Origin of the sequence: Shewanella khirikhana (genome assembly GCF_003957745.1) — a bacterium.
Taxonomy (GTDB): Bacteria; Pseudomonadota; Gammaproteobacteria; order Enterobacterales; family Shewanellaceae; genus Shewanella; species Shewanella khirikhana.
In genome coordinates this window covers 3,010,515-3,066,351 of record NZ_CP020373.1, presented here as the reverse complement: position 1 = coordinate 3,066,351, position 55,837 = coordinate 3,010,515, and the positions used below count along the sequence as shown (strand labels likewise).

Annotated in this window: 57 protein-coding genes (2 of these 57 only partly in view); 27 read left to right on the top strand and 30 right to left on the bottom strand. The window is 55.9% G+C overall.

All coding sequences use genetic code 11. The annotated features are described in order from the left end of the window. The 3 genes from pdxA to lptD all read right to left on the bottom strand — a co-directional run. Positions 1-444: the 5' portion of a 4-hydroxythreonine-4-phosphate dehydrogenase PdxA gene (pdxA, locus tag STH12_RS13420; RefSeq protein ID WP_126168002.1), read on the bottom strand. 546 nt of this gene lie to the left of the window's left edge; 444 of the gene's 990 nt are visible here — the first part of the coding sequence; its start codon is at positions 442-444; its stop codon lies off the left edge, out of view. A gap of 3 nt (positions 445-447) precedes the next feature. Continuing rightward, positions 448-1,752: a peptidylprolyl isomerase SurA gene (gene surA / locus STH12_RS13415; protein ID WP_126168001.1), complete on the bottom strand. Its 1,305-nt coding sequence runs from the start codon at positions 1,750-1,752 to the stop codon at positions 448-450. Between the two features lie 121 nt (positions 1,753-1,873). After that, a complete protein-coding gene (lptD, locus tag STH12_RS13410; protein ID WP_126168000.1) occupies positions 1,874-4,168 on the bottom strand; it encodes an LPS assembly protein LptD in 2,295 nt (764 codons plus the stop codon). Between the two features lie 157 nt (positions 4,169-4,325). Here lptD and STH12_RS13405 point away from each other — a divergent pair, with 157 nt between their 5' ends. Genes STH12_RS13405 through STH12_RS13385 form a run of 5 tightly spaced genes read left to right on the top strand, consistent with a single transcriptional unit; the run spans position 4,326 to position 8,404 of the window. Then, on the top strand, positions 4,326-5,372 hold the full coding sequence (locus STH12_RS13405) for an aminoglycoside phosphotransferase family protein (RefSeq protein WP_126167999.1): 1,047 nt from the start codon (positions 4,326-4,328) through the stop codon (positions 5,370-5,372). After that, positions 5,369-6,040 (top strand): N-acetylmuramate alpha-1-phosphate uridylyltransferase MurU, encoded by a 672-nt coding sequence (gene murU, locus STH12_RS13400; protein WP_126167998.1) that lies wholly within the window; start codon positions 5,369-5,371, stop codon positions 6,038-6,040. Before STH12_RS13405 ends, murU begins: the two co-directional genes overlap by 4 nt. Positions 6,041-6,049: 9 nt before the next feature. Further along, a complete protein-coding gene (gene djlA / locus STH12_RS13395) occupies positions 6,050-6,820 on the top strand; it encodes a co-chaperone DjlA (RefSeq protein WP_126167997.1) in 771 nt (256 codons plus the stop codon). Between the two features lie 16 nt (positions 6,821-6,836). After that, positions 6,837-7,448 (top strand): outer membrane beta-barrel protein, encoded by a 612-nt coding sequence (locus STH12_RS13390; RefSeq protein ID WP_126167996.1) that lies wholly within the window; start codon positions 6,837-6,839, stop codon positions 7,446-7,448. Between the two features lie 2 nt (positions 7,449-7,450). Then, on the top strand, positions 7,451-8,404 hold the full coding sequence (locus tag STH12_RS13385) for a D-2-hydroxyacid dehydrogenase (RefSeq protein WP_126167995.1): 954 nt from the start codon (positions 7,451-7,453) through the stop codon (positions 8,402-8,404). Between the two features lie 28 nt (positions 8,405-8,432). Here STH12_RS13385 and STH12_RS13380 read toward each other — a convergent pair whose 3' ends face one another. From STH12_RS13380 to purT, 4 genes are all read right to left on the bottom strand, one after another. Further along, a complete protein-coding gene (locus STH12_RS13380; protein ID WP_126167994.1) occupies positions 8,433-9,245 on the bottom strand; it encodes a DUF4198 domain-containing protein in 813 nt (270 codons plus the stop codon). Positions 9,246-9,253: 8 nt separating this feature from the next. Further along, complete coding sequence (locus STH12_RS13375; RefSeq protein ID WP_126167993.1) at positions 9,254-9,760, bottom strand: DUF2271 domain-containing protein; 507 nt, start codon at positions 9,758-9,760, stop codon at positions 9,254-9,256. Positions 9,761-9,767: 7 nt separating this feature from the next. Beyond that, complete coding sequence (locus STH12_RS13370; RefSeq protein ID WP_126167992.1) at positions 9,768-10,373, bottom strand: PepSY-associated TM helix domain-containing protein; 606 nt, start codon at positions 10,371-10,373, stop codon at positions 9,768-9,770. Between the two features lie 325 nt (positions 10,374-10,698). After that, positions 10,699-11,877 carry a formate-dependent phosphoribosylglycinamide formyltransferase gene (gene purT, locus STH12_RS13365; RefSeq protein ID WP_126167991.1) on the bottom strand — a complete coding sequence of 393 codons (1,179 nt, stop codon included), beginning with the start codon at positions 11,875-11,877 and terminating at the stop codon, positions 10,699-10,701. A 197-nt stretch (positions 11,878-12,074) separates the two neighbouring features. Here purT and STH12_RS13360 point away from each other — a divergent pair, with 197 nt between their 5' ends. The 3 genes from STH12_RS13360 (at position 12,075) to STH12_RS13350 (ending at position 15,218) form a co-directional block, all read left to right on the top strand. Continuing rightward, the gene (locus tag STH12_RS13360) at positions 12,075-12,500 is read left to right on the top strand and encodes a DUF3302 domain-containing protein (protein WP_126167990.1); all 426 of its coding nucleotides are present in this window, start codon (positions 12,075-12,077) and stop codon (positions 12,498-12,500) included. A gap of 2 nt (positions 12,501-12,502) precedes the next feature. Then, on the top strand, positions 12,503-13,648 hold the full coding sequence (locus tag STH12_RS13355; protein ID WP_126167989.1) for an HlyD family secretion protein: 1,146 nt from the start codon (positions 12,503-12,505) through the stop codon (positions 13,646-13,648). Between the two features lie 97 nt (positions 13,649-13,745). Then, positions 13,746-15,218, top strand: coding sequence for an AAA family ATPase (locus tag STH12_RS13350; RefSeq protein WP_126167988.1), 1,473 nt, complete (start codon positions 13,746-13,748; stop codon positions 15,216-15,218). A gap of 59 nt (positions 15,219-15,277) precedes the next feature. Here STH12_RS13350 and STH12_RS13345 read toward each other — a convergent pair whose 3' ends face one another. Further along, positions 15,278-15,796: a DUF4136 domain-containing protein gene (locus STH12_RS13345; RefSeq protein WP_126167987.1), complete on the bottom strand. Its 519-nt coding sequence runs from the start codon at positions 15,794-15,796 to the stop codon at positions 15,278-15,280. Positions 15,797-15,928: 132 nt separating this feature from the next. On the opposite strand from STH12_RS13345, the gene STH12_RS13340 reads away from it, so the two are divergent. After that, complete coding sequence (locus STH12_RS13340) at positions 15,929-16,240, top strand: DUF1289 domain-containing protein (protein ID WP_126167986.1); 312 nt, start codon at positions 15,929-15,931, stop codon at positions 16,238-16,240. Between the two features lie 98 nt (positions 16,241-16,338). Here STH12_RS13340 and STH12_RS13335 read toward each other — a convergent pair whose 3' ends face one another. The 5 genes from STH12_RS13335 to STH12_RS13315 form a co-directional block, all read right to left on the bottom strand. After that, complete coding sequence (locus STH12_RS13335) at positions 16,339-17,601, bottom strand: sensor histidine kinase (protein ID WP_126167985.1); 1,263 nt, start codon at positions 17,599-17,601, stop codon at positions 16,339-16,341. Positions 17,602-17,604: 3 nt separating this feature from the next. After that, on the bottom strand, positions 17,605-18,315 hold the full coding sequence (locus STH12_RS13330; RefSeq protein WP_418856580.1) for a response regulator: 711 nt from the start codon (positions 18,313-18,315) through the stop codon (positions 17,605-17,607). Beyond that, positions 18,315-18,716 (bottom strand): DUF3019 domain-containing protein, encoded by a 402-nt coding sequence (locus STH12_RS13325; protein ID WP_164551210.1) that lies wholly within the window; start codon positions 18,714-18,716, stop codon positions 18,315-18,317. The genes STH12_RS13330 and STH12_RS13325 overlap by 1 nt, the downstream gene beginning before the upstream one ends. A 5-nt stretch (positions 18,717-18,721) precedes the next feature. Further along, the gene (locus tag STH12_RS13320; RefSeq protein ID WP_126169523.1) at positions 18,722-19,594 is read right to left on the bottom strand and encodes a MipA/OmpV family protein; all 873 of its coding nucleotides are present in this window, start codon (positions 19,592-19,594) and stop codon (positions 18,722-18,724) included. Positions 19,595-19,723: 129 nt separating this feature from the next. Further along, complete coding sequence (locus tag STH12_RS13315; protein ID WP_126167983.1) at positions 19,724-20,560, bottom strand: LysR family transcriptional regulator; 837 nt, start codon at positions 20,558-20,560, stop codon at positions 19,724-19,726. A 171-nt stretch (positions 20,561-20,731) separates the two neighbouring features. Between STH12_RS13315 and STH12_RS13310 the strand changes: the two genes are divergently transcribed. From STH12_RS13310 to STH12_RS13300, 3 genes are all read left to right on the top strand, one after another. After that, a complete protein-coding gene (locus tag STH12_RS13310) occupies positions 20,732-21,907 on the top strand; it encodes an acyl-CoA dehydrogenase (protein ID WP_126167982.1) in 1,176 nt (391 codons plus the stop codon). A 77-nt stretch (positions 21,908-21,984) separates the two neighbouring features. Beyond that, on the top strand, positions 21,985-24,252 hold the full coding sequence (locus tag STH12_RS13305; RefSeq protein ID WP_126167981.1) for a dehydrogenase E1 component subunit alpha/beta: 2,268 nt from the start codon (positions 21,985-21,987) through the stop codon (positions 24,250-24,252). Next, positions 24,249-25,304, top strand: coding sequence for an ACP S-malonyltransferase (locus STH12_RS13300; protein ID WP_164551209.1), 1,056 nt, complete (start codon positions 24,249-24,251; stop codon positions 25,302-25,304). The genes STH12_RS13305 and STH12_RS13300 overlap by 4 nt, the downstream gene beginning before the upstream one ends. A 129-nt stretch (positions 25,305-25,433) precedes the next feature. On the opposite strand, the gene STH12_RS13295 is transcribed toward STH12_RS13300, so the two are convergent. Continuing rightward, on the bottom strand, positions 25,434-25,700 hold the full coding sequence (locus tag STH12_RS13295; protein ID WP_126167979.1) for a hypothetical protein: 267 nt from the start codon (positions 25,698-25,700) through the stop codon (positions 25,434-25,436). A gap of 227 nt (positions 25,701-25,927) precedes the next feature. Between STH12_RS13295 and STH12_RS13290 the strand changes: the two genes are divergently transcribed. Continuing rightward, positions 25,928-26,464, top strand: coding sequence for a GNAT family N-acetyltransferase (locus tag STH12_RS13290; RefSeq protein ID WP_126167978.1), 537 nt, complete (start codon positions 25,928-25,930; stop codon positions 26,462-26,464). On the opposite strand, the gene STH12_RS13285 is transcribed toward STH12_RS13290, so the two are convergent. After that, positions 26,435-26,947, bottom strand: a complete 513-nt coding sequence (locus STH12_RS13285) for a YcxB family protein (RefSeq protein ID WP_126167977.1) — start codon at positions 26,945-26,947, stop codon at positions 26,435-26,437. The genes STH12_RS13290 and STH12_RS13285 overlap by 30 nt on opposite strands. Positions 26,948-27,035: 88 nt before the next feature. Here STH12_RS13285 and STH12_RS13280 point away from each other — a divergent pair, with 88 nt between their 5' ends. Next, positions 27,036-27,452, top strand: coding sequence for a TehB-like domain-containing protein (locus STH12_RS13280; protein ID WP_126167976.1), 417 nt, complete (start codon positions 27,036-27,038; stop codon positions 27,450-27,452). Here STH12_RS13280 and STH12_RS13275 read toward each other — a convergent pair. The 3 genes from STH12_RS13275 to STH12_RS13265 all read right to left on the bottom strand — a co-directional run bounded on the left by STH12_RS13275 (position 27,412) and on the right by STH12_RS13265 (position 28,944). Continuing rightward, entirely contained in the window at positions 27,412-27,834 is a 423-nt protein-coding gene (locus STH12_RS13275) for a VOC family protein (RefSeq protein WP_126167975.1), read from the bottom strand. The genes STH12_RS13280 and STH12_RS13275 overlap by 41 nt on opposite strands. A 41-nt stretch (positions 27,835-27,875) precedes the next feature. Beyond that, a complete protein-coding gene (locus STH12_RS13270; protein WP_126167974.1) occupies positions 27,876-28,259 on the bottom strand; it encodes a VOC family protein in 384 nt (127 codons plus the stop codon). A 100-nt stretch (positions 28,260-28,359) separates the two neighbouring features. Beyond that, complete coding sequence (locus tag STH12_RS13265) at positions 28,360-28,944, bottom strand: NADPH-dependent FMN reductase (protein WP_126167973.1); 585 nt, start codon at positions 28,942-28,944, stop codon at positions 28,360-28,362. Positions 28,945-29,106: 162 nt separating this feature from the next. On the opposite strand from STH12_RS13265, the gene STH12_RS13260 reads away from it, so the two are divergent. Together STH12_RS13260 and STH12_RS13255 are read left to right on the top strand one after the other, a co-directional pair. After that, positions 29,107-29,733 (top strand): helix-turn-helix transcriptional regulator, encoded by a 627-nt coding sequence (locus STH12_RS13260; protein WP_126167972.1) that lies wholly within the window; start codon positions 29,107-29,109, stop codon positions 29,731-29,733. A gap of 11 nt (positions 29,734-29,744) precedes the next feature. Further along, positions 29,745-30,476 carry a 16S rRNA pseudouridine(516) synthase gene (locus STH12_RS13255; protein ID WP_126167971.1) on the top strand — a complete coding sequence of 244 codons (732 nt, stop codon included), beginning with the start codon at positions 29,745-29,747 and terminating at the stop codon, positions 30,474-30,476. Positions 30,477-30,531: 55 nt separating this feature from the next. Here STH12_RS13255 and STH12_RS13250 read toward each other — a convergent pair whose 3' ends face one another. After that, complete coding sequence (locus STH12_RS13250; protein ID WP_126167970.1) at positions 30,532-31,008, bottom strand: hotdog fold domain-containing protein; 477 nt, start codon at positions 31,006-31,008, stop codon at positions 30,532-30,534. 343 nt (positions 31,009-31,351) lie between these two features. Between STH12_RS13250 and STH12_RS13245 the strand changes: the two genes are divergently transcribed. Next, positions 31,352-32,239, top strand: coding sequence for a polyprenyl-phosphate transporter (locus STH12_RS13245; protein WP_418856623.1), 888 nt, complete (start codon positions 31,352-31,354; stop codon positions 32,237-32,239). Positions 32,240-32,375: 136 nt separating this feature from the next. On the opposite strand, the gene STH12_RS13240 is transcribed toward STH12_RS13245, so the two are convergent. Then, complete coding sequence (locus tag STH12_RS13240; protein ID WP_126167968.1) at positions 32,376-33,428, bottom strand: winged helix-turn-helix domain-containing protein; 1,053 nt, start codon at positions 33,426-33,428, stop codon at positions 32,376-32,378. A gap of 495 nt (positions 33,429-33,923) precedes the next feature. On the opposite strand from STH12_RS13240, the gene STH12_RS13235 reads away from it, so the two are divergent. Together STH12_RS13235 and STH12_RS13230 are read left to right on the top strand one after the other, a co-directional pair. Then, entirely contained in the window at positions 33,924-35,090 is a 1,167-nt protein-coding gene (locus tag STH12_RS13235) for a hypothetical protein (RefSeq protein WP_126167967.1), read from the top strand. 530 nt (positions 35,091-35,620) lie between these two features. After that, positions 35,621-36,466, top strand: a complete 846-nt coding sequence (locus STH12_RS13230) for a CPBP family intramembrane glutamic endopeptidase (protein WP_237158621.1) — start codon at positions 35,621-35,623, stop codon at positions 36,464-36,466. A 77-nt stretch (positions 36,467-36,543) separates the two neighbouring features. On the opposite strand, the gene STH12_RS13225 is transcribed toward STH12_RS13230, so the two are convergent. The 6 genes from STH12_RS13225 to yjjX all read right to left on the bottom strand — a co-directional run bounded on the left by STH12_RS13225 (position 36,544) and on the right by yjjX (position 42,382). Further along, positions 36,544-37,719: a membrane dipeptidase gene (locus tag STH12_RS13225; RefSeq protein WP_126167965.1), complete on the bottom strand. Its 1,176-nt coding sequence runs from the start codon at positions 37,717-37,719 to the stop codon at positions 36,544-36,546. Between the two features lie 18 nt (positions 37,720-37,737). Next, complete coding sequence (locus STH12_RS13220) at positions 37,738-38,223, bottom strand: SufE family protein (protein ID WP_126167964.1); 486 nt, start codon at positions 38,221-38,223, stop codon at positions 37,738-37,740. Between the two features lie 44 nt (positions 38,224-38,267). Then, positions 38,268-39,533 carry an aminotransferase class V-fold PLP-dependent enzyme gene (locus STH12_RS13215; RefSeq protein WP_126167963.1) on the bottom strand — a complete coding sequence of 422 codons (1,266 nt, stop codon included), beginning with the start codon at positions 39,531-39,533 and terminating at the stop codon, positions 38,268-38,270. Positions 39,534-39,663: 130 nt separating this feature from the next. Then, positions 39,664-40,704 (bottom strand): NADP(H)-dependent aldo-keto reductase, encoded by a 1,041-nt coding sequence (locus tag STH12_RS13210; protein ID WP_126167962.1) that lies wholly within the window; start codon positions 40,702-40,704, stop codon positions 39,664-39,666. A gap of 125 nt (positions 40,705-40,829) precedes the next feature. Next, entirely contained in the window at positions 40,830-41,765 is a 936-nt protein-coding gene (locus STH12_RS13205; RefSeq protein WP_126167961.1) for a bifunctional helix-turn-helix transcriptional regulator/GNAT family N-acetyltransferase, read from the bottom strand. A gap of 68 nt (positions 41,766-41,833) precedes the next feature. Then, positions 41,834-42,382, bottom strand: a complete 549-nt coding sequence (yjjX, locus tag STH12_RS13200) for an inosine/xanthosine triphosphatase (protein ID WP_126167960.1) — start codon at positions 42,380-42,382, stop codon at positions 41,834-41,836. 221 nt (positions 42,383-42,603) lie between these two features. On the opposite strand from yjjX, the gene STH12_RS13195 reads away from it, so the two are divergent. The 3 genes from STH12_RS13195 to STH12_RS13185 all read left to right on the top strand — a co-directional run bounded on the left by STH12_RS13195 (position 42,604) and on the right by STH12_RS13185 (position 48,377). After that, complete coding sequence (locus tag STH12_RS13195) at positions 42,604-45,204, top strand: acylase (RefSeq protein ID WP_126167959.1); 2,601 nt, start codon at positions 42,604-42,606, stop codon at positions 45,202-45,204. 531 nt (positions 45,205-45,735) lie between these two features. Then, complete coding sequence (locus tag STH12_RS13190) at positions 45,736-46,962, top strand: serine/threonine transporter (RefSeq protein WP_237158871.1); 1,227 nt, start codon at positions 45,736-45,738, stop codon at positions 46,960-46,962. 50 nt (positions 46,963-47,012) lie between these two features. Then, entirely contained in the window at positions 47,013-48,377 is a 1,365-nt protein-coding gene (locus tag STH12_RS13185) for an L-serine ammonia-lyase (RefSeq protein ID WP_126167958.1), read from the top strand. A 52-nt stretch (positions 48,378-48,429) separates the two neighbouring features. Here STH12_RS13185 and STH12_RS13180 read toward each other — a convergent pair whose 3' ends face one another. Next, positions 48,430-48,882, bottom strand: a complete 453-nt coding sequence (locus tag STH12_RS13180; RefSeq protein ID WP_126167957.1) for a GNAT family N-acetyltransferase — start codon at positions 48,880-48,882, stop codon at positions 48,430-48,432. Positions 48,883-49,090: 208 nt separating this feature from the next. On the opposite strand from STH12_RS13180, the gene STH12_RS13175 reads away from it, so the two are divergent. Next, positions 49,091-49,399 carry a hypothetical protein gene (locus tag STH12_RS13175; protein WP_237158619.1) on the top strand — a complete coding sequence of 103 codons (309 nt, stop codon included), beginning with the start codon at positions 49,091-49,093 and terminating at the stop codon, positions 49,397-49,399. 142 nt (positions 49,400-49,541) lie between these two features. After that, entirely contained in the window at positions 49,542-50,852 is a 1,311-nt protein-coding gene (locus STH12_RS13170) for a dicarboxylate/amino acid:cation symporter (RefSeq protein WP_126167956.1), read from the top strand. A 73-nt stretch (positions 50,853-50,925) separates the two neighbouring features. Here STH12_RS13170 and STH12_RS13165 read toward each other — a convergent pair whose 3' ends face one another. After that, the gene (locus STH12_RS13165) at positions 50,926-51,339 is read right to left on the bottom strand and encodes an META domain-containing protein (RefSeq protein WP_126167955.1); all 414 of its coding nucleotides are present in this window, start codon (positions 51,337-51,339) and stop codon (positions 50,926-50,928) included. Between STH12_RS13165 and STH12_RS13160 the strand changes: the two genes are divergently transcribed. Further along, the gene (locus STH12_RS13160; protein ID WP_126167954.1) at positions 51,338-51,634 is read left to right on the top strand and encodes a hypothetical protein; all 297 of its coding nucleotides are present in this window, start codon (positions 51,338-51,340) and stop codon (positions 51,632-51,634) included. The two genes, STH12_RS13165 and STH12_RS13160, sit on opposite strands and share 2 nt — an antisense overlap. Positions 51,635-51,726: 92 nt before the next feature. Here the strand turns inward: STH12_RS13160 and STH12_RS13155 are convergent, their stop codons facing one another. Further along, positions 51,727-53,223 carry a GGDEF domain-containing protein gene (locus STH12_RS13155; RefSeq protein ID WP_126167953.1) on the bottom strand — a complete coding sequence of 499 codons (1,497 nt, stop codon included), beginning with the start codon at positions 53,221-53,223 and terminating at the stop codon, positions 51,727-51,729. Between the two features lie 85 nt (positions 53,224-53,308). After that, positions 53,309-54,298, bottom strand: coding sequence for a nucleotidyl cyclase domain-containing protein (locus tag STH12_RS13150; RefSeq protein WP_126167952.1), 990 nt, complete (start codon positions 54,296-54,298; stop codon positions 53,309-53,311). A 144-nt stretch (positions 54,299-54,442) separates the two neighbouring features. Here STH12_RS13150 and STH12_RS13145 point away from each other — a divergent pair, with 144 nt between their 5' ends. Together STH12_RS13145 and STH12_RS13140 are read left to right on the top strand one after the other, a co-directional pair. After that, positions 54,443-54,973 (top strand): GNAT family N-acetyltransferase, encoded by a 531-nt coding sequence (locus STH12_RS13145; protein ID WP_126167951.1) that lies wholly within the window; start codon positions 54,443-54,445, stop codon positions 54,971-54,973. A 90-nt stretch (positions 54,974-55,063) separates the two neighbouring features. Beyond that, positions 55,064-55,837 carry the 5' portion of an EAL domain-containing protein gene (locus STH12_RS13140; RefSeq protein ID WP_237158617.1) on the top strand. Its footprint extends 1,272 nt past the window's final position, so 774 of the gene's 2,046 nt are visible here — the first part of the coding sequence; the start codon lies at positions 55,064-55,066; its stop codon lies off the right edge, out of view.

Genomic DNA, 55,837 nt, shown 5'->3' with positions numbered 1-55,837 from the left:
CACGTCCTGACAGTTTGCCTGATTGGCAAAAAACTCAGTGTGACCGCTGAAGGAAATCCCGGCCTGATTGATAATGCCCTTGTGAACCGGGCCCGTGACGACGGCATCAAACTCACCGCTCATGTTCTTTTCCCCGGCAAAGCGCAGGGTATCGACCACGTAGCTGCCGTTTTGCTCATTGAGCTTGCCGCATTCCACCTCGGCCGCCAGTGCAAAAGGCACAATCGACAGGGTACCGGCAGCCTGAGGCTTGGCCGGCGCCGCGGGGTCATATGGCTCAAGGGTAATGGGCAAACCCAGCTTGCGGGCACGGGATTCCAGCAACTCAGGGCTGGCGCACACCACAAGCTGTACCGGCCAGTCCTGCTGGGCCAGCTGGATCACCAGATCCGGACCAATGCCCGCTGGTTCTCCGGGGGTAACGGCAATGCGTTTCACAGTCACAGATTAACCTCGGTTGGCTTCAGGCTCCCACACATCAATGTGGGCTTCACTGCGGATTTCATCAAGCCAGCTTTGCAGTTCTTCGTTGAACTTGCGGCGGAAGATAAGCTGATGCGCCCGGTTGGTGTTGAACTTGTCGGTGGCATCTGTCTTACGCTTCTCTTCCAGCTGCACTATGTGCCAGCCATGTGAGGTGCGGAATGGGTCACTGATTTCATCCAGGCTGAGCTGCCCCAGCATCTGAGCGAATTCAGGAACATAGATACCTGGCTCGGCCCAGCCCAGTTCGCCGCCCTTGGTGGCAGAGCCCGGGTCTTCCGAGTACTGACGGGCAATATCCTCAAACTTGGCTTCGCCGCTGCGAATTTGCTTAACGAATTGATCCAGCATCGCCTTGGCGCGCTCTTCCGACAAAATCGGCGACGGCTTCAGCAGCACGTGACGGGCGCGCACTTCTTCGATTTCACGGGTTTGCAGGCCGCGGATGTCCATGATTTTCAGAATGTGGAAACCAGAGCCGCTCTTGATGGGGCCAATGATTTCGTCTTTCTTGGCATCACCAACCACTTCGGCAAACAGGGTGGGCATCTCGTTGATGTTCATGTAATCCCACACACCACCTTCCAGCGCCTTGGGGCCGGACGAAGCGGCAATGGCGATGGAGCGGAAGTCGTTACCGCTGTTGAGGCGATCGAGAACTGCCTGGGCGCGCTTGCTGGCAGCTTCCAGTTCGGCGCTGCTGGGGTTGCTTGGCACTTCAATCAGGATGTGACCGATTTGGTATTCCACATCTTTGTTGCCTTGCTCTTCAATCATCTTCACCAGGTTGTTGATTTCCTGAGGAGATACCTGAATACGGCGCTGCACCTGAATACGCTGAATTTCACCCAGGGTGATTTCTTCACGCAGCTGCTCGCGGTATTGGGCAAAGCTCATCCCTTCAGATTCGATGGCCTGTTGCATCTGCGCCACGCTCATCTTCTGTTCGCGGGCGATGTTTTCGATAGCCTGGTCGAGTTGCAGGTCGCCGATGTGCAGACCGATACGCTCGGCCATCTGCAACTGCAGACGGGTGAGGATCAGACGTTCGATAACCTGGGTGCGCAGGGCGTCGTCAGAAGGCAGCGTCTGACCGGCAGCGCTGGCATTTTTCTTAACGTTATCAACCATGTTCTGGATTTCACTTTCCAGTACGATGCCGTCGTTCACTTGTACGGCAACACGGTCGAGCAACTGGGGAGCAGCAATGCTCTGGGCGCTGAGCGCCATTGCCAGAGCGGCAAAAATCAGTTTCTTACAGGGTTTCATCCAAATAAATCCTTGGCTTTCTTCAGTTTTCATCCACCCTCGGGCAGAGAAAACCCGGCAGTGTTAACCTGTTTGGACAACGCGTCCTGAATGTGGTTTCGCAATCTACCACATTTCTGCATTAATTCCTCAGATAAAGCGGCTTTCTGTAGTTGAACAGCCCTTCATCCAACATGTCGCTGACCCCCATGGGGCCTGAGCCACCGAGGCCCTTGATGACGAAGTTCAGGTAGACACCGCTTTCAAACAATTCGCGGTTATCCTGCACCGGATTGAAATCGTCCTCGTAGTTGGTCTTGATGCGGTAGTGGTAACTGAGGCGCACCGCCCAACAGCAGCTTTCGTATTGGAAACCTGTGTAGGTTTCCACCGCGCGGCTCTCGTTGAGGTCGTAGTACCAGTTGCCAACAAAGTAGAGGTTGTCGGTCAACGGCCAGGTGGTTCTGAAACCTGTTTGGCTGATGCTGACTTCATCATTGGTGTTGGTGTTAATCAAATCAGGTACATAGCGGTAGCTGAATTGCACCAGCTTGTCGCCGCCCGGACGGTAATCCAGGGTCACTTCCGACTTTTTGTTCTCACGGGTGCGGGCGTCGTACTGAATGGCGCCACTGACGAACCAGTCGTCGGTGATACGGGCATCCAGCTCGGCGGCAATGGCTGAGGCGCTGGGGCGCTCTTCAATCAGGCCTTCCGACAGCGATACCTTGCTTTCAGAGAAGTAAATAATCTGACCCACGCTGAGCTTGAATTGCTCCAGGTTGTGGTCATCGAAGAAGCGGGTGGTCAAACCCAGAGTCAGCTGGTTGGCGTCGGCAATCCGGTCCAGACCTGAGAAACGGCGGGCGCGGAACAGACCATAGTAGTCGTCCTGCAGGGTGGCACTGTCGTAAATGCCGATACCGTCCTGATCTTCATAGCCGGCGTACAGATACTGGAACTGAGGCTCCAGCGTCTGGCGATAGGGTTCACCCAGCCAGGAGGTGTCGCGCTCGAGGTTAATCTGGCCGTGGATCTTTGCCCGTGGAATGGTGCGGCTGACGTTGTCATCCAGCGCATCTTCTCCCATCAGCTCGGTATTGCGCTGCCAGTAATTGGTTTGCAGCAAGGTCAGTTCACTGGTGAGTGAACCGGCCGGGCCGTGGATGGGCAGGCTTAAGGTGGGCTGCAGGTGTAAACGGGTGGCGGTGACCTGGTCGCTGTCTTTGTGCTCGAAGTTACTGGCTTCACCGAAGAAGCTGAACTCGAGGGTATTGAGCAGATCGCGGCTGCGGTAATTGAATGCCAGTTGCGGCATCACCTGATAGGGCACTTCGTCTTCGCCCAGTACCTTGATGTCCTGCACCCGGGCGCTGACGTTCCAGTCGTTCTCGAAATAGCTCATCTCACCGATGCGGGAGATCTGGTTGTCGGTGGCGCGGGCCACGGCCGAGTCGAGATCGTTGAAGTAGTTGTTGTCGGACACATCGGTGAAGGCGGCGTTGACACGCCAGTGCTTGTCGATGGCGCCCTGATGTTCCCAGTGATACAGGTAGCGGTCGCTGTTGTTTTCCAGCATGCGGTCGCTGCCGAGGTATTCCAGATTCAAGCGGCCTGCCTGAGCGTCACCGGCTAGATAACGGAATTCACTCTGCAAATACAGGCCCCGCGCCGACATATAATGTGGCGTCAGGGTCAGGTCGTATTCGGGGGCAATGTTCCAGTACCAGGGCGTGGCAATTTCCACCCCGTTGGTGGTGCTGGTGCTGAAGCTGGGGAACAGGAAACCGGTTTTACGTTTGTCCGACACAGGTACTGTCATGTACGGCATGTAAAACACGGGCACATCGCCGATACGCAGCTTGGCATTCCAGATTTCGCCCCATTCTTCACTGGAGTCGATTTTGATGCGCTCGGCTTGCAGTAACCAGGAGCTGTCGCCGGGTGGACAGGTGGTAAAGTCGGTGCCATTGAGAATGAGATTGTTGTCTTTGGTGATCTCAAGCTTCTGGGCATTGCCGTGCACCTGCTGCCCGTGGAGCCAATATTTGGCACCCTGCAGCTTGGCGCTGTTGTCCTTGAGCTGAGCGCTCAGGCTGTCGGCGGTCACAGTGAACTGGCTGTCCTGAAACACCAGGCTGCCGGCTGCATCCAGGCGCTGCTGCTCGTAATCCATGCTGGCTTTGTCGGCCGAAATGGAGCGACTGCCCTGACGAAACTTCACGTCACCTTCGAAGGTGGCGTTTTTGTTCATAATGGCATTGGAGCTGTCGGAGAGGATTTCAACCTGTCCTGTGGCGGATTCGGCCACAGCACCTTCTGGCACCGGAATGGGAGGCACCACCAGACATTGGTCCTGGGCGGGCGTTTCCACGGCGGTATCTGCCAGCGCCGGATAGGGAAACAGGCCAAGGGCCAGTAAGTAACGGATTTGCATCTTATGAGTATTCAGTTTGAAATTCTTTATCTGGACGTTTTTCTGGTTCTTTAACCGGACTCTACTGTGGACATGGCGGGGCGGGAAAAGTTGCACCTGCTCCCTGTACAACCAGGCCAAAAATCCAGTGTCGACGAATTGGCTGTTTCCAATAAATATGCTGGCTATAATAAAGCAATTTTTTGCCAAGAGCCATGGAACGACCGTGTCAGACTCCAGATTTCTTTCCCTTAATCATTGGCTTTCCCACACCTTTGGGGAGGGCCTGTCGCCGCAGCTGATTTCCGGTGATGCCAGTTTCCGCCGCTACTTTCGCGCCAGCTTTCAGGGCCGGGACATGGTTATCATGGATACCCCGGTGGCACTGATCCCCACCGAGCCCTTCGTGGCGGTGCGTGATGCCTACGCTAAAGCCGGTTTACCGGTGCCGGCCATTATTGCCAAAGATGATAAGCAAGGCTTTATGGCGCTTGAAGATTTTGGTGATGTGCAGCTGCTGTCGCTGCTGGACCGCCAAAGTGTGCGTCAATGGTACCCCAGGGCGCTGGCGCTCTTGCCGGGCATTGCCTCGGTGATGGAGACCGAACTTGGTCCTTTACCTGATTATGATGAGGCCTTTGTGCGCCGCGAGCTGAGTATTTTCACCGAGTGGCTGCTTGGCACCCATCTGCAACTGACATTGACCGCAGAGGAAGACGCCATCCTCGCGGCAGCCTTTGACATGCTCACTGACAATGCGCTGGCGCAGCCCAAGGTCGGCATGCACAGAGATTTTCACAGCCGTAACCTGATGGTGGTGGATAACGAGCTGAAACTGCTTGATTTTCAGGATGCAGTGCGCGGCCCTGTGACCTATGATGCAGTCTCCCTGCTCCGGGATTGTTACATTCGCTGGAGTGAAGATCTGGTGGATGACATGTTGGTGGAGTACTTTGTGCTCGCCCACGAACATGGCCTGGTGCCAGCAGACACCGACATGGTGGTCTTCCGCCGCTGGTTTGAACTGATGGGGCTGCAGCGTCATATCAAGGCCGCCGGCATTTTTGCCCGCCTGAACCACAGAGACGGCAAGGCCGGTTATCTGAAGGATATTCCGCTGACCATGCATTACATTCGCGACGTGGCCGTGCGCTACAAAGAGCTGGGGGACTTCGCCCAGTTCATTATGGGCCGGGTGATGCCTGCGCTGGAGGCCAAAGCATGAAGGCGATGATCCTGGCTGCCGGGCGCGGCGAGCGCCTGCGGCCGTTAACCGACTCGCTGCCCAAGCCATTGGTGGCTGCGGCCGGTAAGCCGCTTATCGAGTATCACCTCGAAAAGCTCGCCGGTGCAGGTATCCACGAGGTGGTGATCAACACCGCCTGGCTTGGCGAAAAACTGGTGCAAACCCTCGGGGATGGCAGCCGGTTCGGTGTGGCGATTCAATACAGCCACGAGCAAGAAGCGCTTGAGACCGCAGGCGGCATTTTACAAGCGCTGCCGCTGCTCGGGGATGAGCCGTTTTTGGTGATAAACGGCGATATTTTTATCGATAGCTTGCCGCTGTTGCCCGAGCGTCTGGCTGACGGCGTGCTGGCCCATGTGTATCTGGTGGACAACCCGCCACAGCATCCACAGGGCGATTTTGCCCTGAACCAGAGCCTTGTGGCGCAAGAGGGCGCGGATAAACTCACCTTCTCCGGCATGGGGATTTACCATCCGGCACTTTTTGCCGGACTTGCTCCCGGCCGTCACGCGTTGGGGCCGCTGCTGCGCCAGAAAATGGCGTCGCAGCAAGTGACCGGCGAGCGCTTTGAACACTATTGGTGCGATGTGGGCACCCTGGACCGGCTCGATGCCCTCAATCAACGACTCTTGGGCCAAGGAGTGTAATCCCTGCTTATGAAGTACAAAGGCAAGCTGTTTGGTTTTCTTATCGGCATGATGTTTGGCAAGATTTTCGGCGCCATTCTCGGGCTGGTCGTTGGCCACTGGTTCGATAAAAAATTCGCCGCTGCCGCAGGCTCTGGCAGCAAGCGTCAGCAGGTGTTTTTTACCACCACCTTCGCGGTAATGGGTCATGTGGCCAAGGCATCCGGCAGGGTGACCGAAGCCGATATTCGCCTCGCCAGTGATTTGATGAACCAGCTGAATCTCGATGCCGAGGCGCGGCGGCAGGCGCAGCAGGCGTTTCGCGACGGCAAGGCAGGTGACTTTGACCTCAAGGGCAATCTGCGAGCGTTCAGGTTGCTGTCCATGGGCCGTAACGATTTGTTGCAGATGTTCCTTGAGATCCAAATTCAGGTGGCGCTTGCCGATGGTGAGCTGCACCCCAATGAGCACAGGATCCTCCAGTTTGTCGCATCCGAGCTGGGTTTCAGCGAACAGGCACTGGAAATGCTGCTTGGCCGCTGGCAGTCCGAGTTTAATTTTGCCCGCAAAGGCGGTAGCGACAAACGCTCGCTCGCCGATGCCTACGGCTTGTTAGGTATTGAGGAATCTGCTACAAATCAGGATGTTAAGCGTGCGTACCGTAAACTGATGAATGAGCACCACCCCGACAAGTTGGTGGCCAAGGGCTTGCCGGAAGAAATGATGGAACTGGCCAAACGTAAGGCACAGGATATTCAGGCCGCCTACGAAGCCGTAAAGGCTGCCCGCGGCATGCGTTGATTTCAGGGAGAAGCCTATGAACACCCCCGCTCGTGTGGTTTTGGCTGCCCTTTGCCTGGCTCCTGCCCTGGCATCGGCAGATGAGTATGTCACCCCGTTCGCCGGTTACAGCTTTGCCGCCAGCAGCCTGGATGCCAGCAAGGAAGATGCCTTAGGCAGCGTCAGCGCCGAAGAGTCATCTCACTATGGCATTATGCTGGGCACCACAACCCGCCACCCCGGCAATATGTACGTGCTCTACTCAAGCCAGAGCACCGACTTGAAAGCGGGCGGCGCCTTTTCCAATCAGCGTGTTACCTCGCTCAAACTCGATTATGCCCATGTGGGTGGCAGCCTGTATTTTCCCAAGGGCAACTTCCTGCCCTATGTCACCGCGTCCATGGGGCTGACCCAGATGCGTCCCGGTGATGACTACAGCAATGAAACCCGCTTCTCACTCGGTTTGGGAACGGGGGTGGAATACCGTTTGGGCGACAACCTGGCGTTAATTGCCGATGTGCGCGCCTTTGCCACCTTTATCGACAGCGAAAACGATCTGTTTTGCGATGCCAGCAACTGTATCTGGAAGGTGAATGCCGACCTGATGTGGCAAGGACAGGCCAACGTTGGCGTGAGTTTCAGGTTCTGATGATGGCCAATATTTGCGTACTCGATGGTTACACCTTAAACCCCGGCGATCTCGACTGGTCGGTACTGGCTCCCTTCGGAGATTATGAAGTCTATGACCGTACCGCTGCCGGGGAGCTGCTGACCCGGGCCGCTGCCAGCTCTGTGCTGTTCACCAATAAAACGCCGCTGGATGCAGCCACCTTGGCAGCGCTGCCTGAGCTTAGGTACATAGGTGTGCTTGCCACCGGCACCAATGTGGTGGACCTTGAGGCCGCGCGCCGCCTCGGTATAGCGGTCACCAATGTGCCTGGCTACGGCCCGGATGCGGTGGCGCAGATGGCGTTTGCCCATGTGCTGCATCACACATCCAGGGTTGCCGCGCATCATCAGGCGGTGATAAGCGGCGCCTGGTCGGCGCAGCCGGATTTCTGTTTCACCCTGGACACCCTCGAGTCGCTTTCAGGCAAAACCCTGGGCTTGGTGGGCTTTGGTGATATTGCCAAACAAATGGCCCGCATCGGTCAGGCGTTCGGGATGCAGCTGTTGGTGCATAGCCGAAGTCGACCCAAAGACTTGCCAGCGGACGCAGAGTTCGTCTCCCTCGATACGCTCTTTGCCCGTTCTGATGTGCTGTCGCTGCACTGCCCGTTAACGGCGCAAACCCGGCATATGGTCAATGAAACAAGCCTTGGGCTGATGAAGCCAGGTGCCCTGATAGTCAATACCGCCCGCGGCGGCCTGGTGGATGAGCCGGCACTTGCCAGCGCGCTGCATCAGGGGCGGGTGAGGGCGGCGGTGGATGTGCTTTCCAGCGAGCCGCCTGCCGCCGATAATCCGCTGCTGCATGCGCCCAATATCAGCATTACCCCCCACAATGCCTGGGCAACCCAGAAGGCCCGGCAACGGTTGCTGGACATTGCCATTGCCAACCTTGCTGCCTTTGTGGCGGGCGAAAAACAAAACCGGGTCGATTGACCCGGTTTTTCTTTTGCAAACTTAAGCGTTACTGCAAGCCTGCTTCGAAACTCAGGAAGATTTCGCTCACGCTCTTGTCGGCAAGGCGGGTGTCTTTGAGCTTTTCTTCGTGCTCGGCGTGCAGCAGATAACGTCCGGCGCGGGGCAGGGTAAATTCGATAACCCCCTCGTCATTGGAGCTGAGCTTAAGCTCGTTTAGCTGATTGCGATAGCGGGTGCCATCGGCCACCAGAGTCACTTCCACGCCCGCCCTGGGCTTACCCTTGTAGAGCAGTTTCAGGCTGATTAGCTCACCTTCGACAAAGTCGGCCGGATGGGTCAGCGGCACAAGCTCCAGATACTCACCGGTTGGGTTGAATGCCTTATCTGAGGGCTTATTCAGGGTGACAAAGGATTCGATACGGGAGAAATACAGCGCGCCTTCAAGCTCGTAGCCCTCTTTGGGCATCTGAGCGCGGGTGCTCTCTTTATCGGCGCTGCTGCGTACCGGCTTGTCCTGACCTTTGACTTTGTAGCGCGAGAAGTACCTTGGCTTGGCTTCCTTGGTCAGCTTGTAGGTGCCATCTTCGGTCAGCAGGTAATCAAACACAGAGCGGCGGCTGCCACGGTAGCTGGAGCTGGGGCGCTCGGTTTTGCCTGCGGGGGTAATGATCAGCACATCTTCGGCGCCGAAGGCTTTATCGAACTCGAATACCTGATTGCTGGCGCTGACATCGGCCGACAGCCACACGCCTTTGCCGTCTTCGGCGGAGACATTGAAATGGCTCGGTAAAATCCAGCGGTCATGGGCCTGGGCGAGGGGGGCGAGCAGCAACAGGCTCAGCGGAATAAGTGATTTCATGGGGCTCCTTAGCGGGTGGCTGAACGGGTGAAACGAATGTGGCCCGGACCGGTTTCTGTGGTGGCGGCCAGGGGGCTGTCAAAACTCTCGCCAGGCAGGCTGAACTTGTGGCGGATAAGCTCGCGGCCGCCGTGTTCCCGCACTACCTCAATAAACAGCTGGTAGTCACCATCGGGCAGTGGTTTGCCGCTGTCGTCACTCAGATCCCAGCCAATGCGGTATTTGCCCGCCGGACGGGTGGCCGAGGAGATGGCATCCACCATGGCGGGGTTGTCGCGCCCGGCCTTGCGCCACCAGCGGCGGATGTCTTTAAACCACTTGTGGCCGTCGTGCTGAACCCACAGGGCGATGGTTTTCACCGACTGGCCTTTGGCATCTTCCACCCAAACGGCGGTGTAGGGCCTGTGATATTGACCGGTGGTGATTTCACTGAGGCTAAGCTCAACGTCCATATTGGCCTGTGCCAGCATGGGCAGGCATAAGAGGGCGGCCAGCGATAATCTCTTCAGTTTCATAAGGTCCTCAGGTAGGAATAAACAGCCAGTAGATGGCAATGCAGACGCTGCTGACCGCCGTCATGTACCCCAGCGAGCGCTTGAGGCGGCGCTTTTGCGGTAACAGCAAAAAGGCGCCGGTAAGGGAAAACAGCAACATCAGTACCGCACTCAAATCGATAACCCAGCTCCAGACGGCGCCTGAGTTACGGCCCTTGTGCAGGTCGTTCAGCAGCGCAACCAGGCCATAGTCGAGGGATTCGGCCACCACCACAGCCGCTTCGGTATCCAGCACCACAGATCGGTAGCTTCCAGGGCCTTTTTGCACCAGCAGCAATTCATCTTCACTCACTTCCACCTGCTGACGGCTGGCCTGCCACTCGCTGGCGAGCCAGTGGGCGGCGGCTTCCTGCCAGTCGGCAGAATCGGCTTCGACCGGTAACAAAAAGTCGGGTAGCGGTCGCTCGGTTTCTTCCCGCATGGCGTTGGATGCGCCAAACCAATCCGGGTGATTGAGGGTGATGCCGGTGAAGGCGAAAAACAGCATCAACAGCAGCAGCGCCATCGACACATAAATATGCAGGGTTCGGGCGACGGACAGCGCCCGCTTACCGGGACGCAATGAAACAGACATGGATACGAATGAAGTTGCAGCAAATTGTGGCTCAAATCTAATTGAGAACTATTACTAACTGAATCGGCTTTACATTGTTTACAAATCCGCGATTGATTGGGGGCGGCGCTGTAACTGAAGGAGGCAGGCCAGCTGCCGGATGATCTGCTGGGCGGAATGCCTGGGAGCGGCGGTTGCGATTGGTAATGAGAATAAGCTGCAGCCAGCCGAGAGTCAGAATAAAAAGAGCTGCCCGATGGGGCAGCTCTATTGCGGTCGATTCAGAATCAGATTCAGGCTCAGATCCAAGCCAAAGCCGAGATCCAGGCACATGCCCAGACCTGGCTTAGTTAAAGTGCACCTTGATGCAGGCGGCGCTTTTCAGGGCGCGGGCCACGGCGTCATCGATACTCTCAGCGCGGGCCAGAGCCACCCCAAGACGACGGCGGCCATGGATTTGCGGCTTGGCAAACAGCCGCAATTGGGTGCCTGGCTGGGCGAGGGCGTCGGCAAGACCTGAGTAACCTATGTTGCTTGAGTCGCCTTCCACCAACACCACGGCCGAGGCGCAGGGGCCTTGCTGGATAATTTCACCAATCGGCAGGCCGAGAATGGCGCGCACATGCAGGGCAAATTCAGACAGATCCTGGCTTATCAGGGTAACCATGCCGGTGTCGTGGGGTCTTGGCGACACTTCCGAGAAGTACACCTCGTCGGCCTTGATAAAGAGCTCCACCCCGAAGAGGCCGTAGCCGCCCAGGTTTTCCACTACGGCACGGGCAATGCCCTGGGCACGCTCCAACGCCAGGGCGCTCATCGCCTGTGGCTGCCACGACTCACGGTAATCACCGTCTTCCTGACGATGGCCGATAGGGGCGCAGAAATGAATGCCATCTACCGCCGAGATGGTCAGCAGGGTGATTTCATAATCAAAGTCGATAAAGCCTTCAACTATGATGCGGCCTTCTCCGGCGCGGCCACCGCTTTGGGCGTAGTCCCAGGCTTTTTGAATATCTTCGCGGCTGCGGATCACACTCTGGCCCTTGCCGGAAGAGCTCATCACCGGTTTCACCACACAGGGAATGCCGGTCGTGTCTATGCCGGCTTCAAGCTCAGCCAGGCTGTCGCAAAACACATAGGGCGAGGTGGGTAAGGCCAGGGTTTCGGCGGCCAGGCGGCGAATGCCTTCCCGGTCCATGGTCAGTCGGGTGGCCCGGGCGGTGGGCACCACCTTCAAACCATCGGCTTCCAGTTCCACCAGTGCCTGGGTGGCAATGGCCTCGATTTCCGGGATCACCAGATGGGGCTGCTCTTTGGCAATCAGGCCTTTCAGCGCGTCGGCATCCAGCATATTGATCACATGGCTGCGATGCGCCACCTGCATGGCGGGCGCATTGGGATAGCGGTCAACGGCAATGACCTCAACCCCAAGTCGGGTCAGCTCAATCGCCACTTCTTTACCAAGCTCGCCTGAGCCCAGCAACATGGCGCGCGTGGCGCCTGGGGTGTAGGGGGTGCCTATCATGGTTTGATTACCTCGTTTTTGTTGGCAGTCAAAATCATAACCCGTCTTGGCGAAAAGTGTTGGGCTGGCATTCGTAAAATGTGGGAAAAATCAAACGGAAATTGCAAAACTATTGCGCTGGATTCTGGTATCGATGCTGCAAATTGCGCTACCCTTTGGTAACAAAATCAAATCAATTGGCATCGACGGAGGTGTCTGTGTTCTTGGACTACTTTGCCCTGGGGCTGCTGTTCTTTGTGGTGATAGTGATTTTCTACGGCATTATTGCTATTCACGATATCCCTTACGAAATTGCGAAAAAGCGCAATCACCCACAACAGGATGCCCTGCATATCGCCGGTTGGGTGAGCCTGTTTACCCTGCATGTGCTTTGGCCCTTCCTGTGGATTTGGGCCACCCTCTACCGCGAAGACCGCGGCTGGGGGTTTGGCACTGTGGTAAAGCGCGAGCTGGAACTTGAAGAAAAGGTGAAAGAGCTGAGCGCCAATCTGCTGGAGCTTGAAAATCGCCTGCAGGCACTGGAGCTGGACAAAGCCAGCGCTGCCAGCCAACCCGCAGCCAACACCAGGACGAGCGACGCGCCGCTGAATACGCCATCATCCACCAAGGCAGGGGAGGAATAACCATGGATCTGCTGCTTATCCTCACCTATACCGCGTTTTGCGTGGTGATTTTCAAAGTATTCAAAATCCCCCTGACCAAGTGGACTGTGCCCACCGCGGTGCTGGGCGGCATAGTGCTGATTGGCACCTTGCTGCTGTTGATGAACTACAACCATCCGTACAGCCGCTTTGCCCGGGAATACTTTGTGTCTGTGCCCATTAACCCCTTGGTGACCGGTAAGGTAAACGAGGTGGCGGTAAAGCCCAATGTGCCGGTAAAACAAGGGGATGTACTGTTCAGGCTCGACCCGACTCCGTTTGAAGCGGCATTGGTACAAAAGCGTGCGGCCCTGAAAGCGGCCGAACAGGAAGTTCCGCAACTGGAAGCCGCCTGGGAAACCGCCAAGGCCAGTGTTGAGCGTGCCCTGGCCGACAGAGACAGAACCCTGGCGGAGTACAATCGTTATCAGGCCGGTCGTAAAAAAGGCGGCGCCAACTCGCCCTTTACCGAGCTTGAGCTGGATAACAAGCGGCAGATGTACCTTGCCTCTGAAGCCCAGCTCACGGCAGCCAAGGCCGAAGAGATGCGGGTGCGTCTGGCCTACGAGTCCAATATTGATGGCGTGAATACCAAGGTGGCGGCGGCCCGCGCCGATCTGGCCAAGGCCGAGTTTGACCTCGAACAATCTGTGGTGCGTGCACCAACCGATGGCATGGTCACCCATATGGCGCTGCGTCCGGGAATGGTGGTGGTGCCTATGCCGCTTCGGCCGGTGATGAGCTTTATCCCTGACGAGCAGCGTTATTTTGTGGGCGCCTTCTGGCAAAACTCCTTGCTGCGCCTCAAGGCCGGTGATGAAGCCGAGGTGATCCTCGATGCCGCCCCCGGTCAGGTGTTTCATGGCAGGGTGGCTCAGGTGCTGCCGGCCATGGCCGAAGGTGAAGTGCAGTCCACCGGGCAACTGCAGTCATCGGCGCGGCTGTTCCAGCGCGGCCGGGTACTGGTGATGATTGAGTTTGATAAGCCGGAAGAAATCGGCCAGTTCCCGGCAGGGGTTGCGGGGCAGGCGGCTATCTACACCGACCATTTCTCCCATGTGGCTGTGATGCGTAAAGTGCTGCTGCGGATGCAGGGCTGGCTTAACTATCTATTTGCCGAAGGGCATTAACAGACCACTGCGGCTTCCGGCGTTGTTTTGCCGGGGGATTTAGACGCATAATCGTGGGGCTCGCTGAGCCCCCTTTTTATTGAACGGATAAAAGCAGATGCAGGATGTACAGGATTTAACAGCAGTTTTACGGTCGAACACACCCATAGTGGTGATTGAAACCTATGAAGAGTATCGGGTGATTGAGCTGCTCAAACGGGTTGCTGCCACCCTGTATCAGCCGCTGTTTACCTGGTCGATTACCAGTGGCCTGTCGCGGGTCGATAAAGACATGGGCACGCAGAAGTTCAATGCCGATCCCGGCGATCTGCTCGGGCAAATTAAAGCCACCCAACAACAGGGCATTTATGTGCTGTGCGACTTCCATCCTTTTGTGCAGGATGCGCCGCGCAATGTGCGTTTGCTGAAAGAAATTGCGCTTGAGTACGACGCCCTGAAACATACCTTGGTGCTGGTAAGTCATGCTTTTGATATTCCGCCGGAAATCCGCCGTTACTGTGCCCATTTCCGGCTGTCATTGCCGAGCAAGAACCAGCTCGAAAACCTGATTGTTGAAGAGATAGACAAGGTGCGCCGTCAGGGCATTCCCCTCAGCGTCGATGAAGCGGCAGTGACCCGCCTTGCCGATAATCTGCGCGGCGTAACCTTCGATGATGCCCGCAGGCTTATCCATAAAGCCATAGTGGACGATGGTGCCATCACCAGCGACGATGTGGAGCGGGTGAATCAGGCCAAGTTCCGCCTGATGGACATGGATGGTGTGCTCAGATACGAATACGATACCAGCAGCTTCGCCGATATCGCCGGACTGCATAACCTCAAAGAATGGCTTAAGGCCCGCGCTCCGGCGGGCAGAGATGCCAGCGCGCCGCCGCCCAAGGGCATCATGCTGCTTGGGGTGCAGGGCAGTGGTAAGAGTCTGGCCGCCAAGGCCGTGGCGGGTGTGTGGCAGCGACCGCTGCTTAGGCTCGATATGGGCGCGCTGTACAACAAGTACATAGGCGAAACCGAAAAGAACCTGCGTCAGGCGCTGGAGCTGGCCGATTTGATGGCGCCCTGTGTATTGTGGATTGATGAAATCGAGAAAGGGATCAGCGGCGGCAGCAGTGATGAAGGCACCTCACAGCGTATCCTTGGGGCGCTGCTGACCTGGATGGCCGAGCGCAAGAGCGATGTGTTTCTGGTGGCCACCGCCAACGACATCCAGGCGCTGCCGCCTGAGCTGATGCGTAAGGGCCGTCTGGATGAAATCTTCTTTGTGGATCTGCCCGATGAAGAAATCCGTAAGGCGATATTCCTTATTCACTGCAAGAAACGTGGAGTGGATGTCACCAACATGGATTTGGGGCTGCTGTCGCGCTCAAGCCATGGCTTCAGTGGCGCCGAGATTGAACAAGGCGTGATTTCTGCCATTTATGCTGCGGCCAGTCGTCAGCAACCTGTGGATCAGGCCATTATCCTTGAAGAGTTGTCCCGTACCCGGCCTTTGTCGGTGGTGATGCGGGAGAAAATCCTCGCCCTTAAAGCCTGGGCCCGAGGGCGCACTGTAAACGCCCATCAGGACGAATAGCACCAAACAAAAAAGCCACCCTAGAGGTGGCTTTTCTGTTTGGTTATCCGAGGCGTTGGCTATTTGGGCGGAAACAGCGCCAGGATTTTATCGACGGTTGCCCGGGTGGCATCGGCCTTATCATCGCCGCCTTCACTGAATTCAAAGCCATCACTGCCACGCCACAAGAGTTTATCGGCGCCGCTGCTCAGTACATCAATCTGGATAACCTGATACAGCTTATCGCCGCCAAGTGGAATGCCAACGCTGGTGCCTACGCTTACGCCGCCGGAGCGGCCCCATGAGCCGCTGCCTAGGCCAATGGACAGCCCTGAGCCTGATGGCTTGCTGCCGGTTTCAAATGCCCAGGTTACCTTGAAGTCGGGGGTGGCACTTTCGCTGAAGCCCTTGGCCAGCAGGCTTTGTTCCACCGAAGTACGAATGCGCTCGGAACTGAGGGGGTCTGTGGTTTGGGGCGGCGACAGCAGGGCGAAGGTTTTCATTGCGCCAAAGTTCACTTTGGGGTCGTAGTCGGTGGTGGGGCTGCTCTGGCAGGCGGTAAGCAGCAAAGACAATAAAATCAGTAAGCTTTTTTTCATGGGCCGTCTCCCTGGTTTTTTCCTACTCTGCGCCTTGGGGCGGATGCTGGCAAGTCTTGGGTTGTAGATTATTTCGCCTTTTTAAGGGATTGATGTTATACCTAGCGGATACGCTAATCTTCGCCTTTGTCCATGGAACAATTAGTTTTTTTCGAAATTCCAAGCCCTTGTATTAACGTGTGTCAGAGTGACAACCGTGGCTATTGCCTGGGCTGCTTTCGAAGCAGGGACGAGCGTTTTAACTGGCAACAAATGTCGGATGCGCAAAAGACCGAAGTGATCCGCCTGTGCAAAGACCGCAAACGCCGCCGCGCCTACGCGCTTTACAAGGCAAAGCAGGAAGCCTTACAGGCCGAACGCAGCGCCGCCAACGCCAGCCTGGCACTGGATGATGACGCTAAGGATGAGCCCGAGCTCGATTTGGGCGATTTCAGTCTCGATTAAGCCGCCGTTGTTGTACCTTAATGCCCCACACTAACTTCAGTTCCAGCCTAATCTCAGCTTCAGTCTCAGCTTCAACGTCAGCCTCAGCCTGGCCGCCATTAAGGCTTGGTGGGTAAGATAAGGGTAAAGCGGGTTTTGCCGGGCTTGCTTTCAAGCTCCACGCTTCCTTTATGGCGCTGCATGATGCGTTTGATAATCGCCAGCCCCAGACCATGGCCCTTGTTGCCATTCTGGGCACTGCTGACCCGGTAGAAAGGTTCAAAAATTCTGCCCTGATCCTGGTCCGGGATCCCCTCGCCATCGTCTTCCACCCACAGATACCACCGGCCCTGATGACGCTCAAGCCCAACCAGAATACGACTCTGGGCGAAGCGCTGGGCGTTGGTGATAAGGTTTTGCAGCGCCCGCTCAATCAGCGATGGGTCGGCAGGGGCTGTGGCATCCTCAGTGGGCAATTGCAGCTCAATGGGCGTATCGGCAAGGGTTTTAAGCCGTTCCACTGTCTGGCGGGTCAGCGCCGATAAATTGGTGCGCTCAAATTCCAGCTCTTCCCTTGGAGCCTCCAGGCTGGCAAAGGTGAGCAGTTCGGAAAGCAGCTGCTCCATCTCTTTGATATCCATCTGCATATCCGCAAGAAAGGCATTGCGTTTGTCTTCGTCGCTGCCTTCGCCGCAGTAGGTGGGCATCAGCGCCAGGGCAAACTTCAGCCTCGCCAGCGGGGTGCGGATTTCGTGGGACACGGCATTGGTCAGGTGCTTTTGATTATCGATTAGGGCGCTGATATGGCGCGCCATTTCGTTGAAGGTGTCGGCAAGACTGGCCACCTGAGAGCGGCTGGAAAGGGCGATACGGGTATCCCATTTGGCACGGCCAAAGGCCTCGGTGGCTTCCCGCAGAATGCGGATATCCCGCGACAGCGGCCAGACCCAAATCAGTGCCACCCCGGCAAGCATCAGATAGAAAAACAGGGTAAAGAGGCCACGAAGATCTTCCCGCGGATCTATCTCCAGCGGGCCTGCCATCAGCACCTGCTCACCAATGCGCACCAGCCGCATCTCCTTGTTGTCATCCAGCGCTATGGTAAAGACTTTGTCGCTGCCAAGGGGAGTATTGCTCGACAGCGCCACCTGGCTGGCATCCACCAGTGTCAGTGGCAGGGCTTTATCGTCGTCGAGGAGTTTCAGGTGATGGGCGCGCTCGGCCGGCGGCATATCCGCCAGAATTTGTGCCAGCGCCAGGAAGGGGGCGTCCTCAGCCGTGGTGTCGTCCACGTTGTGGTGCCAGAGGCTGTCCAGTGTCCAGCCTATCCCGAGGATAGACAGACACAGGAGCAGATACAGGCTGAGGAAGAGGCGTTTCACGACTCAGTTGGTCCAGGCCTCGGGGGCAAACAGATAGCCCTGACCCCACACGGTTTTGATCCTGAAAGGGGTTTCCAGATTGTCGTCGAGCTTTTTACGCAGGCGCGAGATGCGCACGTCTATCTTGCGGTCTTTACCATCGAAGTCGATATTGAGCAGGTAATGGTAGATGTACTGACGGCTCAGCACCTGACCGGCCTGGGAGGCAAGCAGCCACAGCAGCTCAAACTCATGGCTAGTCAAATCCACTTCTTTCTCGCCCAGGCGAATAGTCTGGGTGTGCGGATCGATACTGAGTTTGCCGAAGGTGAGGCAATGGGTTTCCTGCTTGGGCGGCGCGCTGTGGCGGCGCAGCAGGTTGTTGATACGGGCAACCAGCAGCGCCGGGTCGACTGGCTTGACAACATAGTCGTCGGCGCCAAGTTCCAGCCCCTTGATCTGGTCTTCGTTGGAGCCCAGGGCGCTCATCAGCAGAATGGGGCCAGCGAAGTAGTCGGGCAGCTTTTCAATCAGGGTCAGACCGTCCATGCCGGGCAGCATAATGTCCAGCAGAATGATATCCGGCTTGTAGTTCAGCAGGCGGGTCAGTACGGTATCGCCGCGGCGCTCCAGCTCCACATGCATGCCGTTGGCCTTGAGGTAATCCACGATAAGATTGGCAAGGCGCACATCATCTTCAACCAGCAAAACTCGGTGTGGTGCTTGTGTCGTCATCAGAAGATACTCCATGGGTTACGAAAGCGCCGCCGGGTTTGGGGTTCGCTCAGGGGTTTGACTCTGAGTACCGCGTCGGCGAGCGGCTGATTACTCTGTTGATCGCGCATCACAAAATGCACGTCTTTGTCTGTGCTGATATCCAACGTCAGCGAGTCTTGTTGCTCGTCCTTAATGCACCAGCGTTGCAGCTGAGGCAAATCCACTTCGATGCACACCGGCTGTTTGGACAACCAGGTGAGGGTGACCCGAATGTCACAGCGCTCGGACTGAGGATTGAACAGGCACAGGCTGGGGGTCAGTTCCAGGCTGCTGGACTTTTTATCGGCGTCTTTGGTCGCTGCCAGGCCGGGTGGGCTTAACAGTGGCAATAAAAACAGCAGGCGACCATAGGATTTCAAAGGCGCTAGAACCTGTATGCGGCACCAATCAGGTAGGCGTAGCTGTCGTCTTCATCGAGCAGCGGGCTGGCCGCGATGGTGTCGGCAAATCGGGTGTAGCGGGCTGTCATCAGTAGTTCCCATTCAGGCGTCAGATGGTACCGGGCCGTGAGTTCCGCACCGCGGTTCCAGCCGTTTTCTGCCCGGTATTTGTCGCTCCAGTATGCACTTTCCGATGGCCGTACGCCATAGTAGTAGCTCACAACTTCTTGGCTTTTCCAGTCAAAGAATACTGCAAAATCAAGGCTTAAGTTTTTATGCCCCAGATGGTAGTTCCACTTTACCTGGCCTTCCATGCCGTCGTGCACATCGAATAGATCATGCAAAAGCGCGAGTCGCCAGGTGCCGAAGCGGTTGTACACATAGGCCTCTATTCCGCCAAGGTAAGTAAAGTGGCGTGACTCCAGCTCACCGATTTTTGGCGGCTCGCTGCTGGCCTGCATTGGCATGGCAGACATAGGTATTTGCTGAAACGAGCGTGAGCTGCCGGCAAGGAAGATATTGGATGGATCCCAGCGGTAGAAGAAGGCGCGGTCACTGGAAAAGCCGGTCACCAGATTCACAGTGAAGCGTTCCTGCTCGGTAAGGGTGTAACCCACAGCGCCATTGTCGAAAAACCAGTTATCACCGTAATAGGCGATAGTGGGCAGCACATAGATGGGGATGTCTTTGTAATCCTTGAGCGGATTGGTTTTCTGGCCATAGCCGAAGGCAATGCCCAAATCCCAACTGCCTGTGGTGATACAGTCGGTGGTGTCGTCGCACACCATTTCGGCCCGCGCGGCCAATGGCGAGAGGCTGATAACCGACAATATTAAACCGTAAAACAATGACTTCATCTTAATGGCTGACACGGGTTTCTCGTTAACATTTATGGCAACAGAGTATCATTTAATTTCAGCCAAACCAGCGGTTAAACTTTGGCGGTTGCAAATTGATACCTGTGTCTTAATCCGGTAACTGTCAGGTTAATTGCACAGCTTGCAAAGCACGGAAAGCTGGCGTTGTTGCACGCTTTGTGCTCGGCCCAGGGGCAACGCCAGCCCAACAGTGCGCTTAAGTTCGATGTCTGCCAGCGGCCGAAACACAATATCCTGTTGATCCAGCAGCGCCGGTATGGCAGGCACCAGGGCAATGCCGAGTCCGGCTGCCACCAAACCCACCGCATATTCGATGGTCTGAATACGGGCCCGCACCTGCATCTTTATCCCTTCCATATCCAGCAATTGTTGCAGACTTGTCAGGGCCTCGCAGGGGGCTCTGTGAATAAAGGGTTGCCCCTGTAAATCTTCGAGTCGGATGCTGTTTTTCAGCGCCAGGCTGAGGGAAGGGGGAATGGCCAGTAAATAGGTGTCGTGCCACATGGCCTGAAAGCTTTCGTTGGGGGTCAAGTCGGCGGTGGTGATGATGCGCCCATCGCACTCTTCACTGGGCTCCACCAGGGTTAAATCCATGTCCGGACAGGCGGCGGTGAAGTCTTTGAGCAGCATACTCATTCGATTTACGCCCAGGGAGCGGATAAGCCCCAGCCGAAACGGCACCTGGGTTTCGGGTTTGGAAAACAGCGACTGAATGGCTTTGGACTCGTTTAACAGCCGCTTGGCGAGCGGATACAGACGCATGCCTGCATCTGTGGCCGAGACACCCTTGCCGTGGCGGGCAAACAGCTGCACACCGAGCTCGGATTCCAGCGCAGCAATGGCCGCCGAAATCGAGGGCTGGGCGATGTAGCAGTGCTTGGCGGCAGCGCTGATACTGCCTTTTTCGAGCACGGCGACGAAGTAATTCAAAGCCTTAAGATTCATCTTTCCCTGCACGTAAGGTATAGGAAATTGCTATGGGAGTAAGAGAAAAAGAATATTTTTCCTAATGATTGATTATGCCTATGCTAGTGCAAATCACAAGTGGCGCTGAGGCCTCAGCTATTGGCCATCCAAGCTGCCTGCAAACAACAAGACATAACAAAGGACGACCCTATGGCCCGCGTGCAATTTGACTGGCAAGACCCGCTGAATTTTAACTCCCTGCTGACCGAAGAAGAGCGGATGATCCGCGATATGGTGCACGAGTATGCCCAGGACAAATTGATGGCGCGGGTGCTGATGGCTAACCGTGAAGAGCATTTCGACCGCGAAATCATGAACGAGCTGGGTGAACTGGGTCTGCTTGGTGCGACTCTGCCTGAAGAATACGGCTGCGCCAACGCCAATTATGTGAGCTACGGGCTGGTGGCCCGTGAAATCGAGCGGGTCGACAGTGGTTATCGCTCGGCCATGAGCGTGCAGTCGTCCCTGGTGATGCACCCCATCTACACCTATGGCACCGAAGCGCAGCGGCGCAAGTACCTGCCCAAGCTGGCAACAGGTGAGTGGGTGGGCTGCTTTGGTCTGACCGAGCCGGATGTGGGCTCGGATCCCGCTGGCATGAAGACCCGCGCCGAGCGCATTGATGGCGGCTATCGCATTACCGGCGCCAAGATGTGGATCACCAATTCCCCCATTGCCGATGTGTTTGTGGTGTGGGCCAAGCTTGACGGTGCCATCCGCGGCTTTGTGCTCGAAAAGGGCATGAAGGGCCTGTCGGCGCCCAAGATTGAGGGCAAGTTCTCCCTGCGCGCCTCCATCACGGGTGAAATCGTGATGGACAACGTGGAAGTGGGCGAAGATGCGCTGCTGCCAAACGTAGAAGGCCTTAAGGGCCCGTTTGGCTGTTTGAACAAGGCGCGTTACGGCATCGCCTGGGGCGCCCTTGGTGCCGCCGAATTTTGCTGGCATGCGGCCCGTCAGTATGGACTGGACCGTATTCAGTTCAACCGACCGCTGGCGGCCAATCAGCTGTATCAGAAGAAACTGGCCGATATGCAAACCGAGATAGCCACAGGTCTCTTTGCCTGCCTGCAGGCTGGCCGCCTGATGGATGCCGATGCCCTGCCGGTAGAGGCTATCTCACTGATTAAACGCAACTCCTGTGGCAAGGCGCTGGACATTGCCCGCATCGCCCGCGATATGCACGGCGGCAACGGCATCAGCGATGAATTCCATGTTATCCGCCATGTGATGAACCTCGAAGCGGTGAACACCTACGAGGGCACCCACGACATCCATGCCCTGATCCTGGGCCGCGCCCAGACAGATCTGCAGGCATTTTGCTGATGGGAAAACGGGGGCCGGGTGCCCCCGCTTTTGTCTCGTTCATTCAGTGAGGGATGTTCATTCAGTGAGGGATAAGCATGGAAGACAGGGCCATTGCCGTTGAGCGGCAATTTATTGAAGCATTGGAAAGTGGCCGTATCGAGGCCTTTCTCGAACACACCCAGGGCTGGGATCATCGCCGCCTCGGGCTCAGTGATGCCGACTTTGCGGGGATTTTTGAGTCCCAATTAAAAAGCCGCCTGCTGGATTTGGAATCGCGGCGGATGCGTGCCCGCAACGAAGGCTTTTATACCATCGGCTCTTCGGGCCACGAGGGCAACGCGGCCATTGCCGCTGTGCTCAATACCAGCGACATGGCATTGCTGCACTACCGCAGCGGCGCCTTTATGGTGGAGCGCAGCCGCCATGAGGCGAGTGAGACAGTGCTGTGGGATATGATGCTCTCGTTTGCGGCCTCATGCGAAGACCCTATCTCCGGCGGCCGCCACAAGGTGCTGGGCAGCAAGTCACTCAATATTCCGCCGCAAACCTCGACTATTGCTTCCCACCTGCCCAAGGCGGTGGGGGTTGCCTTGAGTATTCCGCTCACCGAGCGTCTGGGTGTTGAAGGGGCTTTGCCTCCTGATGCCATTGCCATGTGTAACTTTGGCGATGCCTCGGCCAACCACGCCAGCGCCCAGACCGCTATTAATGCGGCCTGCTGGGCGGCGTTTCAGAATATTCCCATGCCGCTGATGTTTGTCTGTGAAGACAACGGCATAGGCATTTCTACCCCCACTCCCAAGGGCTGGATTGGCGCCAACTTCAGCCAAAGGCCCGGGCTTAAGTATTTTTGCTGCGATGGTCTGGACTTGCTCGACACCTACAAGGTGGCCAAGGAGGCGGCCCATTGGTGTCGCAGCCACCGCCAGCCGGTGTTTTTACATGTGCGCACCGTGCGCCTGATGGGCCACGCCGGCAGTGATGCCGAAATTGCTTACCTTCCCAAAGCGAAAATCCTTGAAAACGAAGCCCTGGATCCCTTGCTTCGCAGCGCCGCCATGCTGATAGAAGCAGGTGTGTTGAGCGCAGAGCAAATCCTCGCGATGTATCAGGAGCTTAAAGGCCGGATCGCCGCCATCGCCAGAGTGGCTGCCACCCGTCCCAAACTGAAAACTGCGGTTGATGCCATGGCAAGCGTGGTGCCGCCGAGGCTTGCCAATCCCCGCGCAGTGAAGACGTTGGGAGATGACGCCTTTGCGAGTCTTTTTGCGGCCGACAAGCAGTCGCTCGGCAAACCTGTGCACATGGGTAAGCTGATTAACCTGACCCTTACCGAGCTGATGGCGAGTAACGATAATGTGGTGGTGTGTGGTGAGGACGTTGGCAAGAAGGGCGGGGTATACCATGTCACCTCGCGGTTGGTGGAGCGCTTCGGCCCCAGCCGGGTTATCAACACCCTGCTGGATGAAACCTCTATTCTGGGGCTCGCCACCGGCATGGCCCATAATGGCTTGCTGCCCATTCCCGAAATCCAGTTTCTGGCCTATGTACATAATGCCGAAGACCAGATTCGCGGCGAGGCGGCGACCTTACCTTTCTTCTCCAATGGCCAGTACACCAATCCCATGGTGATCCGCATCGCGGGGCTGGCTTATCAGAAGGGTTTCGGCGGTCACTTCCACAACGACAACTCTTTCACCGTGTTTCGTGATATTCCCGGGCTTATCCTTGCCTGCCCATCCAATGGCGCCGATGCCCAGGGGATGCTGCGGGAATGCGTGCGTCTTGCCCGCGAAGAGCAGCGGCTGGTGATATTCCTCGAGCCCATCGCGCTCTATATGACCCGCGATCTGCACGAGACCGGCGACAGCCTGTGGGCGGCGGAATATGTACCGGAGCGGGAAGCCACGCCATTGCCATTCGGCGAGCCAGGCCGCTTTGGCGAAGGTAAGGATCTGTGCATCATCAGCTACGGCAATGGTTATTACTTAAGCCGTCAGGCCGAAAAGACCTTGGCCGAAGCGGGTATCAATTGCACCCTGGTGGACCTTAGGTACCTTGCGCCCCTCAACGAGGCCGCCATTTGTGATATTGCCGCCAACTGCCGCCATGTACTGGTGGTGGATGAGTGTCGCCGCTCAGGCTCGGTCTCTGAGGCGATAGTCACGGCGCTGCATGAACGGCTTTGCGATGACTGCCCGCCCGTGGCGCGACTTAACGCCGAAGATTGCTTTATTCCGCTGGCGGATGCTGCCACCTTGCCGCTGCCAAGTAAGGACAGCATAGTGGCGGCCGCGCTCAAGTTGGTGCAGGGGAGCAGAGAAGAGGGTGGCATGGTGATTGGACTGGAGGCATCGGCATGAGCACAACGAAAGAAAGAGTGTTAGTGATAGCCCCCGGCCGTGGCTGCTACAACAAAGAGGAGCTTGGGTATCTTCAGCGCCTCCACGCCGATAAGGGCGACTTTATCGCAGGTATCGATGCCTTTCGGCGCCACGAGGGGCAAAAGAGTATTGCCGAACTCGATGCCATGGATAAGTACTCCTTCAAGCTGCATACCCCGGGCGAAAATGCCTCGGCGCTTATTTACGCCTGCGCCATGGCCGACTTTATGGATATCGACCGGGACCGCTTCGAGATAGTGGCGGTGACCGGCAACTCCATGGGCTGGTATATCGCCCTTGCCTGTGCCGGGGCGCTGGATGAAGAAGGTGCCATAGGGGTCATTAATACCATGGGCTCCATGATGCAGGATGGCTTAATTGGCGGGCAGCTGATTTATCCCGAGATGGATGAAAACTGGCATACGAACCCGGCTGCGACCCAAATGCTGGATGCCTTGCTTGATGAGGCCGAGGCCACCGAGGGCTGCGCTCTGTACACCTCGATTCATTTGGGTGGTTTCAGGGTGCTGGCGGGCAACGAGGCGGGGCTTAAACTTGCCGAAGCGAGGCTGCCGAAAATCGATGAGCGTTACCCTATGCGGCTTTATAACCACGGCGCCTTCCACTCGCCGCTGTTAACCGAGGTCTCTGCCAAAGGCAAAAGTTTACTGCCAAAGGGCCTCTTTAAAGCACCCAAGATCCCCATGGTGGATGGCCGTGGCGCCATTTGGACCCCATACAGCACAGACACTGACAAGCTGTGGGATTACACCCTCGGGCATCAGGTGACCGAGCATTATGATTTCACCGCAGCTGTGCAGGTGGCGGTGAAAGAATTTGCCCCGGACCGGGTGATGATTTTGGGCCCGGGCACCACTCTTGGCGGCGCTGTCGCCCAGAGCCTCATCGGCTGCAACTGGTTTGGCTGGCACAATAAGGCTGAGTTCAGCGCAGGCCAGAAGCAGAGCTGCCCCATGATTGCGCTGGGAATGGAGACGCAGCGCGAACTGGGAATTAAGCCCAAGTCTTAAAGCTGTCACGTTAATGCCAAGAGGCTCCAGCAGCCGTTTGGCGTGCACTGCAAGGATTTGGCTCCAGAGTGTGACACAACCATGAAAAACGGCCCCTCGGGGCCGTTTGTTATTCAGTGCGCAGGCGATTTACTTTAAATCCCCAGCCTCCACCGCCAGGTAACCCATCTCAAACAGCTGATCGTTAACACAGGTCAGCAGAAACTCGTCCCGCTCTTCCCGTGGCACTTCCTGTTCGAGGATGAGATCCAGACAGACCTCTTTGATTTGTTTTACATCTTCGCTGGGCGCTGCTGGCAGGTCCAGGGTGGGTTCTTCTTCGGCGGATACGGCAAAGCTGACCGCAAGCGCCATAGCCAGGGCTGCTTGGGTGAGGATTGCTGAGGGGGTGCGCATGTTGGGTTCCTTTGGGATAACAGCCGTGCGGGTCCAAGGTGCCGCTCGGCAGCCTTACAATTCCCCGTAGGCGGCGCTATTGTGACAGCAAGTAACGATATTGGGAATCGCAAGATTTTCGTAGTATCGGTCAGTTTTTTTTGCCTTGGATTGGGGATAAGTCCGCTTGCGAACTCTTGGGAAGAACTGGCATAGTAATTTATTTATTTTAAAGGGAATTATTTGCTATGAGCGAACACGGCTCGCCAATTTATCAATCCAGCGATGGCCGTATCAGTGTGCGTCACAGCGGCAGCCAGGATATTGAAGCCATTTGTGCCATCTACAGTCAGCCAAGTTGCTTTGCCAACACCCTGCAACATCCGTTTCCCTCGCTCGAGCGCTGGCAGAAACGGCTGGGTGAGTTGCCTGAAAACTGCTACAGCCTGGTGGCTGAAATCGACGGAGAGGTTGTAGGGCAGGCGGGCATGGAAGTGTTCAGCCGCCCACGGCGTAAACACGTGGCCAATATGGGCATGGCGGTGAGCGAGGAGTTTCAGGGTATTGGTGTTGGCTCAGCGCTGCTTGCCGCCATGTTGGAGCTGGCCCACAACTGGCTGGCGGTACGCCGCATCGAGCTTGAGGTCTATACCGATAATCACGCTGCCATCAAGTTGTATAAACGACATGGCTTTGTGATTGAAGGCGAGGCCATTGGCTACGCCTTCCGCGGTGGTGAATACGTGGATGCCTTTTTAATGGCCAGTTGCCGCGACTTCAACTGAGTCGCTGCCAAGGCCGAAGCGCTGCTCAAGGAAGGCGGCGGCTTCATCGGAAAGGGCGCTGCGGGATAAATACTGCCGCCCCTTACCCTGACGTAACAGGTAGCCGCGTTCGGTACGGCTGATACCATCCAATGCATCCCAGTTGAGCTCGCGGCGCTGGCCGAGGGATTCGGTGATAAGGCTGGTGTCTGTGATCGTGAGTTTGATATCACTGTTGGCAGCGCGGCTCATTAATTGGCGCCACAACCACCAGGCGCGCCGATAGCGCACACTTAAAAACTCCACCACAGTCAGGCCCATAAAAAACCAGCCGAGGTAGGTCGGAACAGGGCTTGCCAGCAGGGCAAAGGTCATCAGGGCAAAGCCGATGGTTTTCACATAGGGCTGCCAGCCTTGTGCCGTGGAAACAGATTCATCAAAGCACTCTTCAAAATGGGCGCGATTCAGGATAAAACTGTGTTGGTGGTGTAAACTTGAAGGCATTAGGATTACTTGAGTTCGGATGCTGACGGGAATGATCCCATTGTAGGCTTAATGAAAGGTTAATTCAGCTGTACCGGAGACGGGACTCATGGCATTGGTACCAAAAAACTATATTCCGCTCGGTTCGACCCGGGTGTTCGGCGGTAACGACGTACCCGAGTTGCTGCTGTGCCAACACAAAACCCGTCAGGGTTTTTTCAGTCAAATTGAGGTGTTGGACGGCGAGCTGCTGTGGTTTGGCTACCGTGAGCAAGACGGCGAACCCACCATTGAAGTTCGCCTTAGCGCCAAAGACAGAGCCATGACCCACCCCGGCAAGCTCTACCGCATCGAACCGCTCACCGAAGATACCCGCTTTCGCCTCAACGTATTTGCCCACGAGAGTCTGCATGAAGCCAATGCCAATGCCGACACCACGGTGGGCCTGTTCCTCGAAGGCGAACACTGCGACACAGACCCGGTGTTTATTGAGGGTACTGGTTACGGATTGCAGGCTCATCGCTGAGGTATTCGACAAATTCCACTTCCATGCCATCCGGGTCGATAAAGTAAACATTCCGTCGGCCCGAATCCGGCGCGCCGTCTTTGGCAATGGCAAAGCCAGCCGCGTCCAGACGGGCAATCAGGGCATCCAGTGAGGCCACCACAAAGGCAAAGTGCGCCAGTCCAGGCTGGTGGCCGGTCAGATCCCGCGCTTCACCTTCGCCGTCGTTATTCAACGCAATATATTGATAGTCATCGCCAAAGTGCAGCCATTGGCGCGGTTTGCCGTACCAGCTGCCTTCGCCGCCGCCCCTAACCTGCCAATGTGGGAAAGCGGCTTTGTAGAAGCTGAGGCTCTTTTCCAGGTCGTGCACGACCAGATTGATGTGTTCCAGATGTACCATGGTGCGCTCCTTGTATCGGTTTTATTGCTTATAGTTCCTGGTCAGTGTTTACGCCTGGTCACCCGGCAGGGGGGATCCAGCCGCATGTCACCGGCGTGGTATAGCTTGATGTGGTTGCCGCTGGGGTCTTTGAGGTTGACTTCACGCCACAGCCAGCGCTGATCTTCCGGCTCGCTGTCAAAGGCGATACCGCGGGTTTTAAGCTCGGCAACCCAGTCATCCAGTCGGTCACTCTCAAAATACAGGCTGTGGCCGCTGCCGGGCTTTTCGGTGCATAGGTGCAATGAAAAACTGCTGTCCCCTTCCGGCAACATAAAGCGGGCATAGTGGGGCGTATCGACGATTTGAATGGCGCCGAGCTCCAGATAGAAGTCCACCGCTGCCGCCATGTCGGTCACACTCAGTGTTATTTGATTCAGTCTCATCTTTGCTTCCCCTGGCTTTTTTTCTGGTTTGTTTGGCTCAAGTCGCTTCGCTTAAGTCGGTGTTTTCACTCAGCGCTCAGGTCGATGGCGCTGCTTGCCATTACATGCCGTAGATAAAAGGGTCGCGATAGGATTGCAGTGGCTTTAACAGCTCGGCGTAGCGGCCAAGTAAAGACACTGATTCAGTGATGCGCTCACGGATGGCGCTGTCGCGGCTGCTCAGGGCGCTGCCTTCAACTGGGTGCAGCATCTCTTCGACATTTCGGACGATTACATTGGCTGGGATAAACACCATCTTGTTGTTTTTATTGCCACTTACCATGAGCTCCGCCAGCGGGAACACTCCATTGACGCTGGATGAAACCGACACCAGCAGCGCCGGTTTGTGGCCAGTCACGGGGACGCTGGCGTTCATCAGCAGTTGTTTCAACATGGGAGTGGCCATGCCGCTCCACTCGGGGGTAATGAGAACATAGGCATCGCTGGCACTGAGTTTGGCCTCGATGATGGCCCAGTCTTCGCCCTTACTCTCTCGGCTGTCGCCATCCCAGAACGGCAGCGAATAATCAGCCAGTTCTATTACCTCGACATCGCTGAAGCTGTGTCTTTGTGTCTTGATAAATTCGGCCACTCTGCCGCTTTGTGAGCCTTTGCGCTGACTGCCGTTGATGATGCTGAGTTTCATGGGGTCCTTCCTTATTAGTAAAGTTTTTTGTTTCTAAATTAATTTGTAAGGTAAATACTTTACTTAATTATGTAAAGCTAAAAATAAACAAAAAAGTTTACTTAATACTTTGGTTAACGATAATAGACCCAGAGCAAGCTGCGCTTTGTATTGGGTGAGACGATGAAAACCTGCCAAAAAATCCTCGATTTGCTGAAGCTGCAAGGGCCTATGACTGCCGCTGGCCTGGCCGAATCGCTGGGGCTGACCTCCATGGGGGTGCGCCAGCATCTGCAGGCCATGGAAGCCGAAGGCAATCTCAGTTTTGAGGACATCAGTGAGGGCCGTGGTCGCCCGGCGCGTTACTGGAAGTTGACCGATGCGGCGCAAAACCAGTTTGGCGATCGTCACAGCGAGTTGACCTTAAGGCTGATTGATTCGGTAAAGGTGATTTTTGGCGATGCCGGGATGGATGCCCTGATAAGCCACCGCGAAGCCGCCTCTGAGCAGGCCTACCTTGAGCGGATGGCGGGTGTCAGCACCCTTGCCGGGCGCCTCGAGCAACTGGCGGCCATTCGCACTGAAGAAGGCTATATGGCGACGGTGGCAAATGAAGGGGATGTTTGGTGGCTGTACGAAAACCATTGTCCTATCTGCGCGGCCGCCAGCAGTTGCCAGAACTTTTGCCGCTCTGAGCTCATGCTGTTTCGTCGCCTGCTGGGCGAGGGGGTGACAGTGGAGCGTAGCGAGCATATCGTCGAAGGGGCGCGCCGCTGCGCTTATCGCATCACTGCGGCGATTGCCGACTAAGGCGCTGAACTATGATTTCCCCCCGCGGCCGACTCGACAGCTTTCTGGCCAAAACCCTTAATATCCCCAAAAAAGCGGTTCGCGAGTTACTGAAAGCTGAAAGGGTGACAGTGGATGGTGAGCGGGCGCTGGAAATGGCGCAGCAAATCGGCCCCTTCAGTCAGATTTATTTGGATGACACAGCCCTTCGCGCCGAAACGCCGCGCTACCTGATGCTCCATAAACCCGTGGGGGTGGTGTCGGCCACCAAAGACAAAGAGCACAAAACCGTGCTCGACCTTATCCCCGAGGCGATTAGAGCCGGGCTGCACATAGTCGGCAGGCTGGATTTGAATACCTCCGGACTGGTGCTCTTATCCAACGACAGCCGCTGGTCAGAGTCGATGATGCAGCCCGGTGCCCATGTGACCAAAGAGTATTGGGTGACCCTGGAAAAGCCGCTGACCCAAGACTATATCGCGGCTTTTGAGCGTGGCTTTTACTTTGAAACAGAGGCTATTACCACGTTGCCGGCCAGACTTGCCATTGTTGGTGAGCGTGAGGCGAGGGTAGAACTTCGGGAAGGCAAGTACCATCAAATCAAGCGCATGTTTGGCCGCTTTCAAAACCCGGTGCTTGCCTTGCACCGAAGCCGCATTGGCGCTCTTCTCCTGGATCCGCAGCTTGCCCCCGGGCAATGGCGGCCACTCAGCGATGATGAAAAGCGCGCCTGCCAGCAAAGCGAAGTCCAGGCTGAGGCTTAGCTAAGGTAGATACGAAAAAGACTGAGAAATCAGTCTTTTTTCGTTGCCAAATAGCTTAGGCTTTGGGCGGCCTTTGCGAGATCCACAGCTTGATGTGGCCTTTTACCACCACCACATCGTTGATGTCGTAAGCCGTTACGGGCACCAGCAAGTCACCTTCCTGCCAGTCTTGCGGCTGAACCTCGGCCACACAGCGAATATCACTGCCTGCCTTGGCGGTGTAATCCAGGCTCATACCCTTTGGGATCCAGCGCAGATGCGGCGGAATTGAGGCTTCGGCCATCACGCCCATGGCCATTTCCAGGCCGTTGCAGATGGCAATCACGTGGACTGTTTTAATGTGGTTGTGTACCGCATTGCGTTTCTTGATAAAGCATTCACAGTGGTTGGGCCTAAGCTCGGTGATCAGCGGTTTGATGGTGCCAAAGTAGGGCGCCATGCGGGCCACCATCCTGGAAAAGATAATTCTGCCAAAGGGATAGGGGATAAGCTTTTGATAAAGGGCCATCACCTTATTGGGTTTGCCAGCCATGGTTTTGCTTCCTGTCTTTGTGTGCTGCATGCTGTTATCTGGCCTGTTCAGTTGCCGGAAAAACCGTGAAATGGCAACTGGTCTGGCCTGTTTGTTTTGTCGCAGTGTAACATGCCATTAACCATCTGCAAGCGCCTCTGTACCCTGAGGTCAGTACATGGCTTTGAGGTGGTGGCAAACGGTAGCGAGCAGCGCTTTGTTGGCTTCCTAACGCAAAGTTCATTTTCAGGGGCCGCCGAGCCGACATATAATCGGCGGCAACATAAGCACAGCATCGGCCAAGTGCCGGTATTTTTTGGGGAATTGGGTGAACAACTTACTGACCTACTTTAAAGGGCTCGCTATGGGCGCAGCCGACGTGGTGCCCGGTGTATCCGGCGGTACCATCGCCTTTATCACAGGGATCCTGGATAAGCTGCTGGACAGCGTAAGGGCAATTAACCCCTCGCTTATCAAGGTGATACGTCAAGAAGGTGGGAAGGCAGCCTGGGAGCGGATCAACGGTACTTTCCTGGTGTGTCTGTTTGGTGGCATCCTCACCAGTATCTTCAGCCTTGCCAAGCTGATTTCATACCTGCTGGTGCATCACCCCATTCCTGTGTGGTCTTTCTTCTTTGGACTGATTTTGGTGTCTGTGTGGCATATGCTGCGGCAGGTAAAAGGCTTCAGTGCCGGGCGGATTGCGCTGTTTGCCCTCGGCGCCGTGGTGGCCTGGGGCATTACCGTGCTTACCCCTACCGAAATTCCGGCTACTTATTTGAATGTGTTCCTCGGCGGTGCCATCGCTATTTGCGCGATGATCCTGCCCGGCATTTCCGGCAGCTTTATTTTGCTGCTGCTCGGCCTCTACCCGGCAGTGCTTGCTGCGGCCAAGGGCTTACAGCTCGATATCCTTGCCTGCTTTGCCGTTGGCGCCATCTGCGGCATTTTGAGTTTCAGCCATCTGCTGTCGATGCTGCTGCGTAAGTTTCACGATGCGACCCTCTTCTTCCTCACCGGACTGATGTTGGGCACCCTGGGTAAGATCTGGCCCTGGAAGGAAACCCTGAGCTGGCGCACCAACTCCCATGGCGAGCAGGTGCCACTGGCACAGCAAAACCTGTCGCCCTGGGGCTTTGAGCAGCTTAGCGGCGAGTCATCGCAGCTGGGGCTCGCCATCGTCTGTGCCCTTGTTGGTATTGCTCTGGTGCTGATTATCGAGAAGCTCGGCGAGGGCAAACCAAGCCACTGATTTGGCGTGCGATAAACACCTGCATTGAATAATAAGGCCCGCGAATGTGGGCTTTATTATTCCGGGTTTCCGGCTCGAGCCTGAGCCATGGAGCGTCAGTTGCATCCTGCTTAAGCATAAAATCTACCAGCGCACATTATTCAGTGGTGTAAGTCTGCCTGGCATTAATCCAATCCTCCACCTGCTTATCTATCTCAGTTGGAAAAGGCACCCCATCTTCTACACCAATATAGAGCACGGCCATCTCAGGATGGTGCCTGAATACCTGATCGTACTTATTCAGCCAGATCTGCAGGTGGCTGTGAAGTTGCAGGAATGAATCTATCTCTTCATAAAGCTCAGGATGATTGTCGAGCAGGGTAAGCAGCTCGCGGTTGCCTTTGAGTAGCGGCCCGCTGGTAAAGGCGCGGATCTGCTCGAAAATAAACTTTTCATCGGCGGTGGATTGGGGCTGATATTGGCGGAGTCTTTGCTCCCAGCCAAGGCTCATCAACTCAGGCTGTTTGGTTGCAATGGCCTCTGCCAACTCATTTCGCCTTCTTACCTGGGCCTCAAAGGCGGTTTTGGTAAGTTTCAGGCTACGCTGCAGCGATAACATGATATCGAGCCTGTGCTTTGCACTGTCATGGAGAGATTGGGAAGGCGCAAGTTGTTCAGTTGGCGATGTGAGATAGCGGACACCGACGATTGCGGTGATAAAAAGCAGTAGCGAGAATATCCAAATAAACCTGTTACTTCGACTTCCAGCAAGGGTATCCGCAGGTGTTAGGGCCGAATTGTCGATAGTGCGGCTGCCAAATTGCGAGCTGACATCAATGATTTCATGGGCATCGGGCACGAAGCAAAAACCTCTGCCCCTAACCGTTTTAATCAGAGGTTGGCGACTGCCTGTCGAATCCAGCAACTTCCGGGTATCGGAGACCAGCCGTGCAAGCGACCAGTCAGACACTATCGTATCGGGCCAGAGCGCAGACATAAGTGCATCTTTGCTGACAAGTTCCGGCCTGGCGTCAATCAGCATGGTCATCAGCTGCAGCATTTTTGGCTCCAGTGGGAGTCGCTGCTGCCGGTAATAGAGCGCTGGCGGCGAGGTTACAAACTCAAATTCATCGAATTGAATTCTGCGGTTCGAGTGGAGTGTCCCGGGAGTTTGTTCTGCAGAGCTACGCTGGTGAATTTCCATATCCATACAGCCCGACTTGAGAATTTAAATCCGATTGTAACTCAGTTGGCAGTGATTTGTACTCCGGGCTCGGTCGCTGGTCTCGGTCGGCCGTCTTGCAATAAACCAGTGTGAAAGAAACAGCTGTAACCCTCTGATTATCCGTCCATTCAAAAAAATCACATTAAATTCAAAGCCAAATCAAGCAAGTAAAACAGCAGCTTGTACAGTCTGGAAATCGGAAAGCGATAAGGCCTGGCGTATGTATGGCTCTTGTTGCGGCCTTCACCAAGACTAGCCCGATGTGAATTTACCGCGGCTACTCATTGCAAGGAAAGGCGGCCTGGCGTTGGAAGGCATTTCCGAATCACCCGGAAAGTCCTGGCTGTATTCAGGCAGGCTGAGCGCGGGCTAAGCAGACAAAACAGTTAAATAGGTTTGTCGCCCAAAGGGATGCAGGCATCTAACGGGGCACACTTTTTTGCCCGGTTCATAGCTGTGTTATCAAAAGGAGATAAGAGAGTGGACATCATTACATGCAACGACAGAGACCTGCCTGACGATTTACAGGCAATTGCTAACGAAGCAAGCCGCATCGCGATTGAAGGCATTGAAACTGCCGCCGCCCATTTGCACGAGCCGGCAAAATTTTCATTGCCCGCCAAGGCTGCACTGGAAAATGCTGCGCTACAGGTACTTAAACTCAGACAGGTAGCCAAGCCCCGGCAAGTGCGAGCGCTACAAATACGCTCTGCCCGTAAACTAAGCGGCGCTACAAGCCACACATCAGTTCGCAGAGACTCACTGGCTACCCGTTTGCGCCTTCAACCATCGCTTGTCCGCAATGGCATTTTCAGCGAATTAAGCGCGATGGATACGAGCGTTAAGGCGATAAAGTTGAGCTCAGAAACCACGGCTGCGATTAAAGATGCCGTGGCGAATAAGGACGCAGCCCTCCTTTATAGTAGGCTCGGCATGTCGTATTCCATGCTGTCAGACAGCAAAAACTCCGCCGCTTCCGGTAGTCCGGCAGCTGCGCCTGTGAGCGGGTTTACCAAGTTGCGCCTGAATATCATCAAGGTGAAATGCCTCGATGATGTTGGCCTGGAGCTCACTGATTTTGGCGAGGATGATATCCGGCTGGGTGGCTTGGGGGCTGACAGTACGGATCAGCGCCGAGAGGTGGCAGGTTTTCGGGTCGGTAACTTCCGCAAAGGTCGGGCAAAAAGCTTTAACCCGCCTCGCAAGTTTGTCGAGTTTGATTTGACCCGCGGCGGACCATGGCCACGCACTTTCAGTACCACTTTTCTGATGGCGGAATCGGATGGCTCCGGCGCGTTTCTGGAGGCACTACGTGCCCTGTGGGATGCTGTGCACGAAGTGGTGGAAGCACTTGTAGTGGCAGCGGCAATGGCGGCTGGAGGGGCTGCGGGAATTTCGATGGGTTCTGCTGGTGGCCCTGTCGGTGTGCTTGTAGGTGCCGTGGTTGGTGTTGCTCTGGGTTTAATTGCTTACTATTTATTTGAATCCTTGGAGGACGATATATTCGAACCGACAACGGTCAATTTGCTGCTGCCCGATGTCAATACCAAGTTCTCTCAAGGCTATACAAGTGATATCCGCTCGGAAAACCTTACTCACCCCTCTGCGAGTTACATCCTTAAATACCAGTGGGAGCTGGTGAGCTGATAACAGCAACAACCACCCAAAATGTTTATAGCCAGTACCCGTTCGTTTCATAAGCCCGCATTCGCGGGCTTTTCTGTGTGTCATTAAAGATTTTTACTGTTTTAAAAAGAGAGCCATAAACAAGCTGTTGATTTCGCTCACTGATGGCAAAGAGGTGCCCATGGCGAGTCGAAGCAGCAAGCCTTTAAAGGCTTGCTTCGCCAACCCCTTAACCAGCTGGAAGCGTTCTCGCCCCAGTAAGACATTAGTCTTTTCTAAATTTCAGTAGTCAACTCAAGCGACTCTAAGTTACTGTGGTTACTCAATTAATTGAGTGTGATTAACGGTGCTCTGTGCGTTATCTGTTTGTCGGTGCTAAACGGCTTGGCATTTGGGCTGCTGTGCCGGGCACGTTCAGCGCGAACAAACGCAGGGCAAGCTAAGCAGGGATTTATCGGCAAGATTGGCTGCTGAATTTTAAGGCAAGTGCTTTGAAGGCAGGGGATTTGAGGACAAGGGATGTGACGGGACATTTATACAAGTTGAGAGGCGTGCTGCTGAAGCTCCTCATCGCAGCGGTGATGATTGGTGGCGCCATTGCGCTGTTTCGTTTTGGGCTGTTGCCACTTTTGGGCAAGCTGTTGTCGCTTGGGGAGAGCGAACTCGCTGCGCTGCGCCGCGGCGGCATTTTAGTGTGCTTGCTGCTGGGTTACTGGGGCTATGTGCATGTTGCTGAAAAGCGCCGCCCGGCCGAGCTTGGACTTAAGCCCGCCAGCATAGCCCTTGGCGCCTTGCTGGCGGTGGCCATGATTGCGCTGGCATCAATGCTGCTATTTGCCTCGGGTGTGTATCAGCTCAATGAGTATCGCGGTTTCAGTAGCGCGCTGTTTGGTGTTGCCGGAGTGATTTTGGTCGCCGCCACCATTGAGGAAGTGGTGTTTCGCGGCGTGATGTTTCAGGCACTGGAAAGCGCCTGGGGCACAGCGGCGGCGCTGTGGCTGCAATCGCTGATTTTTTCGGTGCTGCACATCGCCAATCTGGACAGCAATCTGGGCACGCCTGAGCTGGTAGTGACCGTGATTTCCGGCACCTTGATTGGGGCTTTCTGGACAGTGCTGTTTGTGCAAAGTCGCAATATTTGGGTAGTAGCTGCCAATCATGCCGCCTGGAACTTTGCGGTGCTGCTCACCGGGCTGCCGCTGTCAGGGCTGGACGACTGGCGCGCCGTGGCGCCCCTTGAGAGCAGCTATTCCGGACCCAACTGGCTCAGTGGTGGCACCGTAGGGCCGGAGGACTCGATAGTGACAGTGGTGATGGTGGCGCTGGTGTTTAGTGCGCTGCTACTGTGGCTTGGCAAACGAGGGCGATTTTTGCCGCCCGCTCCGGCAAAACAGTAGTGACAACATAGGCAAAGTTAACCCAAATCGTAAAAAAGCCCGCAGCAGCGGGCTTTTTATTTAAGCGAGTCCGCTGGTTACACCAGCACTTGATTTAATACCCGCTGCCAGTTGCCGCCGATGATTTTATCGGCGTCGCTGGCGCCAAATCCCGCCCCCTTGAGGGCATCGTGGATGCGTGACATGCGCTCGATATGGTTAAGTTCGGGAATGACGACATGCTCCGGCTCATGGTCGAAACCGAGTACCTTTTTGGCGCGCAGGCTGTGCCACCAGTCCAGATATTCCTTCACCCCTTCGGCGTTGTCATTATTGAGCTTAAGCAGATTTTCCTGGCCCCGCAGCGGATAGTCGTTGGCGATGGCCACCGCATCTATACCGCCGATGTTGGCCACATGCTTAAGCTGAGCGAGGTAATGGGCTGTGGTGGGAACCGGGTCTTTGGTGAGCCAAAAGCTCATCATAAACACCCCGAACACGCCGCCGCTGTCGGCGATGGCGCGAATAACGCTGTCCGGTGAGCAGCGGGCATGATTGACGATGGCTCGTACCGCACCATGGCTTTGCACCACGGGCATGCGTGAGGCGTTAAGGGTGTCCAGCGCCGTTTGCTCGGACGAGTGGCTCAGGTCAATCAAAATGCCGCTGTCGTTCAGTTTATCCACCAGGGCAAAGCCCTTGGGCGACAGTGGCAGGTTGAGGCCGCCGCGCTCATCGTTATCCAGGGCGCCACCGGCAAAACTGTTGCCGTAGTGGTGGGTGAGCTGTAATACCCTCAGGCCTTCGCGGTAAAACTCATCCACCTGTGACAGGCGCTCTTCGACGCAGTCGGCGCCCTGTATCTGGAAAAACAGCGCGGTGCGGTTTGTGTCGCGGGCAAGGGCGATATCACTGCCGCTAAGGCCTTGCAGGAGAACATCGGGATTGGCCGCCACCCGCACGGCGGCTTCCCTGATGGATTTCATGCACGCCTTGTAGGTGCGCTTGTAGTTGACCGTGCCGTCTTCCTGCACCACTTCTTCGATGGCCGAGATGTCACACAGGTAGGCGGCGAGTTTGGAGGCGCGAATGTCGGCAAGGTCGTCCGGTAAAAACGACAGACCGTCGATATAGAGCGGAACCGCCGAAGTTGCTGCTTTGGCCTGCTTGCCTGAACCGGCCAGGCTTTGGGCCAGGCCTGTCATTGGCAATCCGGCCAGCAGGGCACCTGCGCCCATGGCCTTGAGCAGCGAACGCTTATGGATGTCTGTCATGCCGGTTCCTTTAATAAGTCAGTTTGCGCCTTGGCTGGCGAAGGTCTTGATGGCCTGAGCCAGGGCGTACAGGCCATTGGTGCGCGAAGGGCTTAGCTGCCCGTCGAGGCCAATGGCTTTGAAATAAGCTTCAATATCGAACGCGGCAATATAATCCGCCGTCTGCCCACAAAGCTGACCCAGCAGCAGGGCAATCAGGCCATTGACGATACGGGCATCCGAGGCGGCGATAAAATAATGCCGCAGTTCACCTGCCTGGGCGCTTGAGTGGTGATACAGCCAGGCAGCACTTTCGCAGCCGCGTACCCGCGCATCGTCCTGTTGCCACTGGTCTGGCAGCGGCGTGAGCGCCTTACCGCCGAGCATCAGGGCGCGGTATTTCTCCTGCCAGTTGGGGGCCGAGGCCACTTGCTCACCCAAGGCGACCAGCGCCTGCTGGCTGGCGGCGTGGCGGGCTTCGAAATCGGCGGCCTGTGGTCGCTCGGCTGTGCTTTTGTCAGACATGCTGTCCTCTGAAAAATAGTTTGCCGAACTTGGGCGACACTGACTCAGTCATCCAGCCCCAACAGCTCGGCGCAGTCTTTGAGCGCTGCAATAAAACGGTCGATATCGTCTTTGCTGGTATAGAGGCCGATGGAGGCGCGGCAGCAACCCTTTATCCCCATTATTGACATCAGCGGCATGGCGCAGTGGTGGCCGCAGCGCACCGCAATGCCATATTTATCCAGCAAAATGCCGACATCCTGATGATGCTCATCACCCAGATTAAAGGCCACGGCGCCGCTGTTTGAGGCTTCCGGCGTTAGTGTCTCGGTGCCAGTGCCAGTGCCAGTGCCAGTGGCAGTGCCATAAAGCTTAACCGCTGGGATGCTGGCAAGCCCCAGGGTGAGCATGCTCATAAGCTGCCGCTCGTGGCGTTCGAGAGCTGTGCGGTCCAGTGAGCTTAAAAAGTCGATGGCAGCACCAAGGCCAATCACAGAGGCAATGGGCGGTGTGCCGGCCTCGAGGCGGTTTGGCAGCTCGCCAAAATGGGTGCCATCGAAGCTCACGGTCTTAATCATCTCGCCGCCAGTGAGCAGCGGCGTCAGGCTATCGAGCACCTCGAAGCGGCCAAAGAGCACGCCCACGCCATCGGGGCCATACATTTTATGGCCGGAGAACACGTAAAAGTCGCAGCCGATATCCGCCACATCCACAGCCCGGTGAGCCACCGCCTGGGCGCCATCGACCAGGGTAAGGGCGCCTTTGGCGCGGGCCTTGGCGCACAGGGCTTTGACGTCATTGACCGTGCCGAGCACGTTGGAGATGTGACTTAAGGCCACCAGCTTTACATTTTCGGTTAACAACCCATCGAAAGCAGCTTCATCGAGGCGTAGCTCTTGGGTCAGGGGAATTGGCTTAACCACAGCGCCACTGCGTTTGGCCAGCTCCTGCCAGGGCACCAGATTGGCGTGGTGGGCGGCGCTGTCCACCAGAATGATATCGCCGTGGCCAAACTGGGCCGTCAGGCCGTGGGCCACCAGGTTTATCGCCTCGGTGGTGCCGTGGGTGAAAATAATCTCTTCCCTTTGACTGGCATTAATAAAGGTTTGCAGCTTATCGCGCACCGCTTCGTAACGGGCGGTGGCGCGAGCCGACAGCGTGTGGGCGGCGCGGTGCACGTTGGCATTGTCGGTTGCCAGAAATTGCGCCATGGCGTCCAGCACCTGCCGCGGTTTTTGGCTGGTGGCGGCTGTATCCAGATACACCAATGGATACTCGGCTATCTGTTGGTCGAGGGCGGGAAACTGGGCGCGAAGGCTGGAAATGTCCATTAACTGTCAAAGCGTGGGGCTAAAAAGCGAATGGAGTGATCTTTAAGGATTTGCGCGGCCATTGCAAGGCCGCGCCATGATTGATGCAACAATCGGATCAATAATTGCCCCTGGATGTATCGCCTGCGACTTAAGGGCAGGGCAGGCGGTAGATTTCACCAAGGGCATTGATGCGCTCGAAAAGCTCATCCGGCAGGCTGACATCCAGGCTGTCGATGTTCTCTTTGAGCTGCGCGAGGTTAGTTGCGCCTATGATGTTACTGCCTACGAAGCTGCGGCTGTTCACAAAGGCCAGCGCCATCTGTGCGGGGCTGAGGCCAAACTCTTTGGCAAGCTTCACATAGGCCTCGGTGGCGGCCTTGGCAGTATCACTGCCTGTGTAACGGGCGAAGCGTTTGAACAGGGTCAGGCGCGCTTTTTCGGGCCAGTTGCCGTCCAGATATTTGCCGCTCAGGGTACCGAAGGCCAGTGGCGAGTAGGCCAGCAACGGCAACTCTTCCCGATGGCTTATTTCACTCATGCCCACTTCAAAGCTGCGATTGAGCAGGTTGTAGGGGTTTTGAATCGAGACGATGCGCGGCAGCCCGTGCTTATCGGCCAGATGCAGATACTTCATGATCCCCCATGGGGTCTCGTTGGAAATGCCTATATAGCGGATTTTGCCGGCACGGATAAGTTCGGCCAGCGCTTCGAGGGTTTCGATAATGGGCGTCTGGTGCTCGGCATCATCACGTTTATACATCAGCTCGCCGAAGAAGTTGGTGTTTCTGTCGGGCCAGTGCAGCTGGTACAGGTCGATGGTGTCTATGCCAAGGCGAGTAAGGGAGGCGTCCACAGCTTCATGGATATTGTTCCAGTCCAGCGCCATCTTGGGGCGGATGTAATCGCCCTTGCCGCCGTGGGCGCAGATTTTGGTGGCGATAATTAAATCGTCACGGTTGCCCCGGGCTTTAAGATAGTTGCCGAGGATCTGTTCGGTGGCGCCCTGGGTCTCGGGGCGCGGTGGTACCGGGTACATTTCGGCGGCGTCGATAAAGTTGATGCCGCGGCCGATAGCGTAATCGAGCTGCTCGAACGCTTCGGCCTCGGTGTTCTGTTCGCCCCAGGTCATGGTGCCAAGGCACAGGGTGCTGACCTCAAGGCTGGAGTGGGGCAGGCGACGATATTCCATGAAAAAATCCTTTAGTGACCCAATAGTTTGAAGCTATCAAGTTTGCCCCTGAATGCAAGCCGCCCCCGGCATGGGGGCGTGCAACAGCATAAAAAAGCGACAGTTTGGCTGAGGCGTCTGGCTATTTACGTCAAACGTTTGAGCATGGGTATTTCACAGGCATCGTGGCCCGTGGCACCCATGGGAGCGGTAAGGTGTTCAAATCCCAGGGATTCATACAATTTCACCGCTTCAATCAGCACCGCGGTGGTTTCGAGATAACATTCGCGATAACCGGCCTCACGGGCAAAGGCCAGCGCATGGTTGGCCAGACGCCTTGCCAGGCCCTTGCCGCGGATGGCGGGCATAAAGTACATCTTTTGCAGCTCGCACACCCCGGGCTCGCTGGCGAGTGGCGCAATACCGCCGCCGCCAAGCACCTCGCCCTTATCCAGAATCACCCAGTAGATGGCGCCGGGCACGCTGTAGACCTTGCTTAAGCAGTCGAGGGTGGGGTCGGCAACGCCATAGCCCTTGTCCGGGGTCAGGCCATATTCGGCAGACACAGCGCGGATAACGGCGGCAATGGCAGCGTCATCGCCCAGGGTGAGGGGGCGGATTTCGATGCCATCCTGGGCTTTGGACTGAATAATGGCCCGTTGGAACCGTCCCAGCGCCTGAGCGATATCGCGGCTGTCTTCATCGCTTAGCTGCGACAACACCTGATGAAAATAGGCGTCCTGCTGCTCGTCCAGTTTCACCAACATGGCCCGTCCCTTGGCGGTCAGGCTTGCCTGCACACTGCGGCTGTCACGGTTGTTGACCTTGGTCTCGGCGAGCTTTTTCTCTACCAGATGGGTGACGGCGCGGCTGGCGTTGGATTTGTCGATATTCAGCACTTGCGCCAACTGCTTGATGGACAAACTTTGCTGGCCCAGCTCCAGCAGGGCATGGGCCTGTACCGGGCTTAAGGGCAGCTGGCCACAGGCGCCCGAGAGCATGCCGAGCTGACGCACCAGTTGGCGCGACAGCTGACGGATTTCCCGGGCCAAAGGCGCGGGTGACTTATCGGATTTGTCCATGATGCAGTAAAGTTGGTTGCGAATTACAACTAAACTAACACTTTTTTAACGTCTGGCAAGTCCCGGGATCACAGATTGCGGTAAAGCTCGGGATGCAGCAGCGGTGCCATGGCCAATATCAGCGCCTGACGGTAACTGCTCTCGCGGGTTTCGGCATTGTGGGTCAACAGCGCAATGGCGCCGCCAGCCTGCTTGATATTGGTGGTGTTAAACAGCCGGTCCATCACATGGCCAAGTTCTTCACCGGCCTCAAGGGCGGTAAATACCTGCTCAGGCAAAGGCAGTTGGCTGCTGCGACCCACCGACATCTCACCACCTTCACGGATGATAACCACGTATGCGAAGGTGGCCGGGCCATCTTCGAGCCGGTCGACGCCGCCTTCCATGGCCACGTAAAACAGGGCGCCGCCCGCGGCTTCGCAGGCTTTGGCACGGTTTACAGCACCGAGGCGGGTGTCGGCGGCGGTCATGGGTTGGTCGGGAACGCCTGAGGGTACCGACATGCCTTTGCAGTCAATAACGGCGTGGGGGAACAGAGCCTCGAAGGCATTTTTTGCGGCGGCAACCTTAATCGGATTGGTGGAGCCCACCAGCACGGGAATATATTGTTGGGTCATGGTGTAAAATATTTTTTTCGTTATGGACGTTTATTTGAATGACTGTTTAAATGGTCCGAGGTGTTTTTGCTCAGATTTTGGCGCCATTGTCGCTTCGATGGCGCCCGGGAGCAACAATTGCCTGGATACGACAACAGGTTCGCTTGTCCGGTGTTGGCTGTACGGAAATGATGTCGGGCGAAGGTTGTTGAAGGAAAGGGATCCATAAGAGAATCATAATAATGACATTCAACAAACTCGTTCTTGCATTGGGGCTTGGCGGCAGTATTTTGCTGGCAGGTTGTAACGACAGCGACTCAACTGATACCACTCCACCACCCACCGACAGCGGTTTGCAGGCCTTTGCACCGGACGGCAAACTCTCGGTCAATATCCGACGCACCTCTTACGGTGTGCCCCATATCAAGGCCGACAACCTCGAGAGTCTGGGCTTTGGTAATGGTTATGTGCAGGCCCAGGATAACCTCTGTATTCTGGCGGACGGTTTTATCAAGGCCAACTCAGAGCGCTCGCTGTACTTTGGCCCCCATGCCAGCCTGGATTTTACCACCGGCATGCCGACCTCTGAAGATAATGGCAACTTAATCAGTGACTTTGCTTACAAGGCGCTGAAGACCCGTGCGCAGGCCGAAGCCAAATGGCCAAGTTTCAGCGACAACTCCCGTGCCCTTATCACCGGCTTTGCCGCTGGCTATAACCAGTTTCTGGCCGATATGGACGAAGGCAAGGTGCAGGGCGAGCCCTTCTGTGCCGGGCAGCCGTGGGTGAAACCCATAGCGCCGGAGGATGTGGTGACTTACCTGTTTTCCATCGCCCTCTTGCCGGGCGCGGCCAACTTCCTCGACCTGATTTTTTACGCCAACCCCGGTGATGGCACCGAGTATCTGCCACGCATTATTGGTCCGGCAGGGGCATCCTACGCCGCGGTTAAACACAATCCTGCTGCCAGCAAGGCCTTTGTGGCGGATGTGAACCAACGGCTGATAGCCCGCGCGGCGCGCATTCAAACGCCGGAAACCAATCCGCGGGATCTGGGCTCCAACGGCTGGGGACTGGGGAAAGACAAAACTGAAAATGGCCGCGGCATGGTGCTTGGTAACCCGCACTTCCCCCATACAGGTAACTTACGCTTCTGGCAGTCTCACGCCACTATTCCCGGCCATCTGGACGTGATGGGCGGCTCGCTGGTGGGTATGCCCGGGCCTATCAATATTGGCTTTAACGAAAACCTCGCCTGGACCCATACCTTCTCCACCGCCGAACACTTTATTGTGTATCAGCTTGAACTTAAGTCTGGCGACCGGATGCAATACCTGATGGATGGCGCCCCGATGGACATCCACAAGGAAACCGTGCAGGTGCTGGTGAATGCAGGGCCTGCGGGCATTCTGGTGGCCGAGAAGGATGTCTACAGCACAGATAAAGGGGTGATGATTGAAGCCCCGGCAAATCTTGCTCCTTTTGGCTGGGATGATGGCGGCGCCTTTATGTTGCAGGACGCCAACATGGCCAATATGGATCCTATTGATCACTGGCTGTCGATGAACCTTGCCAAAAACAAGGACGAGTTCCAGCAGGCGTTTAAAGATTATGATGGAGTGATTTTCAATAACACCATGTACGCCGATAAAGAAGGTAACGCCTTCTATATCGACGACTCCACTGTGCCGGGTTTGTCCGATGCCGCTGTGATGCTGCTGCGTACCGAGAAGGCGATTATCGATGCCCGCGCCCAGGCCGGTTTTACCATTTTGCCCGGTAACACCTCGCTGTTCACCTTCGATGGCCCCATGCCATACAACCGCGCGCCCATGCTTGAGCGCACCGACTTTGTGCAAAACTCCAATAACTCGTTCTGGTCGACCAACCTTGAGCAGCCGCTGGAGTTCTTCTCGCCCATGTATGGCCCTGAGCGGGGCAAGCAGTCTTTGCGTACCCGCATGGCGCTGAAGATGATGAGCGATGCCGGTGGCAGTGATGGCAAATTTAACCTCGACGAGCTGGAAGCGGCGGCGCTGGGTAATCGCAGCTATCTGGCCGAAATGGTGCTCAGCGATTTGCTGGCTCAGTGTGACGCCCAGGGTTCAACCCCTGTGGTGGTGGCAGATGGTGTCTCCAAGGACATCAGCGCCGCCTGCGATGCGCTGTCGCGCTGGAATGGCAAGCAGGACAACGACAGCATTGGTGGGGCGCTACTGCGTGAATTTGCCCACAACTTCAGTGACGAAACCATGCTGACCGTGCCCTTTGATTACACGGCGGCGGCCACCACGCCCAGCGGTCTTGCCAGCGATGGCAGCGCGCTAAGAGCATTGGCGCTGGCGGCGTTGGATCTTGAAAACGCTGGCTTTGCCGTGGATGCTCCGCTTGGCAGCGTGCAGTTTGTCGAGCGTTCACTGCCGAATGGTTTGCCCAGTGGCCAGCGCTTGCCCTGGCCTGGCAGTCACAATGCCGAGGGTGGCTTTAACGTGTTCTCCACCAGTTTAAGTGGCGATGACACCCTGATCCCACAGCACAGCTACACGCCTGCGCTGGATGTGGTCAGCGGCAATGCGCTTAAGTCCGGGTTGACTGCAAAGGGCTATCAAATCCGTTATGGCTCCAGCTGGATGATGGCGGTGAGCTTTACCGACACCGGCGTTGATGCCCGCGGCATTCTGACTTACTCGGAAACGAGCAATATCTTACGGCCCGAATTTGCCGACCAGACCTTGCTTTATTCCACCGAAAAGCGCTTCCGTCCGTTCCGTTTCACTGAGGATGATATTGCCGCCGACGTGAAAGAAACCCTGGATTTGACCGGCACCAGCCTGGCGCTGTAACGCAAATACCTGTGTTGACAAAACCGGCCCTGGTGGCCGGTTTTTTGTTTTTGGCCGGTTTTGCAGGCCTCGAAACCTCGATATCGTGGATTCTTTAACCGCTTGTGATTTCGCCCTTTATTTTTTAACCAAGGGTTCTTGAGTCAGTTGCTCTGATGGCTGGAAATCAGGGCGGAGCAGGACAAGTTTTATCGTGTCTGGGTTGATGGACTGTGCCACTTGTGTCCCACGGGTTTCCAGCGGTTAACTGTGGGTTAATGGCTGGCAACTCAACTGAAAATAAATTACGCCTCATGCGGGATCGGGATCGCAATATCAGCATTTCATGAAATTTAATTACGTAATTTGACCGTGGATCAAAGGTTGGCACTTGCCTTTTGGCTATGCTTGCGGCGAATTTTGAGTCGCGACTCATACCCCAACGTTTACCGCACTCTCGGTGCCAAGGTTGAGCCTATGTCCAACGAAGCCATGACTGCCGCTACCCGGCAAGCAACTACCTCCCCAACTTCTTCACAGCCCCACACTGCTATGCCCTGGACGGCGCAGGATACAACATGGATGCTCAGTCTGTTCGGCACCGCCGTAGGCGCAGGTATTTTGTTTTTGCCCATTAACGCCGGTATGGGTGGCTTTTGGCCGCTGGTGGTAATGGCATTTTTGATTGGCCCCATGACCTATCTGGCCCACCGCGGGCTGTCGCGTTTTGTGTGCTCCTCATCCATCGCCGGCAGTGATATCACCCAGGTGGTGGAAGAGCACTTCGGCAAGGGCGCAGGTAAAGCCATTACACTGCTGTATTTCTTCGCGATTTACCCGATTGTGCTTATTTATGGCGTGGGTATTACCAACGTGGTCGACAGCTTTATGGTCAACCAGCTGGGTATGGAATCGCTGCCGCGCTGGCTGCTCTCGGGTGTGCTTATTCTCGGCATGATGTCGGTGATGGTGGCCGGTGAGAAAATGATGCTCAAGGTAACCCAGTTCCTGGTGTATCCGCTGGTGGCCATCCTCGCCTTTATGTCGCTGTATATGATGCCCAACTGGAACCTGGCCGCGGTGAAAGAAGTGCCTGCCGCCGGAGACTTCCTCGGCACTATCTGGCTGACGATTCCAGTGCTGATTTTTGCCTTTAACCACTCGCCAGCTATCAGTCAGTTTGCTGTTTCCCTCAAGCGCGAACACGGCGCCAATGCGTCACGCAAGGCTGATATCATTCTGCGCAACACCGCCATGATGCTGGTGGGTTTTGTGATGCTGTTTGTGTTCTCCTGCGTGCTGTCGTTAAGCCCTGCGCAGCTGGCCGAAGCCAAGAGCCAGAACCTGCCAATTCTGTCGTACCTGGCCAACGTGTTCGACAGTGGTTTTATCAGCTACTTTGGTCCTTTCATCGCCTTTGTGGCCATTGTGTCGTCTTTCTTTGGTCACTACATGGGGGCCAGTGAAGGTATGCGCGGCATTATCGTTAAGCAGTTCGAAGGCAAGGGCAAGGCGGTTAACGAAGCCAAACTGAACCGCTTTATCCTCGGCTTTATGTTCCTGACCATCTGGGCCGTTGCGGTTATCAACCCCAGCATCCTAGGCATGATTGAAGCCCTCGGTGGCCCTATTATTGCCGCCATCCTCTACCTGATGCCTATGTACGCCGTGTATCGCGTACCAGCGCTCAAGGCCTATCGTGGCCGCATCAGCAATATCTTCGTGATAGTTGCCGGTTTGCTGTCGATGACTGCCATCCTCTACGGTCTGGCGGCCTAAGTTGATTGACGGGCGGCGCACAGCGCCGCCTCTGCGTTTTGGAGTCTTCCATGTTCAGTACCTTTGATATTTACAAAATTGGTATCGGGCCTTCGAGTTCCCATACAGTTGGGCCGATGAAGGCAGCCAAAGCCTTTGTGGATATTCTTGATAACTTAAATCTTTCCGGTCGTGTCGATAGCCTGAAAGCCGATGTGTATGGGTCACTGTCGCTCACCGGCAAGGGCCACCATACCGACATCGCCATTTTATTGGGGCTGATGGGCAACAGCCCTGAAAGCGTGGATATCGATGCGATTCCCGCAACTATTACCGCCGTCAATGAGACAGAAACCCTGTGGCTTGAAAGCGGCAGACCGGTGCGTTTTGCCCGCGACGCCATGGTGTTTCATCCCCATGCCTTGCCACTGCATGAAAACGCCATGACCTTAAGCGCCTTTGCCGGGGATGAGCTGCTGCTCTCGAAAACCTACTACTCCATCGGTGGTGGTTTTGTGGTGGAGGAGGCCGATTTTGGCAAGGTGCAGGGCGGTGAGACCCTGTTCCCCTATCCATTCGAAGATGCCGAGCGGCTGGTAGAGCTTTGTCGCGCTGAAGGGGTGAGCATTTCTACCCTGATGCTGGCCAATGAAAAGGCCTGTCACAGTGAAGAGTATATTTACCGTGGATTTCGCGACATCTGGCTGACCATGAAGCAGGCTATTGAGCGAGGTTGCCACACCGAAGGTGTGCTTGCCGGGCCTCTGCGGGTGCCGCGCCGGGCACCGGCGCTGCTGAAACAGCTTGAAAGCAACGGCCGCATCAGCGCAGATCCGATGGAAATTGTGGATTGGGTTAACCTGTTTGCATTGGCGGTCAGCGAAGAAAATGCCGCCGGCGGCCGGGTCGTCACGGCCCCGACCAATGGTGCGGCCGGGATCATTCCGGCGGTGATGGCCTACTTTGACCGCTTTATTCAGCCGCTTGGGCAAAAGGAATACAGCCGCTTCCTGCTGGCCTCCGCGGCCATTGGCAGTTTGTATAAGCGTAATGCATCTATTTCGGGTGCCGAAGTGGGTTGTCAGGGCGAAGTGGGCGTTGCCTGCTCTATGGCAGCGGCGGGGCTTGCGGAGCTCATGGGTGCCAGCCCGGCTCAGGTGTGTATGGCGGCCGAAATCGCCATGGAGCACAACCTGGGGCTGACCTGCGATCCGGTCGCGGGTCAGGTGCAGGTGCCCTGTATCGAGCGCAATGCCATTGCTGCGGTAAAAGCGGTGAATGCCGCGCGGATGGCGCTGCGGCGCACTTCAGACCCCAGAGTCAGCCTCGATAAGGTGATTGCCACCATGTACGAGACCGGCAAAGACATGCATGCCAAGTACCGTGAAACCAGCCTGGGTGGCCTCGCCATCAAGGTCACCAGCATTTGTGACTAAACTGAAAAGGCCATCGATGATGGCCTTTTTTATTTCTTAAATTAACCTGTTATCAGTTTTTCGGCTTTTCTTCGTACATCAGGTAGTAGCTCTTTTCCATGCCAAGGGCTTCGTAGGTGCGCTGGGCATTGGCGTTTTCCTGCTCCACATAGAGGCGGAAACTGGCGGCGCCACCGGACTCGGTAGCCAGGTCTTTGACGGCCTGATACAGACGGGAGTAAATGCCTTTGCGTCTGTGCTCAGGGCGAATGTACACGCTCTGGATCCAGTAATAGTCTTTGGCGCGCCAGTCACTCCACTCGAAGGTAACCATCAGCGAACCGGCAATCTCGCCGTCAATCTCGGCGACCAGATAAAAGCCTTTGGCGGGGTTTTCCAGCAGGGTAGACACGCCCTTGGAGAGGGTAGCTGTGTCGAGCTGCAGCCCTTCGGTTTCCATCGCCATGGCCTGGTTAAAGTTGACGATATCGGTTAAGTCGGCCGCCACAGCCTTGCGTATGTTCATCAAGCATTCCTGTTATTGTTTTAGAGCCGATAATCTAGCACAGCCACCCACCCGGATGCAGCCTGCGTCTGGCTTGACCTGAACGGCTTGAGGTCATGAGCCGTTGGTCTGATGTCGCTAAAATACCGCCTATGAGGTATTCGACTAAAGTCGAATGCGGCTACACTTAAAAGCAGGTTGGAGCTGGTGCTAAATTTGGGGGGATCAGATGGCCAAGCGTATTCATGTTGTGCGTCCCAAAGTTTTTTTGTCATTACATCAATCAGATAAGCCTGGTGAGCTCTTTGGAGAGGCGCAGATTAATCATCCACTGCACTTTTGTTTGACGCTGCTCACCTTAGGGCTGTGGGCGACGGTTTGGTGGTATCTCATCCTGAAGCAACAGGGTAAAAGCGACAACATGCTGGCGGGTTTTGATGATGATTACTGGAGTTATTTGATTGAGCGCGAGCAGCCTCCGGCGGCGCTCTATCCGCAGCGGTTCAGCGCTGAAAACCGCGGTTTTTTTGAGGCCTGAGTCAGAAGGCCGCACAAGTTGTGAAGCCGATCCCCACCCGGTTTCACAGCAAATGTTAATATTCGCGTTCGGCCGTCTGATGCCGAGCGCGCCGGGAAGGATGCTGAGCGTGCCCCTTTAGCAAGTCTGAAAAGGTTCTGGTATGTCTGCTACTCCTCCCGCTAGTCTGTGGCGCCGTTGGTGCGCCGTGCCCCTGTGGCTGCAAATTCTTACCGGCATGCTGCTTGGTATAGGCGTTGGCCTTGCCCTCGGCCCCGATGCCAGCGCCCTCAAACCCATAGGCACCCTGTTTGTAAACACCATCAAGATGTTGATTGTGCCGCTGGTGTTTTGCTCGCTGATTGTGGGGGTGACCTCGATGCAGGATACCGCCCGCATGGGGCGTATCGGCTTCAAATCCTTCGCGTTTTATTTGGGAACTACCGCCATTGCCATTTCGGTGGGACTGCTGGTGGGCTGGCTGTTGGAGCCAGGCGCGGGCCTTAGTCTGGAAGGGCACGACCTCAGCGCCGAGGTGAAAGCGGCCCCTTCGGTAATGGATACCCTGGTGAACATAGTGCCCACCAATCCGGTCGCCGCGCTGGCCAGTGGCCAGATTTTACAGGTGATTGTATTTGCTGTGGCCCTGGGTGTGGCGCTGGTGCTGATTGGCGACCACGGTAAGCCGGCCATTAAGGTATTCGAAAGCCTTGCCGAAGCCATGTACAAGCTTACTGACATGGTGATGAAGCTCGCCCCTTACGGGGTGTTTGGCCTGATGGCCTGGGTGGCGGGTGAATACGGCATCGACATGCTGCTGCCGCTTATCAAGGTGATTTTTGCTGTTTACCTGGGCTGCGCGCTGCATATTCTGGGCTTTTATTCGTTGGTGCTGAAACTGGTGGCCGGACTGAGCCCCATTCAGTTCTTTAAAGGTATTAGCAATGCCATGGCGGTGGCTTTCACCACCTCCAGCAGTGCCGGTACCCTGCCTGCCAGCATGAAGTGCGCCAGCGAGTATCTGGGTGTAAACAAAAAGATTTCCAGCTTTGTGCTGCCCCTTGGCACCACTATCAATATGGATGGCACCGCCCTTTACCAAGGGGTCACGGCGCTGTTTGTGGCCCAGGCTTTTGGGGTGGATTTAACCTGGGTGGATTATCTCACCATAGTGCTGACTGCAACGCTCGCTTCTATCGGCACCGCCGGGGTTCCGGGGGCTGGTCTGGTGATGCTGACTCTGGTACTCACCACAGTTGGCCTTCCTCTGGAAGGGGTAGCCATTATTGCCGGTATCGACCGGGTGCTGGATATGGCCCGCACCGTGGTCAACGTGTCCGGCGACCTGGTGGCCACCACAGTGATTGCCCGCTCTGAGGGTGAAATTGATATCGCCCACTACAATGCCGATATGGAAACCAGCGCCGAAATCGCCAGCAGCCGTGAGGCGGAGCAGAAAACCGCTACCCAGTAGTTCGTTTAAACCTGTGCGTTAAAACGTAAAAAGCCCCGACAATGCGGGGCTTTTTTGCGGTGAACTTTAGTGCTTACAGACGACTTAAGATCACCAGAGTTTGGCCCGCCTCATCGAGCAGCAGTAGCTTGCCCTGGGACTCTTTGGCCGCGTGTACCTTGGGCAGGGCGTCAGTGACTCTGGCTTCCTGATCCATCAGCGCATCGACGCAGGCTTTGCGGGTCATGCCGGCTGGCATCAGGGTCAGCTTGTCGCCATCCTGCGCGTAGGAGCCGAAGAAGTTGTTGCAACTGTTATTGCCAGTCAGCTTGCCGCTGGGCTCAAACACCAGCTTGGCCGGGCTGTAGTCGATAACCGGACGGTCGTATACCTGTTCTATGTGCCAGCTTCCCAGAAGATCCATATTGCTCACTTCAGATGTCGGGGTGGTTTGACAGCCCGCCAGGCTCAGGGTAGCGGCGGCTATCAGGGCGATTTTCTTGATCATGCAGGTTTCCATACTGTACTTTGACGGCAAATATCGCCGTCCTGAAGGCGATTATGTGGTGGAATCGATGAAAAGTGTAATGAAATTTCTGAAAATCCTGCACTGGATTGGTCTGATCATGGTGGTTACCGGTGCCTGGCTGTATTTGGGCACAGAGCTGACCAGTCAATTGGCCGGGATGATTTGGGCGGCGGTGCTTATTGGTCTGGGGCTGGTGTTTATGTCGCCTTACCCTGTGGTACTCGCAATTGAGTGGGCCAAGGGCCAGTCGGCACCTGAGCCCGGTGATGACTGACGTCTTCACTGAATAACTGCCATTAAATAAAACGGCCTGCTTGGATGCAGGCCGAATGAAAGATGGATTACCGCGCTGCTGCGCCTGGCATGTCAGTCGCTGGTTTTCTTGCGCCGTCCGCTACTTCTGGGTGTGCTTTTGCCGGCAGTGCTTTTACTCGCCGGGCCATTGTCAGCGTTGCTGTCTGCCGTGGTTTTGGCCGCTGAGCGCCTTCTGCCCGAGCTTCTGCTGCCGGTTGTATTGCCAGCGCCAGTTGCGGAGGATTTCGCCGCACTTCTGCCACGCCGCTTTGGTTTTTCTGCTGGCGTCTCTTGAGTCACTTCGCCAGAGCCTTCAGCGACTTGTTGAGAGCCTTCAGATATTTGAGAACCATCAGTGACTCGCTCCGAGCCATCGGCGGCTGCTTCTGAACTTTCATTGACGCCGGGCTGCTGAACGAGGACGTCAGCGGCTGGTGTGTTGTCTGGCTGTTCGTCTGCTTCGGCCTGAGTCACGTCCGGAGTTATATCCTCAGTTACTTCTTCAACGGGCTCAGTTATATCTTCAACGGATTCTGTCACCTCCTCAACCGGTTCGGCCGCATCCTCCACAGGCTCAGCCACATCCTCAACGGGGCTCTCGTCGGCTGCGGCTTCAGTGGCCATAAACTGTTCGCTGATATTCAGCGTTTCGTTATCCAACGGTTCAATGGGTTTGCTTATCACCGCTTTGGGATACAGGCGTGCTCGGGTAGTTTGCAGCTCATCGTTTGCCTGGGCCATCATGGGGCCGAGTTCCAGATGCGAGTCGGGGGTGAAGAAGCTGTGGCCGGTGAGTACCCGCTGCGGCTCAAGCTTGCGGGCGAACTGCTTGCGAAGCCGGGTGACCAGGGAGTCGAGGTTCGCTTCGCTGTCGACAAAGGCGAGCAGCACAATCTGGTTGCCAATCCGGGCTGCCAAATCGGCTTCACGCAGGTTATCAAACACCACCTGCGCCAGCGAGCGCAGCTTTTCTTCGGCTTCATGGCCCTGGTATTCAGTTCCGTTTTCCATCAATACCAAGCCGGCGTGGGAGCCCAGTCGGCGGCTCAGATTCAGTTGCCTGGGCGCCATCAGATTGAAACCGTGGCTGTTCAGCATCTGGGTGGCTTCGTCCTGCAGAGACAGTTGCTCCATTTGTCTTGCCTGACGGTATACCTTCAGCTCAGATTGCAGGTAATCGATGATGGGGGCGGCCAGGGTTTGGCAGCTGTCGAGGTTAGGGGGCAGTTTGTCGCATACCAGCAGTACGGCACCAAAAATGCCGCCACCGGGCCAATGCAGGGGCAGTTCAATCAGGCCATGGCGCCAGATGCCTTCGTCCGGTAATGAGGTGTTGGACAGACGCTGCTTAAGATGATCGATAGGCTCAATGGCACCCTGGGTCAGGCCAACATTTTTGTTCTGTTTGACCGAAATCAGTCTGGCATCGCCAAAGTGGTACTGCACCAGGGCACTGGCGCTGGCCTTGAAAAGCTGACAAAGAAGCTGAGTGAGCTGATGCCAACGGGGTTCATCGATGGCCGGGTGGGGATGTTCCAGCAACCATTCGGAAACAGGGTGTAAAGACATGAATGTTCACATAATGTAATTTTTGTTATTACATCATAACTTAGCCAGCAAATTGAGAAAAATCCAGCCTGACGAACGCTGTGTTCTATTCGGGGGCTGTCTCCTTGGCATTTTCTTCATTGGCAGCGGCCTTGGCGCGTTGCTCCCTTTGCCAGCTTTGCAGGTTTTCTTTTGCCAGTGTCAGCATGGGGCCAAGCTTGGTGCTGGTATCGGGCGTAAAGAAGCGGTAGCTGTGATCCAATTTCAGGTTAGGGTCCTGCTGTGCCAGCTGTTTTTCGACCCTGTGCACTATGTGGGACAGGTCGCGCTCGTTGTCCAAAAACGCCAGTACCACAAACAGGGTGTCGCTGTAGTGTGCGGCTATGTCGGCGGTGCGTATGGTGTGCTGCACTATGTTGCCCAGCAGCCGGTGATGTTTCTCGGTCAGGTCTTTTGGCTTGGCCGGGTCGTCCAGCAGTTCAAAGAAAATGATCCCGGCATGGGCACCAAAACGGCGCCCAAGGTTCAGTTGCCTTGGCGCCATCATGATAAAGCCATAGTGATTGAGCATGCCGGTTTCCCGGTCCCGCATCGACAGCGACTCAACTCTGTGACTTTGGCACAGCAGTGCCAAGTCCTGTTGCAGCAATATTTGAAACGGCTCCAGCATCAGGCTGTTGAGGCTTTGATTTTCAACTTTGCTGTGTGACAGCACACACAGGCAACCAAAAATGGACCCGTCGGGCCAGAGAATGGGGCGGGCCAACAAGCCGATGCAGTTGTCGAACTCGGCGGGCAGCTCTCCGGCAGCGTAGCGGCTCAAATCAATGGAAAGTCCGTCGGGCATGGCGTTCACCAGATCCAAAAACAGGGGGGTATCCCTGTCAAAGGTCTGTCCGGAGGTGAAATGGGGCACATCGGCGATGGCACTGACCAGAACTTCAAATCCCTGCGCAATTTTTTGTGCCACAAACACATAGTCGGCTTCGTAGTAACGCTTGATTAGCTCGCATTGATGCATCCAACGCACCAGGTTGACCTGAGGCGTGTCAGACTCGAGCAAGCTTGTGTGGGGGTTGACTGATTCTGGCAGCATAGGGGGCGGGCGCCTTATTCCTTGGGACTCAGTACAGTGTGGTTCTCAAGTCGCAAAACCGCAAATTTTCAGCAGATTTGCTCAATTCATCGTCTGGGGGAGTAACTCGGGTATAATGGCATTTTTCGCCAATCGGAGCCTTGAGTGATTAGACTGGCAACCCCCGATGATATAGCGGCGCTGGTCGCACTGGAGCGGCGCCATGGCCGCGATGAGTTAAGCTCCGACGACCCAGGGCTTGAGGCGCAGCTCTTTGATAAAAAAGCCTTTACTGAACTAATTGCTCGGGAGCTGTTACTGCTTTCGCTGCAAGGCGGCGCCATTGTCGGCTATGGGGTGGTGACATCTGAAGGCTTTTATCAGGGCTCGGCATTTTACCGGCGACTTTTTTCCCGCGCCCAATCTGTGGCAAAGGAGCTGGATATCCGTCTGCAAAGGCCTGGCTGCTATGGGCCTGTGTGGGTGGCGCCGGCGTTTCGCGGCAAGGGCGTGTTCACACCGCTGGTGAATGAAATTTTGGCGCAGGCCAAGAAACGCTTCGATGGCCTTGTCACCTTTATTGCCGAGGAAAATGAGCACTCACTCAATGTGCACGTGCAGCGGGCACAGATGCAAGTGGCTGACTTTTTTGATGACAATGGACGGGGTTTCTACTTATTGCTTAAACCGCTCTGAGCAAATTACCTGTCACGCCATGGTTTTATAGGTTAAGGTTATTTTAATGTTACTGAGTGAGTCGCAAGTGGTATGCCCGGCAGTTTTCAGTTGATCGACAGAAGCTTTCTGCTCGCAGTGCGTGAGTCCTTCATCGCGCTGCTGCCTTTTCTGCTGATCAATGCACTGCTTGCTCTCATTCCCGTGCTTGGCGATACCTTTACGCCAGAGCTTGCCAAAACTGACGCTTTTTTATGGTTTGGCGGTATCAGTGCCACACTGGGACATTTGTTCCCGCTGCTGGCCATGTTGTCGCTGTCGTATCACTTTGCCAAGTACCTCGAAATCTCTCCCATTGCCACCGCTACCCTGTCGTTGGGGATTGTGTTTTCGCTGCACGTACATGCCCAGCAAGGGCAGGTATTCAGTGACTACATGATTGAGGTGCTTAATGACCCGCGCATTGTTTTTACTCCCATTTTTGCCACCTATGTGCTGAGGCAGTTTTTACTGCTCGACTCCCTGAAGTTGGTGAGAAGCACCGAGCTCAGTAACTATTTGCAGCAGCACATTAATTTGATTGTGCCCATGGTGCTGACCTTTGTGCTGGTGTTGCTGGTGCTGCATGGGGTAACTCTGGGGATGCAGTTTGCCGGCACGCCGCTGCTTGATGCCATTGGCGAGTTCGGAGCGCTTGGGCAGGTGCTGTTTCGGGTGTTGGTGACCCATTTGCTGTGGTGTTTTGGGGTGCATGGCGATAATGCGTATCTGCTGCTGATGGGATCTGACAATGGCCAGCAGCTGATAGCTCCCGGTCTGACGCTGAGCCAGTTTATGGACCTTTTTGTGCTGCTTGGCGGCAGCGGTGCCACCATTCCATTACTT

Excerpts from the sequence above, each read along its gene's own strand:
- surA (WP_126168001.1), bottom strand. The coding sequence starts at position 1,752 with ATGAAACCCTGTAAGAAACTGATTTTTGCCGCTCTGGCAATGGCGCTC.
- lptD (WP_126168000.1), bottom strand. The coding sequence starts at position 4,168 with ATGCAAATCCGTTACTTACTGGCCCTTGGCCTGTTTCCCTATCCGGCG.
- STH12_RS13405 (WP_126167999.1), top strand. The coding sequence starts at position 4,326 with ATGCTGGCTATAATAAAGCAATTTTTTGCCAAGAGCCATGGAACGACC.
- murU (WP_126167998.1), top strand. The coding sequence starts at position 5,369 with ATGAAGGCGATGATCCTGGCTGCCGGGCGCGGCGAGCGCCTGCGGCCG.
- djlA (WP_126167997.1), top strand. The coding sequence starts at position 6,050 with ATGAAGTACAAAGGCAAGCTGTTTGGTTTTCTTATCGGCATGATGTTT.
- STH12_RS13390 (WP_126167996.1), top strand. The coding sequence starts at position 6,837 with ATGAACACCCCCGCTCGTGTGGTTTTGGCTGCCCTTTGCCTGGCTCCT.
- STH12_RS13385 (WP_126167995.1), top strand. The coding sequence starts at position 7,451 with ATGGCCAATATTTGCGTACTCGATGGTTACACCTTAAACCCCGGCGAT.
- STH12_RS13380 (WP_126167994.1), bottom strand. The coding sequence starts at position 9,245 with ATGAAATCACTTATTCCGCTGAGCCTGTTGCTGCTCGCCCCCCTCGCC.
- STH12_RS13375 (WP_126167993.1), bottom strand. The coding sequence starts at position 9,760 with ATGAAACTGAAGAGATTATCGCTGGCCGCCCTCTTATGCCTGCCCATG.
- STH12_RS13370 (WP_126167992.1), bottom strand. The coding sequence starts at position 10,373 with ATGTCTGTTTCATTGCGTCCCGGTAAGCGGGCGCTGTCCGTCGCCCGA.
- purT (WP_126167991.1), bottom strand. The coding sequence starts at position 11,877 with ATGATAGGCACCCCCTACACCCCAGGCGCCACGCGCGCCATGTTGCTG.
- STH12_RS13355 (WP_126167989.1), top strand. The coding sequence starts at position 12,503 with ATGGATCTGCTGCTTATCCTCACCTATACCGCGTTTTGCGTGGTGATT.
- STH12_RS13350 (WP_126167988.1), top strand. The coding sequence starts at position 13,746 with ATGCAGGATGTACAGGATTTAACAGCAGTTTTACGGTCGAACACACCC.
- STH12_RS13345 (WP_126167987.1), bottom strand. The coding sequence starts at position 15,796 with ATGAAAAAAAGCTTACTGATTTTATTGTCTTTGCTGCTTACCGCCTGC.
- STH12_RS13340 (WP_126167986.1), top strand. The coding sequence starts at position 15,929 with ATGGAACAATTAGTTTTTTTCGAAATTCCAAGCCCTTGTATTAACGTG.
- STH12_RS13330 (WP_418856580.1), bottom strand. The coding sequence starts at position 18,315 with ATGACGACACAAGCACCACACCGAGTTTTGCTGGTTGAAGATGATGTG.
- STH12_RS13320 (WP_126169523.1), bottom strand. The coding sequence starts at position 19,594 with ATGAAGTCATTGTTTTACGGTTTAATATTGTCGGTTATCAGCCTCTCG.
- STH12_RS13315 (WP_126167983.1), bottom strand. The coding sequence starts at position 20,560 with ATGAATCTTAAGGCTTTGAATTACTTCGTCGCCGTGCTCGAAAAAGGC.
- STH12_RS13310 (WP_126167982.1), top strand. The coding sequence starts at position 20,732 with ATGGCCCGCGTGCAATTTGACTGGCAAGACCCGCTGAATTTTAACTCC.
- STH12_RS13305 (WP_126167981.1), top strand. The coding sequence starts at position 21,985 with ATGGAAGACAGGGCCATTGCCGTTGAGCGGCAATTTATTGAAGCATTG.
- STH12_RS13300 (WP_164551209.1), top strand. The coding sequence starts at position 24,249 with ATGAGCACAACGAAAGAAAGAGTGTTAGTGATAGCCCCCGGCCGTGGC.
- STH12_RS13295 (WP_126167979.1), bottom strand. The coding sequence starts at position 25,700 with ATGCGCACCCCCTCAGCAATCCTCACCCAAGCAGCCCTGGCTATGGCG.
- STH12_RS13290 (WP_126167978.1), top strand. The coding sequence starts at position 25,928 with ATGAGCGAACACGGCTCGCCAATTTATCAATCCAGCGATGGCCGTATC.
- STH12_RS13285 (WP_126167977.1), bottom strand. The coding sequence starts at position 26,947 with ATGCCTTCAAGTTTACACCACCAACACAGTTTTATCCTGAATCGCGCC.
- STH12_RS13280 (WP_126167976.1), top strand. The coding sequence starts at position 27,036 with ATGGCATTGGTACCAAAAAACTATATTCCGCTCGGTTCGACCCGGGTG.
- STH12_RS13275 (WP_126167975.1), bottom strand. The coding sequence starts at position 27,834 with ATGGTACATCTGGAACACATCAATCTGGTCGTGCACGACCTGGAAAAG.
- STH12_RS13270 (WP_126167974.1), bottom strand. The coding sequence starts at position 28,259 with ATGAGACTGAATCAAATAACACTGAGTGTGACCGACATGGCGGCAGCG.
- STH12_RS13265 (WP_126167973.1), bottom strand. The coding sequence starts at position 28,944 with ATGAAACTCAGCATCATCAACGGCAGTCAGCGCAAAGGCTCACAAAGC.
- STH12_RS13260 (WP_126167972.1), top strand. The coding sequence starts at position 29,107 with ATGAAAACCTGCCAAAAAATCCTCGATTTGCTGAAGCTGCAAGGGCCT.
- STH12_RS13255 (WP_126167971.1), top strand. The coding sequence starts at position 29,745 with ATGATTTCCCCCCGCGGCCGACTCGACAGCTTTCTGGCCAAAACCCTT.
- STH12_RS13250 (WP_126167970.1), bottom strand. The coding sequence starts at position 31,008 with ATGGCTGGCAAACCCAATAAGGTGATGGCCCTTTATCAAAAGCTTATC.
- STH12_RS13245 (WP_418856623.1), top strand. The coding sequence starts at position 31,352 with ATGGGCGCAGCCGACGTGGTGCCCGGTGTATCCGGCGGTACCATCGCC.
- STH12_RS13240 (WP_126167968.1), bottom strand. The coding sequence starts at position 33,428 with ATGGATATGGAAATTCACCAGCGTAGCTCTGCAGAACAAACTCCCGGG.
- STH12_RS13225 (WP_126167965.1), bottom strand. The coding sequence starts at position 37,719 with ATGACAGACATCCATAAGCGTTCGCTGCTCAAGGCCATGGGCGCAGGT.
- STH12_RS13220 (WP_126167964.1), bottom strand. The coding sequence starts at position 38,223 with ATGTCTGACAAAAGCACAGCCGAGCGACCACAGGCCGCCGATTTCGAA.
- STH12_RS13215 (WP_126167963.1), bottom strand. The coding sequence starts at position 39,533 with ATGGACATTTCCAGCCTTCGCGCCCAGTTTCCCGCCCTCGACCAACAG.
- STH12_RS13210 (WP_126167962.1), bottom strand. The coding sequence starts at position 40,704 with ATGGAATATCGTCGCCTGCCCCACTCCAGCCTTGAGGTCAGCACCCTG.
- STH12_RS13205 (WP_126167961.1), bottom strand. The coding sequence starts at position 41,765 with ATGGACAAATCCGATAAGTCACCCGCGCCTTTGGCCCGGGAAATCCGT.
- yjjX (WP_126167960.1), bottom strand. The coding sequence starts at position 42,382 with ATGACCCAACAATATATTCCCGTGCTGGTGGGCTCCACCAATCCGATT.
- STH12_RS13195 (WP_126167959.1), top strand. The coding sequence starts at position 42,604 with ATGACATTCAACAAACTCGTTCTTGCATTGGGGCTTGGCGGCAGTATT.
- STH12_RS13190 (WP_237158871.1), top strand. The coding sequence starts at position 45,736 with ATGCCCTGGACGGCGCAGGATACAACATGGATGCTCAGTCTGTTCGGC.
- STH12_RS13185 (WP_126167958.1), top strand. The coding sequence starts at position 47,013 with ATGTTCAGTACCTTTGATATTTACAAAATTGGTATCGGGCCTTCGAGT.
- STH12_RS13180 (WP_126167957.1), bottom strand. The coding sequence starts at position 48,882 with ATGAACATACGCAAGGCTGTGGCGGCCGACTTAACCGATATCGTCAAC.
- STH12_RS13175 (WP_237158619.1), top strand. The coding sequence starts at position 49,091 with ATGGCCAAGCGTATTCATGTTGTGCGTCCCAAAGTTTTTTTGTCATTA.
- STH12_RS13170 (WP_126167956.1), top strand. The coding sequence starts at position 49,542 with ATGTCTGCTACTCCTCCCGCTAGTCTGTGGCGCCGTTGGTGCGCCGTG.
- STH12_RS13160 (WP_126167954.1), top strand. The coding sequence starts at position 51,338 with ATGCAGGTTTCCATACTGTACTTTGACGGCAAATATCGCCGTCCTGAA.
- STH12_RS13165 (WP_126167955.1), bottom strand. The coding sequence starts at position 51,339 with ATGATCAAGAAAATCGCCCTGATAGCCGCCGCTACCCTGAGCCTGGCG.
- STH12_RS13155 (WP_126167953.1), bottom strand. The coding sequence starts at position 53,223 with ATGTCTTTACACCCTGTTTCCGAATGGTTGCTGGAACATCCCCACCCG.
- STH12_RS13150 (WP_126167952.1), bottom strand. The coding sequence starts at position 54,298 with ATGCTGCCAGAATCAGTCAACCCCCACACAAGCTTGCTCGAGTCTGAC.